The following is a 51,715-nucleotide window of genomic DNA, read 5'->3' on the forward strand; positions in this document are numbered from 1 at the left end:
CAGGTCATCCGGGACAAGATCAGCACGCACCCGGACACCCTGCCGACCAAGATCACCGAGCACAAGACCCACGGCTCATCTCATTCTGAAACGATCAGTAAATCGCTCTTGAGGGCGGTTGGAAGAGATGCAACGCAAGAGGGGCCAGCCTTATGGGCTGGCCCCTCTTGCGTGGTGGGTTATTAAAGCTGTTTGAGTCGTCGGAAGTTCTCTTCAAGGATGGTGGCGAGCTGGAGGCGGCCGGGGGTGGCCAGTCCGCGGGCGAGGTCTTCGACCAGTGTGTCGGTGTTGCCAGCAAGTTCGGTGTAGCGGTATAGGAAGCGACTGCGCTGCTCGAGGTCCATGCTCCAGAGGGCTTGCTCCACGGCATTCGCACCGCCCTTCCGGAGGGCTGCAGAGCTTGGCTCGGTCATACCGGGCGCTGAGGTTCCAGGTTCCGAGTGCCTACGGCGTAAGCACTTGAAGGTGCGTCCTGGACACCTGGCTATAACTGCGGGTGCACCTATGCACGGAAGCCCCTGCTCATCACTATGGAGAGCAGAGGCTTCCGGTTGGGCTATGCGTCTCGGAGGCCGGCAGTAACCTCTTCGAGGATGTCTGCGAGCGAGGCGCGGTCCTGCGGGGTGAGGTCTCCTCTCATATCGGCGATGACGGCCTCTACTCCTCGGCTGCGTCGGAAGTAGCGCAGGATGAACGCGCTCCGTTGTGCCGGGTCCAGATGGGCGAATGCCGCGTCCATGAGTGCGGAGCCGTCATGCCAGAGCGCTTCGGTTCCTGTCGGTGCCTGCGGGAGCGTGGTGATCCGAGGTTCTGGAACGAGGCGGGTGGGTTCGCTGATGCCGGGGGACGTTGCTGCCGCCGCTCCCCCACTGTTCGGCGCGGCTTCCGGTGCAGGGCTCAAAACCGGGTTTTGAACCGGCGAGGTCACCGGAGCGGCCGTGCGCTTGCGTGTGGCCTTCGGCGCCTGGGCCTTGCTCAGCTCCTCGGCAGCGATGGCCTTCTGCTGTTCCGGGTCCTGGATCCGGGCGATCTTCTCGGCTGTCTTGACCTTGAGCTGCTTGGTGTCGACAGCTTCTTGAAGCTCGGGCGGCAGGTTGAGCAGGGCCAGGCGGTTGGAGACGTACATCTGGGACTTGCCGATGCGCTCCGCGACCTTCTCCTGGGATCCGTGGCGTTCGATCATCCGCTGCAGGAACTCGGCCTCCTTGTAGGGAGGGATGTTTTTGCGGTGGATGTTCTCGATGATGACGGCTTCGTCGAGTTTGTCGTCGTCTTCGTTGCCGAGGCGGTCACGGACGCGGATCTCGAGCTTTGTCCAGCCGAGCTGCTTGGCTGCGTGGAAGCGCCGGTTGCCGAGGATGATGACCCACTGGGCGTCGCCGAGCTTGGAGCCGTGCTCGGGCTTGACGCGGAGGAAGGCCTCGCGGGACATGGCGACGGCGGGCTGGAGTTGTCCGACGGACTGCATCGACTCTTTGAGTTCGCGGAAGTCGGGGTCGTCGTCGGAGTAGTCGGCGTCGGTGCGGGGGTTCTCCGGGTTGCCAACGAGCATGTGCATGTAGGCGGTGGTCGGCGGCGTCTCCGGCTTGGCCGGCTCGTCGGCGGAGGCCCTCTTGCTGCCGGGCTTTCCCGGTCCGTCGAGGAGGTCGGCCCAGGGCTTCTTCGTCGCCATCAGCGGGAGCCCTTCTTGCCAGCGCCGAGCTCGAGGGCGAGCTGGTAGAAGTCTTCACGGGCTTCCATCGCGACCCGGTTCTTCTTGTACTGGGTGACGACGGTGCCTTCGAGTGCTGCCCGGGTGTGGACCTTGTAGTGGCGGACGACGGTGTTGGCCAGGTTCCAGCCTTGGGCGCGGACGAAGTCCTTGGTCTGGTCGAGGTCGGCTTCGCCGTCTCGGGGGTCCCAGTTGTTGATGACGACGAGGTAGGGGATGCCGAGTGGCTTGACCACTTCCTCGATGGTGTCGCGGGTCGGCATGAACCCGAGCGGCTCGGGTTCGACGGGGACGATGATGTCGTCGGCGTTGGCCAGGACGGCGCGCATGGCGTCGGCGGCGGTGCTCTTGCCGAACGGGTCGCCGGCCTCTTCCTTCTCGTCCTCGGGAAGGTCCATCCATCCCGGGGTGTCGATGAAGGCGTGCTTGATCTTGCGGGACTTCTTCAGGGCGGCGAACAGCTCCAGGTCGTCCTTGGAGTTGATCTGTTCGAAGGAGAAGGGGAGCTCCTGGCCGACTCGCTCTGACCACCAGGTGGTCGAGCCCTGGGGGTCGGCGGAGACGGCTGCAACGTAGTAGGGGTCGCCTTCGGGGGAGGCGCCCAGAACGTGAGCGGTGATGGCCGCGGTGTTGACGGTGAGAGTCGACTTTCCGACTCCACCCTTGCGGTTGATGAGCGCGGTGATCCGTGCCATGGGTGGTACTCCTGATGCTCCGTATGCTTCCCAGCCGGACTGGCTGGTACTAGCGGACCGGGACAGGATGCCACGTATCGCCCTGCCGGGAAGTACTGGAGGCGTGTCGTGGTTCAAAACCGGGTTTTGAACGGCTGGCATCAGAGGCTGCCTGCTCACCGCCGGTCTTCTTCAAAACCCGGTTTTGAACTACTCACCGCGAGCCTCTGGCCTGGAGAGAGCTCAATGGAGATGTCACCAGGTGACCACCCTCGCTGGGGGCTTCATGGCTGAACCGTTCAAAACCGGGTTTTGACGTGGGCGCCAGGGAGGCCGCCCCCGAAACCAAAAAAGCCGCCGCCTCCGCGAAGGTGCGGAGGCGGCGGCCTTCATCGTGGTGCGTTGTCAGCGGGCCCAGGTGGCGGGCTGGGGTTCCAGGTTGGGGTTGGGTACGGCGACGGCTGCTGCCGGGGTAGCGGAGTGCCGCATGCCGGTGACAGGGATGGCGCCGGGCTCGTCGGGTCGGGCCCAGGCGAGGTTCCAGGTGCCGTCGGGGTGGCAGTGGATGGCGGCGTGGGTGTGAAGGGCGCGGGGGATGCGGGGGATTACCTCGCCGGGGTCGTCGTCGGGGTAGAGGCACCAGCGGGTGCAGTCTTGGACGCGGCGCATATAGAGGTCGGCGGCCTGGATGGCGGTGACCCAGCGGCGGTGGCCAAGGAGGACGAAGAGCGCGGGGTGGTCGCCTTCGTCGGCATCCGGGGCGGGCAGGCCGGTGATGTGCAGGCCGCCGAGGACCGAGGTGAAGCCGGGGCTTGGCCGGGGGTCCAAAACTGGGGGTCGGCGGCGGTCACCGGCGCGGCCGGGTGTCGGTGTCGGTCGTCTTGAGAACGCGCGGCAGATGGACGTGGAGGTGTTCGACGTCGACCTGGAGGCCGCGGGCGCGGACTTCTCGGGCAAGGAGTTCAGTGAGGCTGGCGGCCCTGTGCTTGCCGCCTGCACAGCCGATGGCGATGCGGCGGGGGCCGGCGGGCAGGGTCGCGTAGTCGGCGAGGTTGGCGAGCAGCTCGCAAGCGCCGGGCGTGTTGAGGACGACGTCCTGGACGCGGGGGTCGAGGCCGTCGAGGTCGAGGATGTCGCGGGCGGCGGCCAGGTCGCGGAGCCGGTCGCGGACGTCTTCGATGCGGTCGGCGGCGGGCGGGACGGGGGAGCCGTCCGGGCCGGTGGGCAGTTGCAGGTAGCCGAACGAGATCAGCCGGATCGTACGCAAGGGAGCCTCCTGCTCGGTGATGAGGTGCGGGAACACGGGGAGCGCTGCGCCCGGCCGGGAAGGGTGGGCGCGGGCGCTCCGGGTGGTGCTACTGGGTGGTGGTGCCGGTGACCACGAGGAACTGGTCGCTGGGCAGGTCCATCACGACCTGAGCATTGGTGCCCTGGGCGCGCTGGGCGGCTGCGTACTCTTCGGCCGGCCAGGAGCCGCGCGGAGCTCCGGCGGGGAACCGCTCCAGGACGGTCCGGGGCTGCTCGGTGGTGGCCATCAGGAGTCGCCGCCGTTCACGCGCTCGTGGGTGTCGATGAGGTTGGCGATGGCGTCGGGGTTGTCCGCCAGGCCGATCCACGCCCCGTACGCGGTGAAGACGGGGACCTCCTCGCGGTCGGGTTCGAAGATGACGACGTAGTCGCCGTACCGGTCGAGCACCATGTCGCACAGGACCGGGACCAGCGCGGTGTCGAGGACTTCCAGGGCGTCGACGACGAGCCGGGCGGGCTCGCCGGGCGACGGCGGCTGGACCAGGGTGCCGGTCGCGCGCAGCAGGTCGCCGGGCTGGATGGCGGTCAGCAGCTCGTGGACGATCCTCGGGTCGCCGCTGGTGCAGGTGACGACCGTGTCGTGGATGTCTTCTTTGACCGAGTCGAGGTCGGTGGGGACGATCAGGTCGAAGGTGGCGGTGTCGCGCGGGCCGGGGGCGGGTATCGCGTCGACCCATCCGTCGAGGGCGCAGTGCTTGGTGTCCATCAGCTGGCCTCCGCCAGGGTCTCGGTGGTGCGAGGGGCGTGGGGTTGGGTGGTGCGCTGGGCGAGGACCAGGAGCTCGCGGTTGCGCTGGCGCTGTGCGTCGGTGAGCGGGCGGGCCTTCGCGCCGTGGCGGTGCCAGAGCGGGGAGGCCGGCGGCTCGGGGTAGGCGAGGGTGTGGTCGACGTCGTGGTCGGTGCTGCTCATGGGTCCTCCGGCTGGAGGTGAGGGGTTCAGGCGTGGTCGGTTGTCGCGCCGCCCTTGGGCTGGTCGGAGACGAACCGGGGTCTCGCTGGGGTGCGCCGCGTTTCAGAGCTCCGCGCAGACTTTGTGGACGGGCTCTTTGGCGTGGGACCTCAGCGGGGTGGTGGTGCCGCACAGCACGCACGGGGCGGGCGGCCCGAAGTGCGCGGAGTGGCGCCAGTTCAGGAGCTGGACCGGCGCCGTGGGCTGCTCCGGCTGTGCGGGCACCGCGCGCAGGTGGCGGCGCCGGGCGGTCACGGCCGCAGGTTGGGCAGCTGCTGGAGGACCAGGGCGACGAGGTCCGGCGTCGGTCTCCAGGCGGAGAGCGCGCCGGTGGCGGGCACCGGGAGGGGCAGCTCGCGGACGTCGTCGAGGACTAGGTGGTGCGCGTCGCGCTGCGCCCAGGGGCTGGTGCAGCGCTCGGGGCCCTGGTCGGGGTGGCAGTCGGTGAGCCGGGCGACGCCGATGACCGCGCCGCGGTGGAGCTCGCGGCCGCGGATCGCGGTGGCCACCAGTGGGTCACGCAGCAGGGCGGGGTCCGGTTTCGCCTTCCCGGCGTGGATGAGGACCCAGCCGCGCCACGGCCAGTTCGCGGGCCGGTTCTCCGTGGTCTTCCCGGCGAGGATGCAGGTGGCCCAGGGCTGGCGGATCGTGATGCCGCGGATCCAGTCGCCGGTCGGCGGAAGGGGCGGAGTGGTCATGCCGCTCGCCCCCAGACGGCCGTGCCCGGTCGGCCTGCGCGGCGCCCGTTGACGGACGGCACGGAGGCGTGCGCGGCGGTGGCGAGGACCGGGCGGCCGGTGTGCTTGCCGTCGTACAGGGCAGCGTCGGCCGCCCGCTGAAGGAGCGACAGGTCCCGGCTGCCGACGGCTTCCGGGGTGGCGGCGCCGACCGAGGCGGCGACGTCGACGGTGCGGCCGTCGTCCAGCGTGACCGGGGTGTGCAGCATCCGGACCAGCTGCTCCAGGCGGAGCGCGCGGCGGTCGGCGGGCAGTTCCAGGACCACGGCGAACTCGTCGCCTCCGAGGCGGCCGACCGCTGCGCGCGGGCCCGCCCAGGTGGTGAGCCGTGCACCGAACGCCGCGAGGACGGCGTCCCCGGCCGGGTGCCCCATCGTGTCGTTCACCGCCTTGAACCTGTCGGCGTCGACCATGACCACGGCCGTGTCGCCGTGTCGGGCCAGGAGCCGGCGGGCGCGGCTCGTGTAGGCGTCGCGGCGCAGCAGGCCGGTCAGCGGGTCGCGTCGGGTGGCGGCGAGCTGCCGGTGCAGGGCGACGGCGTGGACGGCCCAGCCGGTCAGCGGCACGGCGGCGGTCGTCAGTAACAGGGTGCGCTGGCCGAACCGGCTTCGAGCGCGCAGGAGGGACGACATACTGGGGTTCTCCGTCTCGTCTCGTACGGGATGGGTAGACCCGGGGCAGGCGGTCGGTTTGGACGCCGTGAGCGCCTGTCCCGGGGTGGAGCTACAGCGCGAAGTCGCTGTGGGGGGTGCAGCTGAGCGGGTTGTGCCAGCGGCCGGCCTTGGCGGCCGTCCACTCCATCTCCCAGCCGGGCCGGATCCCGGACGCTCCCCAGCCGTCCGGCTGCCTGCCGGGGTCCTCGAGGCCCGCCGTGCGCGCGGCGTCGTAGACCTCGTGGGCGCGGCGCAGGGCCGTGGTGGGGGAGTCCGCGACGCCGGTGAAGACGTGCAGCCCCCGCAGGGTGGGGCTGGCGGTGTCGTGTATCGGGACGTCGACCTCGTAGAACTCGCGGTTCGGCATGACGCCCATCTCCTTCCTCCGCTGGTGCGTGAGGGGCCACCGCGCCGTCCCGGCCTTGGTGGCCGGGGCGGCGTGGAAGCCCGTCGCGGTCGCGACGGAGAGGGAAGCGGGAGCGAGGGCCGTTCCGGCCCGGGGAAGCCGGGCCGGAACGGCGGTGCGGGTTCAGCCGTTGTCAGCGGCGGGGTCCTGGTCGGCGGACCCGTAACGCTTGGTCTGCCGCAGGATCTGGTTGCGCTTGACGTCCAAGGCATTGGCGACGTCCTGCTGCGCGCCGTGGTACCGGCGCTGCAGGCGGTCGATCTCCTGCCAGAACTCGGTCTCGATGCGCTCGTGCTCGGACTCGCGGCGCTGGCTGGCCTGGGCGACCAGGTCGCGCAGCTCGGCGCGGGCCTGGTCGTCGGGGCGGGGGGTCATGTCGGGCTCCAGGGGGAGTTGAGGGACGATGTGTCTGCCCCCTGCTCCTTCGTGGAGCGGGTTGGGAGGCCCGGGGCGGCCGGCAAGGTTGGTAGCCGGTAGGCGGCCGCCCCGGGGCGTCACCAGACGCGGCCGTTGTGGGTGGAGGTCTTCAGGTCCAGGTGACCGGCGCCGCGCATGCGGATGTTGCCGTTGTGGGTGCGGGCGGCGAGGCGGCCGGAGAAGGCCGGGGTGGCGCTGATCGTCACGTCGCCGTTGTGGGTGCGGGCGGAGCCGCGGTGGCCGTTGTAGGCGCGATGGTGATGGAGCCGTTGTGGGTGCTCGCCTCCAGCTCCGTCTCGACGCGGTCGATCAGCACGGAGCCGTTGTGGGTCTCGGCCTCGAGGACCTTCACGCCGCCCGCCTGGAGCGAGCCGTTGCGGGCGTCGAAGCGGATGGCCTCCAGGTCGCCGCGCACGGTCGTCTCGGCGTTCTTCGTGTTCACGGCCAGCGAGGACCCCGCGGGGAGGACGATGTCGACGGTGATCGTGCCGGTCGCGCCGCTGACGACGGTGCGCTGCTCGGCGACGACCCGGCCGCCGGCCACGACGCGCTGGCCGCCGACCCAGATGTCTCCGTTGCTGATGGTCATGCCGGTCATGGTGCCGGTGTTGATGACGCCGCCGTTGAAGCTGACGACGTTCCCGCCGACCTGCATCACCGAGTAGCTGCCGCCGGTCTGCCCGGCGGTGTCGTCGGGGACGGAGACGGTGAGCTTGTTGCCGCGCTCGGTGAACAGGGTGTCGTTCACGGCGTCGGCGACGGGGCCCTCGGTGGCGGCGGTGTGGACGCGGACCCGGCCGTGGACGGCCTTGGGGTCGACGGTGACGTTGACCGCGCCGTGGGAGACCGACAGGTCCAGCTCGATGGCGCCGGCGGTGTTCATGACGTGGATCTTCTCGCTGCTCAAAGCGTGCTCCTTGATCGGAGAGCGTGGGGCCGGGTGGCCCCCACACATCAATGGTGCATCCTCGAAGGATGCATTTCTAGTGCTTGGCATCTTTCAAGGATGCCTTTTTGTGTTGGTGCAGGTCAGCCGCCCCTCGCGCGGCACGGCGCACGGTCCTCGGGACGTACGCGCGTGCCGGTCCGACCGCTGAGCGGCCGTCACGACCCGCACCCCGTCCGGTCCCTGGATACAGCGGCGGGCCGGAGGTGGTGGCGAGACGGTCAGTAGCCGCGGTGGTCGTCAACGACGTCGGCCGTCTCGACCATCTGGACGGCCAAGCGGTAGAGCTCGCGCGCGGCGTCCCGGACGGGCCGGCGGTGGATCAGGGCGGCGGCGAACTCGGTCGCCTTCTCGGCGAGTTCGCTCGCCCGGGTCGCGAGGACCTCCTCGGCCGCGGTGTCGCCCGGCTCGGCGGGCAGCTGCACGAGGAGCTGGTGGACCACGGCGGCCATCACCGCGCTCGCGGCGGCGAGGTCGCCCATCGACAGCCAGTCCTCCAGATCCTCGTGCCCGGTCAGGTCCGGGGTGTAGGCGGCGGTCGGGGTGACGGCGGTGGTGCCCTTCGTCCACGCCTGCAGGATGACCCGGCCCTGGTACGGGTCGGCGCCGATCCTGCGGTCGGTGACGGAGTGCAGGAGGGTGACCGCCCGGTCGCCGGGCCGGGTGTCGGGCACCCAGGCCCCGCCCAGGCGCTGGATCAGGACGGCCCCGAGGCGCTCCAGCGGGTCGGGCCTCATGGCCGGGGCGGTGTCGGTGATGGTCATCGGACGGTGTCCTTGAGTTCGTTCTGGACGCGGGAGCCTTGGACGTAGTCGATGCCCTCGGCCATGTAGTGGAGGTCGATCAGGGTGCCGGAGTTGTCGATCCGGTCACGGAGCTCGTCGAGGCGGGCCCACGCGGTGCGGAGCTGTCCGGCGAGCCAGGCCGTGTCGCTGGTGGTGTCCTCGCCAAGGCCGGCCTCGATCGCCGTGAGGCGGTCGGCGTCCTGCTCGCTGGCCGCGAGGTAGCCCAGCGCGCGGTGGTACTCGGCCTCGGTGAAGAGCTCGTGGACGCGGCGCAGGAGGTCGGCTTCGGGGTCGGCGTCGTACTTGGCGAAGCCGCGCTCCCAGACCAGGAGGCGGGCCAGGTCGTAGTCGTCCCGGCCCGGTTCGGCGCTGTCGGTGCGGAACGTCATCGGGCGCTCCTTGCGGTGGTGGGGCCGGGGTGGCCGATGACGGTTGCGATCTGCCGGGTGGAGAGCAGGTGGCCGGACCGGTCGAGCTGCTGGTGGAGCGCGGTGACCATGGCGTCCCGGCAGCGCAGTCGGGTGACCTCGGCCACCAGCCAGGCGATGTCGGCCGGGGCGTGGGCAATGAGCTCTCCGGCGGGGAGCTTGGTGTCGCCGCTGGCGCCGAGGACGGCGACCGGCTGGCCGGTGATGTCCTCGATGAGGCCGGCGTCGCCGGAGCGCTGGCGCCAGGTGGTGTCGGGCAGGGCGGCGAGCCGGGCCCGGATCTCGGGCAGCCGGTCGGGGAAGGCGCTGTGCAAGGGGTGCTCCTCACTCAATGAGCCGGGCCGGGCCCGTGGTGGACCCGGCCCGGCGGCGGGAAAGCAGGACGGTGAAGGGGAGGGGAAGCCCGGCCGGACCGGTCGTCAGAAGTCGACCCGGATCGTGATGGGCTTGCGGCGGTCGCCGTAGTCGCGGCGCGGGTCGTGGACGGTGCGGCAGTGCGCGGCGAGGCCCGCAGCCCCGCCCTGGATGGGTAGATGGCAGTCCGGGCAGCCGCGCCACCACTCGTCCCCGGCCGGGAGTTCGGCCGGGGTGAGCGGGTGCGGGTGCGGGCCGTCGGCGGCGCGGCTCACGCGGCCTCGTCCGCGTACGGGACCTGGAGGTCGTCCTCGGGGGCGTCGGCCTCCTGGTCGTCGCCGTCGCCGTGGACGGTGCAGACGATGTCCGGAGCGTTGGCCAGGTGACCGGTGAGCGCGTCGAGGAGCGTGGTGACCGAGTGGGCGGGGGCCCAGGCCGGGGCGGTGCACTCGTCGTCGACGGGGCAGGCGGTCAGCAGGTCGAAGCCGTAGTCGCCCTGGCCGTCGACGTTCTCGCGCAGGGCGAGGATGAGGCGGTCGGCGCCGAGGGTGATCTCGGCGACGCGGTCGCCGCCGGCGAGCGTGGAGCCCTCCGCCCACCGCCACAGCGGCAGGACCGCGTCCCCGAAGACCCTGCGAACGAGAAGGAGGGAACCGAGGCCAGGGTTGCCGTCCCAGCCGAGGTCGGCGCGGCGGGTGTCGCTGGCGCGCTGCAGCAGCGGCTCCAGGCGGTGGAGTTGGTCGGCGAAGACGACGTGGTCGAAGCCCTCGCCGCGCAGGCCGGGGAATGCGGTGGTGGCTGCGGTGTGCTGGGCGCGGACGGTGTCGGCGGGCACGGCGCGGTCAGGGGTGCGGGCGGTCTGCCGGATGACGCACAGGGACACCGGGGTGCCCATGAGGACCGCGACCGCCGGGACGCCGTGGCGGCGGGCGGCCTGCACCAGCCCCGCCCGCACGGCGCGCTCGCAATTCGTGGCGTCTACGACGGTCGTCTTCTTGCGGGTCAGGCGGGCCTCCAGGACGGTCCGCAGGGCCGCGACCGCGTCGGCGGTGGCCTGCTGGTCTCCGGCCTCGTCCGAGACCATCGCCCTGAACGCGTCGAGCTCCAGCACCTGGGAGGGGTTCCAGGTGGCGGCGAAGGTCGACTTGCCGGAGCCGGCGGCGCCGATCAGGACGATGAGCGCGGGGTCGGGGATGGTCGTGTCGAGCGGCTGGAGGGTGGCGGTGAAGGTGCGGGTCACGGGTGTTCTCCCTGCGGGTGGAGGGTGGAGGTGGCCTGGTGCAGGCGCATCCCGGCGGAGTCGATGACGAAGTCGGCGGCTTCCTCGAGCGCGCAGGCCGCGGCTTCAGCGTCGTCCTGGTCGATCGGGGTGCGCAGGGCCGTCTTCGCGGCGGTGGTGAGGAGTTGCTGGAGCGAGCCGAGGAGGCCGCCCTGTGGGTCGGTCTCGTCGAACAGCTCCCGCAGCATCCCGGCCAGGAACTCCGCGTCGGCGGGGCCGGCGAGTTCGTCCTCGATCTGCTGGAGGGCGAGCTGGGCGATCCCGGCGGAGGCGCGGACGCGCTCCAGGCGGCTGCGGGCGACGGTCACCGGTGGGCGCGGGGGCGGGTGGCGAGCCAGGTGGTCAGCGCCGCGGCCCCGATGCCGATGGCCCGGTGGAGGGCCTGGTCCAGCTCCATCAGCGCGGACCCGGGCCCGGAGAGTTCGGCGGTGACCTCGCCCTTGTCGTTGACGCGGGCGGCGGTGCAGTGGTCGACGTAGCCGCGCTTGCCGAAGGTGTCGGCGAGCTTCAGCAGCGGCTCGCGCCGGTCGATCACCAGATGCGTCGCCGCGTTGACGGCGGCGCCGGCGAGGAGCGCCCCGATCGGGACGCGGTGCCCGAGGGCGCGGGTGACGCTGAGGGCGGTGGCGAGCTGGACGGCGGTGTAGGAGCGGACGTGCCGGCAGGCGGCGGCCCGGCCCAGGACGCTCGCCCGGTAGACCGGGACGTCGGAGTCGACCGGGTCGGCGCCGTCGGGCAGCGGGGTGCCGTCGGCGTAGACGTAGTGGTCGCCGTGCAGGCCCTTCAAGCGCGCGTCGTCGCTGGACTGGACCCAGTGGTCACACAGCGGGTGGACGGCGTCGAAGACGCTGAGGAGGGTGCCGAAGAGGGCCAGGCGCTCGGCGGTGCGGGGCGGTAAGGCGGTCACGGGGGCTCCTTCGTGAGGGCGGGGCAGGGCCGGGCTGTCCGGTCCTCCGCACCGCCCCCGGACTCCGCGCGAGGGCGCGGGCCAGGGGGCGGCACAGGGAGCCGTCAGACCGTGCTCGGCACCACCGCGTCGGCGGCCTCGGCCGTCTTACGGGTGTGCAGGAGGTCCTCGTGGATCTGCCGGACGTTGGTGATGGGGACCGGCGTCGGGTCGTCGGCGGTGAGGAGGGTGTAGTGGTGCTGGGCGATGCCGCGCTCGTTCTCCCCGCGGCTGTAGTGCAGGACCGTGCCGGGGGCCAGGTAGAAGGTGGCCTCCCCGGTGGTGTAGCCGCGCCACCGGTCGACGTCGCGGAGCAGGCCGTCGCTGAGGTCGATGCGGTAGGCGTGCTGGGCGGCCCGGTGCGCCGCGTCGTCCTCGGCGGCCGCGGCGATCTGGTCGAGCGCCTCGTCCAGGCCGTCCGGGATGCCGGTGTCGGTGGAGGCGGGCGGGGTGATGCCGTAGGCGCGGCGGCGGACCGGGGCGAGAGCGGCGTCGAGCGCCATGCTGAGCGTGAAGGCACTGCTGAGCGCGATGACGCCTGCGGCGGGCAGGCGCCAGTCGGCGTCGAAGCCGACGGGGTAGTAGGCGTAGCCGGTCACAGCGCCGGCTACGGCACCGGCCCACAGGGCGATCGTGTCGATGGCGCCGAGCAGGGCCTGAATGGGGCGACGTACGGATGCGCGCACGGGATTCTCCTCGGAGAGAGATAAGGACAGCCCGCCGGGCAGCGGGCCGATTCAAAGCGGAGTGGGGCGGATCAGAAGGGGGGTTCGTCCCACCAGGCGGGGCGCGGCAGGAGGGGCAGGCGCAGTCCACGCCGGTCGGTCCAGCAGCCGCACGCCTCCATGTCGGGGTCAGGACCGCCGGCCCACCAGCCGCCCTCGCCGCGGCAGTCGGGGCAGTCGGGCCGGGGCAGGGGCGTGAGCTCGAGGCGGTACCGGTCCACGTAGAGCTCGAACCGGGCAGTCCTGAGCGCGGCAGCCGCCACCGCCGCAGCGAGCGGAACGGCGGCGGCAAGCAGGGCGGCCCGCAGGCGGCGGCCGGTCACGTCAGCGGGATCGCGCGGCAGGCGGTGGCATGGTCGTTGGCGTCCGGCCGGACGCGGAACAGGTAGCTGACTTCCGGGCTGCGGGAGGAGTCGCCGCAGCCGAGGCAGCTCCAGCGGTTGTCGTGGGCGTTCTCGCCGGAGCCGGTGACGTCGACGTACGAGCCGCCGGTGGTGACGAACCGGATAAGCAGGCCCTTGGGACGGTCGGGCTCGGTGAAGGCGGAGGCACGAACGGCGGTGCTCATGGGCTGGTGATCCTCTCGGGTCATGCGGCGAGCCGGTGATCCGGCGCCGAGGGAGCGATGTAGGAGCTGGGGTCGGCGGGCGTGCCGTCGAAGCACTCCAAGCACGACCCCAAGGTCTGCAAGGGAAGGCAGTGGAAATAGCGCCGGCCACAGGGCCCGGGACACGTCTGACGAGCAGCCATCGCCTTGTCGAGCGCGGCCTCCTTCGCAAGCGTCATCGCGAACTTCGGCTTCGCCAGGTCGATCCGGTACAGCCACGCCCACCGCTTCCCGCCGCGGCATTCGATCCGGGCGACCGGCTCGGCTCCTCCGGGGCGCAGCCCCATCTCCCGCAGCTGGCGGCGGGTCGCGAGGTTTTCGCGCCCGGCCTGCTTCCAGCGGAAGACCGGTAGCGAGCCGTCGCCGGGGTCGTGCGGGTCGACGTCGACCAGGCCCTGGTCCTGGTCGGCCATCACCTGCTCCAGGTGCCGGGGAGCCGGGCGGGGTGCTGCGGGTAGCGGGGGCCGGGGCGCTGCGGGCGCGGGCGCCCGATCCGGCGGCGCGTACGGGGAGTGAGCACGAGGTGTCCTCCAACAAGGGGTTAATGGCGGGCAGTGCTGTGCCCCGTCGGCGGGCGGTCCGTCGATGGGGCGTGGGGAAGGGGGGCGGTGGCCGGGCGGCCTGCCCGGTCACCGGGACCAGCCGCCCCCGGGGGTGGGGGCGGTGGTGCCGGTGGCCGGACGGGGTGACCGGATCAGCGGGTGGCCGCGAGGGCGGCGGTGCGGGCGCGGTGGACGTCGTGGCGGCGGGGCCGGGTGCCGCTGTGGGAGGTGCACAGGGCGTCGGGCTGGGAGTCGCAGGCCGGGCAGGCGACGGTGAGCGCGGGGTTGTTCAGCGCGGGCGCCTGGTCCGGGGTGAGGTCCTGCACACCGGGGGCGTCGGTCTGGGGCGCCTTGTCGTCGGGGTACTGGCGACGAGCTGGTCCAGGAGCTCGCGGAGGCGGTCGGCGTTGCCGCGGACCCATCCGGGGACGAGGTGCTGGCCGTGGCCGTCGGTGTAGAAGGCGGCGGTGTCGCGGGGGTCGGCGAGCGCGTCCTTCAGGTGCGCCATGGCCGCCACCATCTCGGTGATCGCGGGGGCTTCGATACGGCTGGGCCGGCGGCTGTGCTGGCAGTGCTGGATCTGAGGGGAGGTCAAGGCTGTTCCTTTCGCGGGCGAAGGGGTGGTCGGGGCCGGGGGTCAGAGAGCGGCGGCGACGAGGAGGAGGGTGAGGGCGGCTGTCCCGCCGATCAGGAGGGCGGCGCCGGCGCTGGCCCACCAGTAGTGGCCCATCGTCTTCTCGTCGCGCAGGTCGCTGAGGGCGTCGGCGATGCGGGCGTGGAGCGCGGCCAGCGGGGACAGGGCGGCGTACCAGCGGCCGAGGCGGTCTATCTGGCCGGCGATCTCGTCGTCGGGGATGTGTCCGCCGTGGACGCCCTGGCGGTGGGCGGTGCCTTCGGCGTCCAGGTCGTCGGGGTCGAGGACGACGGGGCTGGTGGTGCGGCAGATGGTGCAGCGGTAGCGGTATCGGTGCACGGCGGTCGGGCTCCTGCGGGGTGAGGGTGGTTCGGGCAGGGAACGGCGACGCCCCGCCCGGAAGGAGGTTCCGGGCGGGGCGTGATGACGAGCTGTGCGGGCCTTCCGCGTCTGGGCGGAGGCGGGTGGTCAGGTGTTGATCTGCCTGCGGACGTCCGCGACGAGGCGCAGGATCTCGGTGGCCATGTCGGCGATCGTCTGGAGCTGCCTGTCGATGTCAGCCGGGTCCGAGCCAGTGAACGAGAACGAGCGGCCGTCGTCGCTGCCCGGCTGCGGGCCGGTGAACGAGAACGACCTGTCACGGTCCGGTTCGGGGTTGGTGAACGAGAACGACAAGGCAGCTCCAGCCGGTCAGATGTTCATGCGGTGGGCACGCCGGATGGCGGCCTCCCACACGCTACGCACCTGCGCTCCGCTGTGGGAGTCGTTCCAGGACGGGATGGTCTCCCACTTCTTGCCGTGCTGGCGGCGGGCCTCGTCCAGCAGGAGGTTCCCGGCGTCGCGGTAGGCGGCGTTGCGGGAGCCAGCCGCGGCGCGCAGGGCGCCGATGGAGCAGCGGGCGCCCTCGGGGTGGACGAGGGAGTACCTGGCCCAGCCGTGGGTGTCGAGGAACGCGAGCGCGTCGGTGAGGGTCTTCTCCACCGGCCCGGTCAGGCGTACCGCAGGAGCGGTGGTGAGGGGAAACCGCGCGGGAGCCGCGAGGGCGGCGGGGGCGGCGGGTTCCGGGGTGGGGTCGGGGTCGAGGAGCTGGAACGCCTTCGCGTACAGGTCCTGGTCGACGGGGGTGAATCCGTTCTGGGTTCGGGTGTTCATCCTGCTGCCTTCCACAGTCCGTTCTCGTTGGTGACCTCGCCCCGCTTCTTCAGCTCGGACAGTCGCGGCTTGACGTTCTTCGCGGAGGTCTCGAGCTTGCGGGCGATGGTTTCGGCGGTCATGGGGATGGAGTGCTCCTGGAGGAGCTCGAGGATGCGCGGCTTGATCAGCTCCTGTCCTTCGGACGCCGCCGGGGCTCCACCCGGCCGGACGGGCGCGGGGACGGCGTGGAGATGGGCGGGGTTGTGGTGGGCCGCCTCTTGGATGGAGGGGGCGCCCTCGGCTGCGGCGAGGAGGTCGGCGAGGCTGCCGATCAGGTTCTTGCCGCGCTTGTCGACCATCGGTGTCTGGGCGATGGCGTCGCGCTCGCGCCAGGCGTCGCAGTCCTCGATCCCGACCGGCGGCTCGCCTCCGGCGAGGGAGACGGGCGGCACGTCCAGGTGCAGGGAACGGAACTGCACGGCCTGGCTGCCGGGCGTGAGCAAGTAGCCTAGGCCGAAGGTGCCGTCCTCGGGAGCGGCGGCGACCTCGGTGGCCAGGCCGGACATGTCGCGGTCGGCGACCTTGGCGTACTGGCCGGGCCACTGCGAGGGGATCATCGACAGGTCGATGCCCTCCGCACCCTCCACCGCGTTCGCCCCGACCAGCGAGCCCTGGCCCTTGGCGCAGCGCAGGAACACCGCGCCGCCGCCGATGAGGAGCTGGGAGCGGATGACCGTGCTGTTGCCGAGGTCTTCGGCGAGCGGGGTCTGGGTGGCCAGGACCACGCCGATGCCCCGCTTGAGGGACCGGCGGGTCAGCTGCTCCACGATCGCCTTGGCCTCCGCGTGGTACGGGGAGGAGGCCGACAGCAGCATGTGCGCCTCGTCGACGACGAACAGGACCAGCGGGTCGGTGAACGGGAACGCCGGGCTGCGGTAACGGGCCTCGCGGTCGAGCATCAGCGCGTAGGCCAGACGCAGCGCGCCCATCGCCTCGTCCAGGCCGTCCCCGAGGTAGGCCGAGAGCGAGGCGCCGGCGATGGTCCCGGCCTGCGGGGAGGCGAGGATCACCGCGATGCCGGAGAGGTGGGCGGAGAGCAGGATCTGCTCCAGCAGCCCCGACTTGCCCGAGCGGGAGCCGCCCACCAGGTAGAGGTGGCGGGCACCAGACCCGGGCTGCGCGAGCGGCAGGAGCGCGGCCCGGCTGTCGACGTAGGTCCCGGCGCGGACGTAGCCGCGCGAGTCCATCGCCAGCTCGTCCAGAACCGAGGAGAGCATCGTGCCGTGCATCAGCGCGTGTTCCCGCATCACCCGGATCCCCATTTGGCTGGGCTTGTCGCCGGGAGCCAGGGCGATCTGGATCGTCTCCAGGTCGAGGTTGCCCGCGAGGTCCTGAAGATTGACGGTGCCGATCGCCCGGCGGTCGCGGGTCGCAATGCCTTCCCAGTCCAGCGGCCCGTCGTAGCGGGTGACGGTCAGGGTCGTGCCGGGCATCGCGCCCTCAGGCCCGGCCACGTACGCGGCCCACAGCTCCTCGGGAGTCGTGGGAGTACCGGCCGTGATCTGCGGCTGCGCCGCCGGTGCCGTCAGCTGCACGGTGACCGGCAGGGCGTTCGGCGCGTAGTGCTTGGGGTCGCCCAGCTCCACCTGGGAGACGGGGACCTTGTAGACGGAGGCGATGTCGGCTTCCCGGACCTTCACCTGCTGCCCGGGGGGCAGGGTGATGATCCCGGTGAACGTCACGTGGCTGTCGATCTGGAGGGCGAGCTGCTCCAGGGTGGCGCCGGGCTGGATGAGCTTGCGGCCCTCGGTCTGGGTGGGGCCGGAGATGAACTCCGCCCAGAAGGCGGCGATCACCTGCTCCTGCGAGCTGAGCCCCGTTCCCGTGCCCGTGGCCTGGACGGTGGTCGCGGGCGTGAGCGCGGCAGCGGGGGTGTGACCGGTGAGGTTGCGGTGGTGGGCGAGGGCGGCCGCCCCGGCCGGGACGGCGAGCCCGAGGGCGATCAGCGGGTTCATGCCGACGGCGAGGACCTCGCTGGCGGCGATGCCGCAGCCGGTGGTGGTGAGGCCGCACGCGATCAGGGACCGCAGAACCGGGGCGGAGGCGCCGACGGCCCACGCTCCGGCTCCGGCCGCCGCGGCGGCGAGGGCGGACCAGGGGCCGGCGGCGAGTGGCACCACCGCGAGAGCGGCGGGCGCGTACTGAACGAACTGAGCTCGGGTCGGCCCCATGGTCCTTCGGTCTCCTTAACTCTGGGCGTAGAAGCCGGCTTCGGCCATCTCAACGGGGGAGGAGTCGACCGCGTCGGCGATCCCGCCGTGGTCGGTTTCGGTGGTGGTCTTCGCGTCGTCGGCGGCCGCGGAGGCGCTGTCGGCGGCGGAGGTGTAGGCGCCGGCCGCGTCCTTGACGCCGGTCATGGTCAGCGCGGCGTCGGCGAACTCGCTGGTGGTCTGGTCGTCGACGGCCAGCGCCTTCATCGTTTCGGAGGCGTCGAGCATCTGCTCGGCGGCGTCGTTGACGTCGGCGGCGAGCGTGGTGACGGTCTGGGCGTGGGCGTGGACCTTGTGGGTGAGCCAGGCCAGCTTGGTGCGCAGGGCCGCGTAGTTCGCGGCGTCCTTCAGGGTCTCGGTGGCGCTCATGCGGGGGCCTCTCCTTCTCTAGGTCAGCGGGCGTTGTAGAAGTCGCGCTCGGCGGGCTTGGTCAGGGGGGAGTCGGCGACGGCCCGGAAGATCCCGCCGTGCCGCAGCTCGGCGTTCGCCGAGGCGGTGCGGCACGCCTCCTCGCCGCCCTGGATCTTGTCGTGGACGTCCTTGGCGGCGGCGGCCTGGAGGTCGAGCTGCTCCTTGAGGTGCTGGCACTTGGCGATGAGGCGCTCGCCGACGCCCTTCGCGGTGATGTCGGCGATGAGCGTGTCGCAGTCGGTGGCCAGCTCCAGGGCCTCGTCCATGAGCTCCAGGGCGGTGTCGGTGCTGGCCTGGCACAGCGTGGCCGAGCCCTCGGCGAGGTCGATGACCTGGGTGAGGGTCATGACCTCACCGCCGCTGTAGGTGCGGGACTTGCCCGCTGCGGTGGTGACGTGGACGCCCTTATCGTCGACGGTCGCGGTGTGCGGGACGGGCGGGTTGGGCTGCATAGAGGGGTCCTTCCGGATGTCGTCGGGCAGCTTGACGGTGCGGGGCCGCGGGATGGTGCCCGAGGGCGGGACCGCGGACCCCGGCGGCACCGTCACCGGTGGCTCCGTCGGCGGCGGGGGAGCCGTCGGGGGCGGCGGGGGTGCGGACGGCGGTGGAGGAGCCGTCGAGGGCGGGGGTGCCGTCGGCGGCGGGGGAGTCGTCGGCGGCTCCGTCGGCGGCGGGGGCGTTGTCGGCGGCGGGGGCGCGGACGGTGGTGTCGTCGAGGACGACGTCCCCTTCGGCGTCGTCGAGGACGGCTTCCCCTTCGGCGGCTTCGCCTCAGAGGGGTCTGCGGAAGGGGAAACGGAAGGCTTCTTGAGGTAGGCCGAGCGCCATCCGTCGCGCAGGCCACCGGCCATATGAGCGCCCACCAGCAGGCCGTAATGTGTTTTCGCCGCAATGTTGTACGGCGTGTTTCGGAATGTGTCCGGAGTCCGGGACGGCTCCCATTTCGATTTCGGTTTAGCGGGGGGCTTTTTGATTCCCGCCTCTTCGTATTTCCCGTGCGTTTTCTCCACGCCGAACAGGTAGCTGATGGCGAGGAGTACGAGGAGTTCCATGACCCTACCTTCTGTGACTCTGTGTGGTTGAGATCGGTTACCGGTTACCGGTTACAGGCCCTCAGGACCCCTGGTTCGGGTCGCCTGGCGGGCAGAACCGGGGGTCTCTGGGGGCTGTAACCGGTAACCGGTAACCGCGATCGGTCACTCAGCGCGACGACGAGCCGATGTTGTTCACGGTCGTGTTCGCTGTGTTGAACACCGACTCCAGCGTGGTGCGGATCTGCTCGCTGAACGGCGTGTAGGGCAGGAAGATCCCGGAGACGATCAGCATGATGCAGATCGCCATCTGCTTCCCCTTCGTCTTCTTGAAGGTGAAGAACAGCGCCCAGCAGAACAGGGCGAGAGCGAAGAACTGAAGCGTCATTTTATGCACCCTTCTCGAAGGTGAATCCCTTGTCGTTCATGGGGGTTACCGCGCCCGAACCGGAGGGCGTGGAGAGTTTCTTGTAGGCGATGAATCCGCCGCCCGCGACGAGCGCCACCCACAGCCAGGGGCTGGAGGTGAGGCCGCTGTCGGAGCTGGCGCCAGCGGGCTGCTGGGCCCTGGAGGCCGTGCCGTTGAAGGTGGGGGCGGCGCACTCGGGGATCCTGGAGATCTCGAAGCCGGTCGCCTTGGCGACGGCCGCCGCGCGGTCCTTCATGCACTCGCGGTAGACGGTCATCTCCCGCTCGTACGCGGCCTTGGCGGCGGCCTCCTCGATCTGCGCCCGCTGCTTGTCGGCCTCCGCCGCGACCAGGGCGTTCGCGGCGGCCTCCTGGGCGCGCGCACGCTCCTGGGCGGCCTGGTCGGCCTGCACGTTGGTAACGGCGATGACCGTGCCGCACACGGCGACGACGGCGATCGTGCCGCACACGGCGAGCGCCGCCGAGTTGCGGCGCATCCCGCCGACAGCGGCGGAGAAACGCGAGGTCGCGGGCTTCTCCGGCTTCTCCGGCTTCTCCGGGACCGGAGAAGCGGGGGACGTCGGAGGGGTCGGGGGGGTCTGGGGGTTCATGAGGCTGAACTCCTTGTCCCAGTCGATGCCGGACATGGCTGATGAACTCCTTCTCGGTGTCGTTCGAGCCCGCCCAGGCGTGCCGGAAGCGGGGTCTGATCAGGGGAAACGTGCTGTACTGGGGGTGGCTGCTTCCGGCAGTCGCAGCGAGGGCCAGCCCACTTCCGATGGGCTGGCCCTCACTGGTGTGTGCCGGACGGGTGGGTCAGGGGCGGTAGCCGCCGGCAAGCAGCTCGGCCGCCTCCTGGCGGTACTCCGAGGCGGTACCGGGCGACACTTCGAGCGCGCCCTGGATGTCGGAGAGCGGCAGGTTGCCCGCGATGCCGGCCGCCTTCGCGAGGATCAGCCGGGCGACCTTGCGGACCGCCCGCTCGCGCGGGGAGAGCTTCGCGGCGTCCTCGGCTTCGACCGCGCGCTGCTCGATTTCGGCAGCGACCCGCCGCGTTTCGGCAGCGGCCTTCTCCGCTTCGGCGGCCTCCTTCTGGGAGCGCGCGATATCGGCGAGAGCGGCCTCCCGGAGGCGGTCCTCCTCCGTCTTCTTGCGGTCGGCTTCGGCAGCAGCGCGCCGCGCTTCGGCGGCGGCCTTCTCCGTTTCGGCAGCGGCCCGGTCCGCTTCGGCAGCGGCCTTGCGGGCCTCGGCAGCGGCCTGGGTCTCGACGGCCTGTGCCTCGGCCGCCGCGACCTGGTCGGCCTCCGCAGCTTCCTTCCGCTTAAGGGCCGCCTGGCGCTCCAGCTCGGCCGCCTCCAGGTCCGCCTCGGCGGCCGCCTTGCGCGCCTGGGCGATCCGCTCGGTCTCGATCGCGCCGGCCTCCGCCGCCGCGACCTTGTCGGCCTCGGCCGCCGCCCGGCGCTGCTCGGCGGCCTTGCGCTCGAGCTCGGCCTTCACCAGGTCCGCCTCGGCCGCCGCCTTGCGCTCCTCGGCCTCCAAGCGCTCCGCCTCGGCCTCGCGGGCGCGGGCCTCGGCGACCACAGCCTTGTCGAGGGCCTGAAGTTCCAGCTCAGCGGCCCGCTCTGCGGCGCTGACCTGGGCTCGGGCGTGGGCGCGGGCCTGACCGGTCTGGCCGTCGACCTCCGCCTGGGCCAGGTCGACCTCGCCCTTGGCACGCAGCTTCTCGGCCTCCGCCTTGGCCTTGGCGACCTCGCTGCGGGTTTCCGCCTCCAGGCGCCGGCGCTCGGCCTCCGCCTTGCGCTCCTGGGCCGCCCGCTCCTGGTCGTCGGGCATGGCCAGGGCCTGGGCGACGGTGTAGCCGTGCGCGGCCATCTTCATCGGCAGCAGCTCGTCCTCGCTGGCCTTGCCGAGGTCGCCGTCGTACTTGCGCTTGAGCCACTGCTCGTAGGCGATGAGCTCCTGCTGGCGCCGGATCATCTCGGGGTAGGAGGTGACGTTGTGCAGCCGCATCCGGCGGTAGAAACGCGGGGTGGCGACCGGGGAGAGGATCCAGCGGTGCAGCGGGATCCGGTCAGCGACCGTACCCGCCTCCAGCCTGGCCTTTTGGATGATCAGGCGGCGGGCGGCCTCCACACCGATCACGAACAGCACCGGCATGACGCCGTGGCTGGCGGCCTGCACCGGGTCGGAGGCGATCTGGCCCTGTGAGCTGGCGTTGAACCAGATCGTCGCACCGGTCATCGCGTGCGCGGCCATCCGCAGGAGCGGCCACGCGGTGTTCTTGCGGATCAGGTACAGGTCGAGCGCGAGGAACGCGATGATGCTGGCGTCGACGCCGACCGGGAACCACGGGGCCAGCTCCGGGCTGAATCCCCAGCTCAGGGCGACCTTGGCCAAGGTGCTGTAGGACATCGCGAAGCCGATGACGCCGACCAGCGTTCCGCCGACCGCGGCGACGAGCGACAGCGCAGTCATCAGCCGGTCGCGGGTGGGCTTGATCGTCTTCCGCTTGTCCGGGCGCGAAACGCCCCGGGCCGCTCCCGAAGTCTTCTCGGGCGTGTCCGAAGCGCGGTGCGGCGGGCGCGAAACGGGGGTGTCAGCAGCCGCGGTCTGCGGCATGTCGGTGATCGTCATGGGGGCCTCCGAGAGGGTCGTTCAGGGTGTGCGCGAAACGGCGGGGGCTGCTCCCGAAACGCGGCGAGGCGTTCCCGAAGCAGTGGTCGATGGGGCTGGTTGATCACGAAGCTGGCACCGGCTCTACCCGCTCCGCGCGCACGAAAAGGCCGGCGGCCCGGGAGGCGGGCGGCCGTACTCGCGAAGCGTCGCGGGGCGGGCCCGAAACTGGGTGCGGCTCCCGCCGGGCGGGCGCGAAGTCGGCGTCAGCGCTCGGGGAACTGCGCGCCGTGTCGCCGAAGGTTGGCGGTGGTGATGCCGAAATGGCGGCAGCGGTCGATCAGTGGCTGGAGCCTGGTGCCTTCGGCGAGCGCCTCGGGCGAGCCGACGCCGTACCGCTTCTGCGTGGCGAACAGCTCGTTGAGCGCGGTCGCGGTGCGGGCGGCGTGCTGCGCGAAGCGGCCCTCGTCCACCCACTTCTCCGCGATGACGTGGAGGGTGGTGCGCCAGCTGCCGTCGTAGTCGTCGGGGGCGATCGGCGGGATGTCGGTGCCGAAGATCGCGAAGGCGCACGCCTGGGCGGTGGCTTCGGTGCCGGGCTGGAGCGGGGTCATCGTCGTAGCCATGGGGGCCTCCCTCGACTGTTCGGTCCGGGCTGTCCGGCTCCCCGTCACCGCCCGTCCCCGCCGTTGTAATGACCGGCTGGTGCGGGCGGATCAGGCAGCCGCCAGGCTGGATCAGATGGCGCTGCAGGCCCGCTGGCGGGCGGCGCGGCGCTTCATGGCCCGTCGCTCGGTCAGGCGGCCTGGGGCGCCTCGGCGGCGCCGGGCCCGTAGGTGCGGGCGAAGCGGGCGCCGGCGGCCAGCAGGTCGAGGACGTCCTCGCGGGTGCGGTGCAGGCGCTCCGTCCACGCCGTGGCCAGGGCCTGGTCGTGGCCGGTCAGCGCGCGGACCGCGCGGTTCAGGACCTGGTAGGCGACGTCGCGGGTGTCGGTATCGCCGTTCCCGCCGCGCGCCGCGTGCTCCAGCGCCACGGACAAGGTCCGCGGGCCGGGGGCGGTCTCCTCCCGGACCGCGAGGAGCACCTCGCGGACCATGGCCTGCGTGCTCATCGACTCGATCGCGGGCAGCTCCGTGCCCGCGGGCGAGGTGTAGGTGGTGGTGCGGGTCCAGCCGTCGGCCTTCAGCAGGGAGGCGGTCGCCTCCAGGTGACGGGCGACCGACTTGCCGGTCGACTCCTCACCCGAGGCGCCGGTCCACACCGGCTGGTAGGAGTCCCGTGCGAGCTCGGCGGCCCGGGCGAGGACCTCGTCGGTGAACACGGTGGCGGTGATGGTGCTGGTGGTCATGCGGTTCTCTCCTTCGCAGAAAAAGACCGCCCCCGCCGGGCGGCGGGGGCGGGGGATGCAGACGCGCGTCAGCGGCGCTGCTGGGTGAGGTGGTTCGTCCAGGCGGCCTGGAGACGGGAGAACCGCTCGAACAGCGGCGCTCCGGCCTCGCACGGCGCCTCAGTCCGGCACGAGCAGCCGGTGATGTGGGTGGTCCACTCGTTGAAGGCGGCCATGTACCGGATATAGAGGGGGCTCTGGCGGGCGGTCACTTCTGGTGGTTCTCCGATCGGCGGTTCGCTTCGGCGACCTTGTCGGAGAGCTGCTTACGCTCGGCCTCGGTCATGCCGACACCGCCTGTCCGCTCCGGGACTGTCGGCGGGCCCGGCACTTCATCGCGCGACGCTCGTCCTCCGACAGCCCGCCCCAGACGCCCTCGTCCTGCCCGGACTCCAGCGCCCACCGCAGGCACTGGTTCATGACGGGGCAGCGGCAGCAGACGGCCTTGGCTTCCTTGATCTGCAGCAGGGCGGGGCCAGTGTTGCCGACGGGGAAGAACAGCTCGGGGTCCTCGTCGCGGCAGACCGCGTTATGGCGCCAGTCCACGGCGGTCACCGTCCCGAGCGGACGCGGCGCAGGGCCTCGTCCATGTCCGTGTCGGAGTCGCCGTTGTTCCGTGCGATGCTGTCCTGCATCAGGTCCTCCGCGTAGGTCCTGGACAGCCTCGGGGGCGCAATCCCCGGGGCTGTCGTTCGTTTGGCGGGTCGTACGACCGGCCACGACCAGCGGCCACCCCCTTGGTGCAGTAGGGAGTGGCCGCTGATCGTGGGCGCCCGTCCGAAGCCGGTCGGTCAGGCGGCGGCGTACTCGGGGCGGCATCCGGAGCGGATCGTCCGGCGCAGGCGGTCGGCGTGGGGGAGAAGGACGTCGACCAGGCGCTCGCGGACGCGGACGGTGATGATCGGGTCGGCGGCGAGGATGTCGCGGCCGGCGTCGACACGGGCGGCGATCTCCGCGCCGTGCGCGAGGGCGAGCTCGTGGCGGCGGTCGGGCGGGACGGTCAGGACCGCGGCCGCGTACCGGCGCATCTCCCGGGCGGTGCCCGCGGGCTCGTACATCTCCAGCGGCGTACCGAAGGCGATGTCGAGGTCGACGTCGAAGTCGGCGGGGAGCGGGACGTCGAGCTCGTCCAGGAGCGCGAGTGTCTCGGCGTCGACCACCTCGCCGCTGCTGGGCCGGTGGGACGTCAGGGTCAGGGTGGCGGGCATCGGGACCTCCAGGGTGCGGTGAGTGGGCAGGGACGGGAGCAGACGGCCCCGGCCTCGGCCCCCGCGCGGTGCGGGAGCCGAGGCCAGGGCCGGGGCGGTGGTGCGGGTCAGGCCGCGAGAGCGGGCTTGCGGCGGCAGGCGCCGAAGGCGGGCTTGCAGCGGGCGGTGTACGCGGCGGCGGTCTCGCCCGGGGCCGGGGTGGGCAGCTCGGCCCGGACCGCGGCCACCAGTGCGGTGTGCTTGGACTGGTCGGCCGGGGTCAGGGGGCGGCGCCAGAGCGTGGCCAGGTGCGTGTAGGCGACGCGGGCGAGGTGCTCCTCGAGGACGTCGCTCGCGAAGCGGCCCGGGGCGGCGTCGGCCAGGGCGCGGAGGGTGCCGGCGGCCAGGGTCCGGACGGAGCTGGCGTCCCGGGCGTTCTGCCGGGGCATGGCCGGCAGGGCGCCAGCGGGGCCGTCGACGGCCCGACCACGCGTGGTGGGGATCGCGTCGGACGGAACCGCACGGGCGGCATCGGCCTGGCGGGCGGCGGGCACCGCCCGCTCCCACTGGGCTCGCCGGTCGGCGGGACGCTCCTGCGGCCGGGCGACCTTGAGGGTCTGGACGGTGGCACGGCGGTGCCGGGTCAGGTCGACCGCGAGACGCTCCTCGCGCGCCCACTCCTCGTACTGGCGGCTCCAGATGTCCGGGGTGATGTCGACCTCGACGAGGCGGTTGCTGGAGCTGCAGCGGATCGCGGCGTCGACACCGGCCCGGCCGGTGTGGTGCGGGACCGTCTTGAGGAGGTAGGTGCCGCGGTGGGGGGTGACGGGCACCCAGGTGTCGCAGGCCGGGCAGACCAGCGAGATACGGCGCTTCTGGGTGGACTCGACCCGCCGCATGTCGATGTGACCGGGCGACAGGGTCGACAGGACGATCGGGGCGAGGGGACTGACGCGGGAGGTACGGGTGCGGCCCCGGCGCTTGGCGGCCTTGGGCATGGCGAGCTCGGACATGGCAACTCCTCGGCAGGAGAAGGGGAGGGGTGTACGCGGGATGGATGCCTTCTCCACCCACCAGGCCCACGAGCCAGAGGCCCGCGTCCCGGCGGATAGACAGCGCATCAGCACTGAGGTCGTGCAGCAGTCCTGCCGGCCTGGGGGTTTGGTCTTAGCTACCGCCTCCGGCCACCTGCCCGACTCCGAAGAGACGAGCTGCAGAAACTGCGGTGGTGCGACTACGCGGTGTTCCCGGGGGATCACCGCCTTACCTACATCAGGTTACCTCAGGTACCCTCAGGTGTCAAGCGGTATAGTGAGGCACCTAGACGGAAGAGAAGGGGCGAGGCGACATGCCAGGGCAACCGCGGGCCGACAACCGGCCGCCATACGCGCGCATCGCAGGTCACTACCGCGACCTCATCAGCTCTGGGGAGCTGGCGACGGGCGACCTGCTGCCCAGCATCCGCGCCCTGGCAGATCAGTGGCAGGTCAGCACCGCAACGGCCGACCGCGCCATGAAACTTTTGCGCGACGAGAAGTTGGTCAACGGCATCCCGGGCGTTGGCACCGAGGTCATGGCGCGTCCCGTGTCGCTCGCATCCGGATCGGAGCGCCACGATCGGAGTGCCACGACGAAGTCGTCCTGGGGCGTGGGGGAAAAATCCTCCGGCCACACCGCAGGCATGGTGTCGGCCCCCGAGGACGTCGCGAATGCGCTCGGCATCGAGCCTGGTGAGGACGTGATTCGCCGAAGCCGTGTCTACCGAGATGCTCACGGGATCGTCTCCCATTCAACGTCCTGGATCCCGGCGGAGTTCGCCCAGGCGCTACCCGAGCTCGCCCGCAGCGAGCGCCTCAAGGGCGGGCTGTCGCTGGACCTCATCGCCGAAGCCACTGGTCGCCACGCCGTACAGCGTGTGGATGAGGAGACGGCACGCATCGCCACCGCCCGCGACCTCGAGCTCCTGGAACTGGAGCCCGATACCGTCGCAGCGATCCTTGTGCTGACCGCGCGCTTCTTGGACGCCGACGGCGAGCTACTGGAGTACGGCGTGGACCTAGGGGCCCCCGGCCGTACCCGGCGAACCACGTCCGAGGTCCTGCGGTGACCGGGCCTGCCACAGGCCGCCCGGCTCCCACGCCCCGCGCGATCCTTATGTCGGGTCTGCAGGGCGCGGGCAAGACGACCCTCGCTCGTGCCCTGGAGAAGGCCGGCTTCCGGCGTCTCTGCCCCGACGAGGAGATGTTCCGCCGCTACGGCCACTACGGCCGGGACTTCCCCCGCGGACAGTTCAGGGTCAGAGAGGCACCCGTGCTCAAGGACATCGCCCTTGAGCTCAGAGAGCTCCTGGCGGCCGGACACGACGCCGTGGTCGACCACGGCTTCTGGACTCCGGAGGAGCGGGCCCAGTGGGCAGCGACTGTGGTGGGAGCGGGCGGTGAGCCCATTCTGATCTACCTGCCGCTCCCGCACGAGGTGCGCTGGGACCGGATCCGGAAGCGCAACGAGCAATCGCTGATCGACGCGAACTCCATCGAGTTCAGCGAGGAGGACCTCCTTCGGCATGCGGGACGCTTCTCCCCGCCGACCGACGACGAGCCGCACCTCGTGTACGACGGCAATCCGGACAGCGTCCTCGCCCTGCTCCGCCGCGCGCAGCAGCCGGATGCGGATGGAACCGTAGAACATTGAGCCTCCCGAGTCGGCGGACCGTTCGTTTCGGTTCTAGGTCCGCCACACTCGGGAGTTCCAGATCTGACATGTGGCCGGATCATCTGGCCACGCAAGCCACGAGGTTGGGGGCGGGATGGCACAAAAGCCGAGGGAGCTGACGCCCTGGGTGTCGCCCTTGCACAACTGGGGGTACCAGCTGCGGGAGCTGCGGACCTCACGGGGCCTGAGCCTTCGCGAGCTCGGCAAGATCACTCGTATCGACCACAGCCACCTGGGACGATTCGAGCGAGCGGAGCGAACGCCCGACCGGTCGCAGGCCGTGGTCCTGGACGACAAGCTGGACGCCAGCGGCATGCTGCTCCGCCTGTGGGAGCGGATCGGTGACGAGCGTGGCCATGTGGCCAATCCCCCGGCCCATGTGGCCAGATCATCAATGGACCTAGCTTTCGCCAGGGCCGACCAGGCAGCGTCGGACGAGGGGGTCTCGGTCCCGTGTCGTCTAGCTGATGGGTCGGTGATTTGGGTGGCTCTGAATCGGCGTGCGCTGCTGCGCACCGGGATGGGGCTCGGGGCTGCGGCCGCGGTCGGCGTCGGTTCGCCGGCCTTCGCGGACTCCGGTGCCGTTCCCAGTCTGGTCCGCAAGGCCCGGGCCGCGTACGCGTACGGTTCGACGCCGGTGGAGCACCTGCGTCGCACCCGACGCCTGCTGATCGACAACGACAACCTGCTGGGACCCCGGCACGCCGTCGCCGCAGTGCGCGACCACATCCAGGTCATCCAGGAGCTGCGCCGGGACGCGAAGGGCGCCGACCGGCGGGACTTGATGGAGCTCCAGACGCAGTACGGCGAGTTCCTGTCCTGGCTCTACCAGGACCTGGGCAACCTGCAGGCGGCGTCGTACTGGCTGGACCGGGCTATGCAGTGGTCCCACACCGTCGGTGACAACGACCTGACCACGTACGTCATGGCCCGCAAGGCACAGCTGGCCGGCGACACGGCCGACCTGGTCGACGTGGTCGACCTCGCCGAAGCCGCCCAGCGCATGGCCCGTCCGCGCGGCCGCCTCGCCGCCGTCGCGCGCACCTACGAGGCGTACGGACACGCGCTGCGCGGTGACGCAGACGAAAGCGAGCGGGCAATCGACGACGTCCGCAACGCCCTCGATGGCACCGCTGCCGACCCCACCCCGTGGGGCGTGTGGCTGAACGCCTCGTACGTGGAGGTCCACCGCGCCCAGGGCCTCGAGGCCCTCGGCAAGCACGACCAGGCCGCGGACGCGTTCGGCGCCGCCATCCAGCTGATGCCGGACGGCTACCACCGCGACCGGGGCGTCTACATGGCGCGGCAGGCCGTGGCGTTGGCCGGCGCCCGCGACCCGGAGCAAGCCGCCGCCCTGGGGATGCACGCGCTGACCGTCGCGGAGGACACTGGCTCCGGCCGGATCACGAACGAGCTCGTCAGGCTCGACAAGGTCCTGATCCCCTGGCAGCGCGAACCGGCCGTAGCTGAGTTCCGCGCCACCTTCGACTTCACCCTCTTCCACGAGACCGAAACGGAAGCCTGAGCAGATGACTGCCCGCCCGTACGTTCTGCTGTCCGCCGCCATGTCGGTCGACGGCTACCTGGACGACACCAGCTCCGAGCGGCTGCTGCTCTCCAACGCCGAGGACTTCGACCGCGTCGACCAGGTCCGCGCGGAGTCCGACGCCATCCTGATCGGCGCGACCACCATGCGCCGGGACAACCCGCGCCTGTTGGTCAACAGCGACGAACGCCGTGCTCAGCGCGTCGCCGATGGCAAGTCGGCCTACCCGCTCAAGGTCACGGTCACCTGCACCGGCGACCTCGCCGCCGACCTGAAGTTCTGGCACCACGGCGGCGACAAGTTGGTCTTCACCGTCGACAGCGCGGTGGAAAAGGTCCGTACGACGCTCGGGGACCTCGCTGACGTCGTCAGCGTCGGGCCCGACCTCGACTGGGGCCTGGTCCTCGATGTGCTGGGGCGCCGTGGCGTCAAGCGGCTGATGGTGGAGGGTGGCGGCACGATCCACACTCAGCTCATGGCGCAGAACCTGGCCGACGAGGTCCACCTCGCCGTCGCGCCGCTGCTCGTGGGCCAGGCAGACGCCCCGAAATTCCTGGGCGCCGCCGACTACCCGGGCGGGTCGACCTCCCGGATGCGTCTGCTGGAGGCCCGCGCGATCGGCGACGTCGTGCTGTTGCGCTACGCCCCGAAGGAGCGCGGCTGATGTACGTGCCCGACCGAGACGAGGACCTCCGCTGGATGCGGCGCGCGATCGACCTCGCCGCACTGTGCCCCCCAGCTGCCGGGGCGTACTCGGTGGGGGCGGTCATCGTTGCCGAGGATGGCACCGAGCTCGCGGCCGGCTACTCGCGTGAGGCCGATCCGCGTGAGCACGCGGAGGAGGCCGCCCTTGGGAAGCTGCCGGTGGGCGACCCTCGGCTGGCCACGGCGACGATCTACTCGTCCCTGGAGCCGTGCTCCCAGCGGAGCGCGGATCGTACTCCGTGCACGCAGCGAATCCTCGAGGCCGGGATCCCGCGCGTCGTCATCGCCTGGCGCGAACCGCCGTTCTTCGTCGCCGACTGCGTGGGGGTCGAGCAGCTCGCCGAGGCGGGCGTGGACGTCGTAGAGCTGCCGGAACTTGCGGAGAGCGCACGTGCTGCGAACTCGCACCTGGGGCTCTCGTGACCGCTCCTGTCCGTGATGCCGACATTGCTGTTTCGTTGACAGTAGGCCAGCCGCTTCCCTTCTAAAGATCCAGTGGTGTATCTTTCAATGCATCTTGGATCATGGAAGGGTTGGGTATGTCCGTTTCCGACGGCTCGCAGCGGGTCGACGCCCTGCTGAACAGCCTGGATGACGTCCTGCCACCACCAAGTGTGCGCGCGAAGCTGCGGCTTGCTGCGGGCCTCACCCAGCAGGAAGTTGCGGAGGCCGTGGGCGTGAAACGCCTTGCCGTGGCTCGCTGGGAGCTGGGACAGGCCCACCCGCGGCGCCCTCATCGCGAGAACTACATGCACCTGCTCAAGGGCCTCGCCGAGCGGTTCCCTGAGGCCGCGAGGCCGGATGAAGACATGCCGACGCCGGCCTCGGAATCAAGGGGGTCGGGGTGACGTAGCCGCCACCGGCCGCGCGCGCCAAACGAGTGGACGGCAATCCACTCCGGCCCCGCGCGGCCCTTCGCGCCGACCATCAGGTCGGCCGCCCAGCCCCCGGTTCCCGCCGGCTCTGGGCTCCAGCTCATTGAGCTGGCTCTTGCAATCAGTTGCAGCACCCGGTCCGCGAGGACCAAGCGCAACCGCAGCAGCCCCCCGGCAAGGGGACTTCTGCACACGTTCCGTCAGCCCCGGCAAGGGCTTTTGGAACACCCGTTCGAATCCCGCAAAGGAGAGAGAACTCGCCTCTGGTTCTTCGTCCGGCGCCCGCTCCTCACGGAGGGGGCTTGGTGTCTCCCGGTTCGCTCGTCGGCCGTCCCGCGTTGCGGGTGGTCCGGCTCGCTTATGAGAGTTGGTGTCCCCGCCATAGTGCCCGATCTGGTGTCCCCTGAAAAGTCGAGCCCTGCCCGTTTCGGCACGGTTCGCGCCTTTAGCGCGTTTCACGTGACGGAACAGGTGTCCAACATCTCCCAGTTCACGACTTGTGAACAGGAAGTGACTCTTCCTGTAGGAAGCCACGAGTTGATCTTTTCGCCTGGGTCTGTCCAGCCGCTCCCCAGCAGCGTCCGCCAGCGCTCGCTTCCCGTCCAGCAGGACGGCATCAAGGTTCCCGCCCGCCGTACGGGAGCCGCGGACCGGATGGTCGGCAGCCGGCCTCTGTCCACAGGGCCGTCCGTCGAAGCTGCCGGAATGATCACCTCGCGCGCCGCCGCGCCCTTCGTCCACGCCGCTCGCAGCGGAGGTGTCCGCTTTGGCGCGTACACCGACCCGATGACGAAGATGACCTCGGTCCTCGCGGTGTCCGCCGCTACGGTCTCGGCGGTGGGCCGATGAGCACGGCCGCGGCGCCGGCCACCGTGCTGGACCACCTCCTGCGGGACGACGTCGACAACTCCGTCGGCGAGTCGTGGCTTCCCGGGCAGCGGACCGCGCTGCGGTCGGTGCCTGCCGCCGGGCAGTCGGACGACAGCGGCCTGGCCGACCCGCTGCGCCTTGGTCGCGCGATGCGGTTTCGGCTGCGCGACGCCGTCCAGACGCTGCTGGCGGACCCGTCGATCGCCGAGCTGAAGGACGCGCCGAAGCTGGCCGCGGTGGTGCTGTACGCGAAGTCGCGGGCGCCGAAGGGCGAGAAGAAGGACAACCAGACCTCGATCTGGGGTGCGGAGCTGGGCCGCTGGCTGGGCATGAAGGAGTCCACGGTCCACCACAAGGTGCTGCCCGTGCTGCGTGGCACGGACGCGCTGCACACCCAGGTGGTGACGGACGTGAAGGGGCACCCGACCGGGCTGGACTGCCTGGTCATGCCGCTGTGGAACGCCCGCAAGAGCGGGGGAGCGGGGCACCCGCTAGCCCTGACGAAGGCGGAGCTGGCGACGCTGCTGCACCTCATCGAGGCCCTGTTCGGACCCGGCTGGACGCCGGAGGACAAGGAGCCGACGCCGCCGGGGCTGCTGGCCGGCCGTACGGGCAAGGGCGCGGCGACCGACCGGCTCGGGCTGCTGCTGATGGTGCTGAACACGCGGGCGTCGGGCTGGCTGCAGCTGGTCGGCGGCTCGGTGAAGGCAAAGGAGGGGCGCGGGGCGGCGACGCTGGCCCGGCTGCTGGGCTGCTCGCCCTCGGGGGCCCGGAAGGTGCTGGCCCGGCTGACCCAGGCCGGTGTCGTTGCGCGGCAGCACCGGGAGACGTCGACGCGGATGCGTGGCCGGGCCCGGGTCATGCTGCTGCCGGTCGCCCGCGCGTACGGCCGCACCGCGGTCTCTGCGGAGGCGGTTTCGGGGCCTGGATCGGTGTCTTCGGTGCGTCCCGATGGTGCGTGCGGAGATCATGCTCCGGCCGCTGCCGCTGGTGCCCTTGGTACATCTGGGATCGGCGGTGCTGAGGAGGCCGGCGATGCGGCGGTTCGGGAGCGTCCCGATGGTGCAGAGCTCCACGCAGACCACGCTCCTGTGGTTACTCCTGTAGTTCCTCTGCAGCTCTCTGGTCGCTTTTCCGGCGAAGGCCGTGGGGCGAAGGGCCGTCGGCCGGGACACGCATGCGTGCGCGAGGACCAGGCCGCCAACGCCGAGTCCGCCGGTGCCGGGTCCGGGAGCCCGGTGGCCGGGGCCGACCCGCTTCGCGGTGAAAAGCCCACCAAGTCACCCGTCGACGAGCAGGAGCAGGCAAGGGGCGTCGCCGCTGGCGCCGGTGCCCGGCTGACGGTCGTGGATGGTCGAAAAACGCAGCAGCAGGGGCGGTCGGAGCTCCCGGCCGATCTTGACCTGCGGGTGGCTCTGGCGCCGGTGTCCTGGCTGTGGCAGGGGCTGAACCGCTGGCAGCAGGACCACGTCGTGAAGGCCGCAAAGGCGGAGCTCACCCAGCTGCGTCAGGTGCTGGAGTGGTCGGCGCAGGCTCCGCCGGTGCTGGCCGCCCGGCTGACGTCCCGGCTCGAGGAGACCGGCGGCGAGGCCCTGATCGCCCGCCCGTACGGGTGGATCACCCGCCGCGGGCTGGTGCGCCGGCCGTCGTGCTCGGACGTGCGGTGTGACAACGGCGTCCGGCTCGACACCGGTGCCGACTGCGACAACTGCGCCAACATCCTGCACTCCCGGAGGGCGTGGCGGGTGCGGATCGCGGCCGAGGTCGACCAGGAGCTGCCCGGTCTGGAGACGGACGCGCGGTACCGGGAGATCGAGGCCCGGATGTGCCGTCACGCCGAGGCCGAGGCCGCGGACTTCGTGGCCCGTCAGGCCGAGGCCCAGCAGCGGGCGGCTGAGCGTGCGGCGGCCCGTGCCGAGGCCGAGGCGCAGGTCCTGGTCGAGCGGGAGCGGGCGGCGGCCGAGGCGGCTGTCCGGCAGGCCGTGGCGTGCGCGGACTGCGGCCGGGAGCGGTCGGCCGGACTGTGCGAGGCGTGCGACCACCGGCGCCAGACCGAGGCGCTGATCGGCGAGGCTGGTCTCCTCGCGGCCACCTGGTCGGCCGTCCCGAGCGACCAGGTGGCCGTCGCGGCCGTTGCCTCCGAGGTACGTACAGCCATCGAGGACGCCATCGCTGCCTCGTGGGCCCAGTTCCAGGAGATCACCGACCCGGTCGCCCTGGAGGCAGCCGGTCCGAACGCCGTCGAGGACGCTGCCGCGCACAACGCGTTCGTGGTCGCGGAGAGCGCCGTCGGGGAGTACCGGCACGAGGCCCTGGTGATGCTCGGCCGCGGCGAGGACGCCCAGGCCGAGGCCCGCAAGGCGTACGCGACCGAGCTCGCCAAGCCCTGGTTCCAGGCCCTGCCTGACAGCGACGACGCCCAGCGCGCCGCGACCGAGGCCGCCGCGAAGGCGCAGACCCGTACCGCCGAGCACCTGCTCGCCGTGCGGCTGGAGCAGCTGCACGCCCAGGCCCGGCCCGAGTTGGTCCGGCCCGCGCCGTGGGCGCGGCGTCTGCCCGAGCTCGCCGCCCGCCCGCTGGACGGCGAGGCCCTGGAGGTGATCGCGTGAACACCGTCCCGGAGTTGTCCGGCGTCGACCTCGCCCGCCAGGCCCTGCTCGCCGCCCGGGAGGCGGCGAAGAAGAACGGCGCCCAGACGAAGATGCCGAAGCGGCGCACCGGCACGGCTCTGCGGCGTGACGGCCGCGAGCCGCTCGGGCTGGGCGCGGCAATCAGCATGATGATGACCGAGCGCGGCCTGGTCGCCCCGGCCGCCGGCGGCAGCGTCCTTGCCCGGTTCGACGACATCCTGGCCGCGGCCGCGCCGGAGCTCGCCGGTCACGTGAGGGCCGTGGGCTTCGATGCGGACATCGGCCGCCTGGGCGTCGTCCCAGACTCTCCCGCGTACGGCACGAAGGTGCGCTGGATCGCGCCGAAGCTGATCGCGGCCGCTAACGAGGTGGTGCCCGAAGCGGACATTCGGACGATCAACGTTCTGGCTCCCGCCGCACGGACCGTCTCCCCGGCCACGTCCCCGGCCGCCGCTGATCCGGCCCCGCGGCCGGTCGTTCCGGCCGTGCCGGTGAAGACGCGCGAGACCGCGTCGGCTGGCTACCGCCGTGCCCTCGAAGCCCATCGTGCGGTCACCCCGCCACGTCAAGAGGACCCGGTCCTGGCCACCGCCGTCGGCCGCCAGGAGCAGGTCCGCCTCGGCCTCGGCGCCCGCATGTTCCCCCACGCCGAGGAGGGCCATGAGGACGAGGTGGTGGCGTCCCTTGAGGACGTTTGCGTCCAGCAGCGCCAGGCCAACGAGAACACCCGCATTGCCGCGATCCTGCGGGCCCGTGCCGAACGCGCCGGGCGGGCGGTGTCGCTCGCCGCGCCCGTACTGCGGCAGGCCGGGTGAGGGGGGCCGCCCGGTGGGCGGGCGTTCAGCGGCTCCAGCCGACCGGCCCCTGGTTCTGACCGTCCTTGCCATCTCCGTCGTGTTGCTCGTCTTGGCCGTGGTCGTCGTCGAGGACGATGCGGATGGTGGTGCCCTGGCCAGTGACACCGGTCAGGACAGTGGCGGCGCGCTGGTAGGTGGTGAAAGCCAGGGCCTAGTCACCGTTCAGACCGGCAGTCTCCCGGATCTCCCACAACACGATGAGCAGGGCAATCAGGGAGCGGCCGGAGACGGTAGTCCTGATGCTGCCGTCAGGCAGGTCGTCAACAGCCGGAGGGGTGCGGAAGTGGTCGTGGTCGGCAGCGCGGGCGGCGAGCCATTCCCAGGTGTGACGGTGGGCGACGACCTCGGCGGAGGCTACGCCGACGGCCCGCAGCAGCAGCACGCCGTGCTCGACCTCCGGGTCCTGCGGCTTTCCGATCGGGTCCTGCACGGTGGGGGAGGAGTGGTCGGCCGGGGTGCCGTGGTACGCAGCCTCGACGGCCCGTTTGAGGGCCTGGGCCCAGCCGGTCTCTTCCTGCGAGGGCTGCTCGCCGGAAGTGGGGCTGGTGGCCAAGGGGGCTCCCTGAGGGATGGTGGCGGGTACGCTGGACTGCGGGGCAGCGGGCGCTGCGGCGCCGAGCCGGACGGCGGGCGCGGGGATGACATGGCACCGAAGAACGCGAGCAGGAGGCCTGCTGAGCAACCCTGCGGGCGCGGGAACGACCCCAGCCCCGGGGTATGACGGCCCACGCAACGCGAGCAACCCCCGCGGGCGCGGGAACGACACGCCGTGCAGGGTGCCGGTCGGGTCGTACAGCGAGCAACCCCCGCGGGCACAGGGACGACCACACGGCAAGCGTCATGAGGTCGGCAGGGACGGAGCAACCCCCGCAGGCGCGGGGACGACGGCGGCACGGGCAGATCTCACTGCCGGAGGCGGGAGCAACCCCCGCGGACGCGGGGACGATGCCACGCAGGTGCTTCCGAAGATCCTGCCGCCGGAGCAACTCCTGCAGGCGCGGGGACGACCCCTGCGAGGAGCGCTTGTTGACCTCGGCGAGCGAGCAACCCCCGCAGGCGCGGGGACGACGACCTGGTGACGTACAAAGAGGCCAAGCGTCTCGAGCAATCCCCGCAGGCGCGGGGACGACTCCGGCACCCGCGCGAGCTGCGCCTTCGCTGCGGAGCAACCCCCGCAGGCGCGGGAACGACTGCCAGACGGTGACCCGCAGCGTGCAGCGCGAGGAGCAACCCCCGCAGGCGCGGGGACGACACGCCCGTCGACCAGGCGCCGCCGGCTCACCGGGAGCAACCCCCGCAGGCGCGGGGACGACATCACACCGCAACTCCCCCCTGTGTGCGTGCGCGAGCAACCCCCGCAGGCGCGGGGACGACCTTCCGCCCCTCGACGCGGGCCGCACGTGGTCGAGAGCAACCCCCGCAGGCGCGGGGACGACCCCCGGTGCGCCTGGTAGGCCGGGAGTGCCTGGGAGCAACCCCCGCAGGCGCGGGGACGACTATCTGGAGCGCTGGCCCGGCGATCATGAACTGGAGCAACCCCCGCAGGCGCGGGGACGACAGTTTGTCGGCCATCTGCCACACGGCCTCGGCCGAGCAACCCCCGCAGGCGCGGGGACGACGCCATGCCAGGGCAGTGGCAGGCACCGGACGGCGAGCAACCCCCGCAGGCGCGGGGACGACCTGCGGCGGATCTGGTCGATCCGGCGGGCGCGAGAGCAACCCCCGCAGGCGCGGGGACGACAGGGGCCGACTGTGCACCGCGTGTAACACTGACGAGCAACCCCCGCAGGCGCGGGGACGACCAGCTCGGGCTCGGGCTGGGTCATCGGTCTCCGGAGCAACCCCCGCAGGCGCGGGGACGACTCGCGCGCGGGCGGCCGAGCTGGATATGGCCGCGAGCAACCCCCGCAGGCGCGGGGACGACACCAACAACCCCCAGCAGCAGTCCGACGACCTGGAGCAACCCCCGCAGGCGCGGGGACGACACGCGCACCGGGCGCCGATCCCCCGAGGGGAAGGAGCAACCCCCGCAGGCGCGGGGACGACTTCTTCGGCGGGGCCGCCGCCGTCCGCCCGCGGGAGCAACCCCCGCAGGCGCGGGGACGACACTTCTTGACCTGCAGTAATGCTAGCAACGGCCGCAGTTTTCCTTTACATGCATTTCGCTCCTGCGGCTGGTCCGAGGGCGTTGTCAGTGCCAGGGCCTGGGGCGTCTTGAAGGGGCGGGCTTGGTGATAACCCCTGTGGTTGCGGGGATGACACCGCTACTCCAGAAGCGGCGCGTACGTGAGAAGGGACACCCCCTCCGCGGGCGCGCGGACGACGTCCTGCCGACCGGCGCCGGGAAGACGGTCGTCGAGCAACTCCCACGGGCACGAGGACTACAGCATCCAGGACATCGCGAAGAAGCCCGTCCGCGGGCAACCCCCGCGGGCGCGGGGACGACACGACGGCGCCGAGGAGCTGCGCGCCGAGGTTGGGGCAACCCTCGAGGGCACGGGGAACGACTCTAAGAGTGCGACCAGCCGGTGCTGCTGGCGGTTTCGAGCCGGCGACGACGTCCCCGAGGAGGTCGAACCAGTCGGCGAGCGGATCGGACACACCCGGGCAACGAACCAGGCTAAGAACGGTCACCGCTGGCCCCGGCCAGAGTCGCGCAATCTCGCGCAACCCTCCTGCACTCGGTCTGCTCGTCGACCATGCTGGTACTTCACCCGACGAAGACGGAGCCCGCCATGACGCTCAGGTTCATCGGCACCACCAGCGAGCACGGCAACTGCCCCACCCTGTACGAGGTAATCGAGACCGGCGACCTCGTCGTCCAGGGCGACGAGATCGACACCGAGCAACGGGCCCAGCTCCGCGACCTCGGCGTAGCCGAGACCGCCGTCGTCATCCCCCGCGAGCTTCTCACCCGCTTCGCTCCCAAGGAGTAACTGTGCCCCCGCTGGCCCCCTTCGAGGAGATCACCCACCTGTTCGCCGAGTTCCAGCACAGCGCGTTCCGGCTGGAGACCCGGCGTGGCTACGCCACCGACCGGGCCGGTACCCGCTTCCAAGCGTTCATGCGCGGCACCCTTCCGGCCACAGAGCCGGATCATCCGTGGAACGTGAACGTGCGCGAGAAGACCCGGGCCGGCGCGCGGTTTTCCCGGGTTCGGATCATCGACGAGCCGCCTACGGACGGGCAGCGGTTCCTCATGGCGACTGCCGCCGGGAACGTCGTGGCCGGCGAGGACATCCGCGTCCTGCACCGGGCTACAGCTGAGCGCCTCGGGATCGACCTCACCCATGACTTTTGGCTCTTCGACTCCCGCGTCCTCGTGCGGATGCACATCGACGACACGGACACCACGGTCGGCGTCGAGCTCGTCGAGGACCAGGCGCAGGTTCTCGCCGCGTGCCGGGCGCGCGATACAGCCCAGGCCGCCGCCATGCCTACTGCCTCGGCATGGGCGGCGGTACGGTCTACGGTGTGACCGACCCCGACAGCAGCAGGGAAGCCCTTGGCGCGCGGCTCCGCGAGCTCCGTGCCGAGACCGGCCTGGCTGGCAAAGGGTTCGCCGCCCGGCTTGGCTGGCAGGAGTCGAAGGTCTCCCGGCTCCAGTCCGGCAAGCAGAAGCCGAGCCCGGAGGATCTCGCCGAGTGGGCCGCGGCCGCCGGGCGGCCCGATCTCCTCGACGAGCTTCTCGCTCGTCTGCGGGGAGTGGAGTCACAGCCGGCGCACTGGCGTCGCCAACTTGCCGCCGGCCATGCCCCCGTTCAGGACCGGTACGTCGTTGAGTACCGGCGCGCGGCCACGGCCCGCGGCTACGAGACCAGCGTCATCCCGGGCCTTTTCCAGACCGCGGACTACGCCCGCCACCTCCTCACCCAGAACGCCGCGCTGATGCGTTCGCCCCGGGACACCGAGGCCGCCGTCCAGTCCCGCATACGCCGCCAGGAGGTGCTGTACGAGCCCGAGCGGCTGTTCCGCGTCCTGATCTGGGAGGCCGCCCTCTACGCCCAGGTGGGCACCGCCGACACGATGACCGGGCAGCTCGACCGGCTCGTCGGCCTCCTCGGCATGTCGACCGTCGACCTCGGCATCGTCCCCCTCCGCGCGCCCATGCCGCTCACCCCGAAGCACGGATTCTGGATCTTCGACGAGCAGCGGGTCGTCGTAGAGACCATCAACACTGAGCTTCAGTACAACGGCGGCGACGACCTCGCCCTCTACACCCGGGTCTGGGATCAGCTCTCCGAGCACGCCGCCCGCCGGCTCCAGGCACAGCACCTCATCGGCCGCATCCGCGCCGCGATTGCACAGGCCTGAGCAACCCCGTAAAACCCCGGGCCGAGCCTGTGCAATCCGGCGCAATCGTCCGACGCCCATAAAATTCCGCGCCCTACGGTCGACCCATGGCGACGTCAATCCCCAGCTCACGCGCCTGCAACTGGTGCCCGCACCCCGGGGCCGACTGCTGCATCCGCGTACACCCGTCCCCCGAGGGCGGCCTGCACGTCTACGCCCACCGGATCTGCGCAGCGGTCCGGGGCGTGAAGTGGCTGTACCGAATCCTTCCGGGACCAGCCCGGTGACCGCCGCGACGACGAGTGGCCGGGTGATCCGGCCGGACTGCGAGTACGACGAGCACACGTGGTGCAAGACGAACGGGGTCTACGTCAACCGCACCGGCCGTGTCCCGGCCGACGCTCCCGGCGCCGTCGAGGTTTTCCCGCCGGAGCGCTGTGACTGCCCATGCCACAAGGAGACCCGATGAGGCACTAGACCTTTGGATGTCCGATCGTCGGCGAAGCCCGCGAGGTAATCCCGACTCGAACTCCGCCGCCCAACTGACGCTGTACATGCACCGGAGCTGTGTGGACTGCGAGGCCGCCCAACGACAGGCACGCCGATCTCCTGCTCGCACGGGCGGAATCAGACCGCCCGGTCAATGTCCCCCGCCAGCCGGGGCCTCACCCTCCCACGTTGACGTCGACGAGGAGCAACCCCTGCGGGCGGGGGACGACTTACCGCCCTGCTCGCCGCGCTGCGGACGGGTGTAACGACCCCCGCGGGCGCGGGGACGACGACAGCGGGAGCGCGACGACCATGCAGCCGTCGGAGCAACCCCCGCGGGCGCGGAGACGACAGTGCGGTGGACTACCGGCTGACCCGCCCGTACGAGCAACCCCCGCGGGCGCGGGGACGACATCCCCCGAATCCGGCGCCCCTTGTGGTGCCCGGAGCAACCCCCGCGGGCGCGGGGACGACGTCGCTTGACCTGGAGCGATCCATGCGCCACGCGAGCAACCCCCGCGGGCGCGGGGACGACACCACCACCAACCCCCTGCCGCTGAACATCAGCGAGCAACCCCCGCGGGCGCGGGGACGACTCTGGGCCCCAGCGCCAGGCGCGGGCCGCGGTCGATCAACCCCCGCGGGCGCGGGGACGACCTGACCTCGTCCACTCCGAGCCGGGCCTTGAGCGAGCAACCCCCGCGGGCGCGGGGACGACAGGAGCGTGGCCCTGTACGCCTCGGGCAGGCTGGAGCAACCCCCGCGGGCGCGGGGACGACGGGGGCATGGCCGTCTTGATCAGCGACATGTAGGAGCAACCCCCGCGGGCGCGGGGACGACGCGGGCGCCTTCTTCCCGCCGCCGGACACCGTCGAGCAACCCCCGCGGGCGCGGGGACGACGTGACGATCGGCCCCACCACACCCAGGACTTCGGAGCAACCCCCGCGGGCGCGGGGACGACGCGACCCCGGCCACGTGGGACTTGGCCACCCCGGAGCAACCCCCGCGGGCGCGGGGACGACGCCAGCGAGTTCGCGCGGGTGATCCCGCCGGAGGAGCAACCCCCGCGGGCGCGGGGACGACGCCAGCCTCCACGCCCAGGATCACGGCGACGGCGAGCAACCCCCGCGGGCGCGGGGACGACTGGAGCGCGAACGCGCGGGCGTTCGGAGACAGCGAGCAACCCCCGCGGGCGCGGGGACGACCAGCACTGGGTGAGGAACGCCATGTGCCCGGACGAGCAACCCCCGCGGGCGCGGGGACGACTTGTACCGGTCCTCGGCGCCGGCCTTCAGGCCGGAGCAACCCCCGCGGGCGCGGGGACGACACTTTGTGACCTGCGGTGATGCTAGCAACGGCCACGGTCTTCCTTTACATGCATTTCGCTCCGATGGCTGGCCCGAGGGCGTTGTCAGTGCCAGGGCCTAGGGTGTCAGGACTTTGGCACTGGGGGTAACAATGGCAGACCGCGGGGGTTCGGTCGTCGCGCTGATGAAGGCGATGGGGTTGTCGCCGGAGGCCGTGGAGCGGGTGTCGCGGTTGTGGGGGAAGTCGGCGGCGAGGAACGGTGGCCGGACGCATCTGCTGCTGGGGCATCTGCTGGATACAGCGGCTGTGGCTGGCGTGGTGTGGGATCGGTACCTGTCGGTGGCGTTCCGGCGGCGGTTGGACGAGGTTAGTAGTGGTCGGGGCCGTCTGTGGTTTATGTGGGTGTGCGGTATTCACGATTGTGGGAAGGCTTGTCCGGCGTTTCAGGCGATGGACGTGGTGGAGGCCGCGCCGGTGCTGGCGGCAGGTCTGGGGTGGGGGCGGCTGCCGACGAGTCGGCGGAAGATGTGGCGTCATGATGTGGCTGGGGCGGCGCTGTTGAAGCCGCGGCTGGTCGCTGAATGGGGGAGTGAGGAGGCGGCTGGGTGGGTGTGGCCGCTGGTGGCGGGGCACCACGGGACGTTCCCGTCGGTTTGTGACATTGATCCACCGCACCGGGAGGTCCAGGGCCGGGGTGCTGCCTGGGAGGAGGCGCAGCGTGCGGTGGTGGACGTGTTCACCCGCGCGGTCGGCTTCGATGATTTGGCGGACGTGCGGCCGGTGGGTGTCTTGCGGAAGGCGGAGCAGCTTGTTCTGTCGGGGCTGATTGTGATGGCGGACTGGATTGCGAGCGACAGCCGCCAGTTCGTGGGCCTGGCTGATGCGGAGCTGGTTTCGTTTGATGGAGCCCAGGGGCGTGCGGAGGTGGCGTGGGAGCGGCTGGGTCTGCGGGGTGGTTGGCGGAGTCTGCCGCTGCCGCGGGGGCGGCTGGATTCGCTGACCGCGCGGTTGGATGTGACGCCGCGGGCGTCGCAGCGGGAGGTGCTGGAGCGGGCGTGGTCGATGCCGGTGCCGGGGCTCATGCTCGTCGAGGCTCCGATGGGGGAGGGCAAGACGAAGGGGGCGCTTGCGGCTGCCGAGGTCCTCGCGGCGCGGTTCGGTCTCGATGGTGTGTTCGTGGCGATGCCGTCTCAGGCGACGAGCGATCCGATGTACGAGCAGGTGCTGCAGTGGGTGCGTACCTTCGATCCGGAACTCGAGTCGCAAGTGGCGCTCCTGCATGGGCGTCGGCGTTTCAACGCTTGGTGGCGGGCTATCTGGGAGGGGAAGCCGCGACCTGACGGCGAGGGGTGCGGCTGTGACAGTGTCGGGGCGGAGGTTGCGTTCGCGGACGATGACTTCGGTGCCATTGGTGAGGATGCCGAGTACGGCATACCGCCGGCTGAACCGGCGTTCGCGGGTGGTACGGGCGCGGAGGCGGACAGTCCGGCGCATTGGTTTCTCGGTCATAAGCGGGGACTACTCACCGCGTTCGCGGTGGGTACGGTGGATCATCTGCTGTATGCGGCGACTCGTACGCGGCATGTCATGCTCCGGTTCGCCGGGCTGGCGGGAAAGGTCGTGATCGTTGACGAGGTGCATGCCGCGGATGTGTACATGCGGCAGTTCCTCGTTGAGGCCCTTCGGTGGCTTGGGCAGGCCGGAGTTCCAGTGGTGCTGCTGTCGGCGACGCTGCCGCCCGCGCAACGGCAGCTGTTCGTGGACGCCTATCTGTCCGGTGTGCTGGGGAAGGCGGATGTGCACCAGCCGGTCCCGGAGCCGGCCGGGTATCCGTGTGTGACGGTCGCCTACGGTGTGGAAGGCAGGGCGGTTGCTGAGACCTCGCGTGAGGTGGTGCCGTCGTGGCGTGGGTCGGTACCTGTGAAGCTCGCCTGGCTGCCCGACACCGAGACTGCCGGTGCGCGAGTATCCGAAGCGGTACGGGCGTCCGTGGCCGATGGTGGAGTCGCCCTGGTGGTGGTCAATGAGGTCGCTCGGGCGCAGGCGGTCTACGAGGAGCTGCGGAACGGCGGATTTGACGGCGAGTTGCATCTGCTGCACGCCCGGCTGTGCGCCGCGCACCGTGGGGACCGGACCGAGGAGTGCCTGCGTCTGATGGGACCGAAGGCCGGGAAGGAGCGGCCTCAGCGCATGGCGGTGATCGCCACCCAGCTTGCGGAGCAGTCCTTCGACGTGGACGCCGATGTGCTGATCACCGATCTGGCTCCCACTGACCTGCTTCTGCAGCGGATCGGCAGGTTGCATCGCCACAGTGGCACCCATCGGCCGGACGCCCACCGGGTGCCGCGGGTACTGGTCACCGGGGTGGCGGGTGCGCGGGAGGGGATTCCACGGTTTCTGAGGGCTTCGGAGGTGATCTACGGCCGGTGGTCGTTGCTGCGGGCGGCGGCTCTCGTCGTGGAAGCCGCCGGTCCTCTGCCGGCCCCGGATGGTGGGGACCTGCTGCGGGGGGAGCGGGAGGGCGAGGGGTGGAGCATTCCGGCCGATGTGCCGGGTCTGGTGGCGCGGGCCTACGGGAGTGAGGCGGTCTGCCCGGTGGGCTGGCCCGAGGCCGAGGCCCGGGAGGAGTGGCAGGCCAAGGAGTTGGAGCGGGCGGGGAGGGCAGTGGGGTTTCTCCTGTGTCGTCAGCGGGAGTGGGCCTTCCCCACGCTTGAAGGTCTCCACTACGCGGGCAGCCGGGCTGCAACAGAGGAGCAGCTCGACGCCGTTGTCCGGGACGGCGATCCCACCGTCGAAGCGGTGATCGTCCGTCGGGTGCCCGGCGGTTACCGGGCCTACGACGGTGCTTGGCTCGGAGTGCACGGTGAGGTGGACGACGACGAGGTGACGGACCGGCTGATGGGTGGCATCGTTCGCCTGCCGTCCAGGATTGCGGCCGCTGCCCGGGCCGAGCTGCGCCCGCTTCCGGGGTGGGTGGGCCGGCCGTGGCTGGAGTACCAGTTGGCGCTGGTGCTGGAGGAGGACGGCACACGGCTGCTGGGGGCAGATCGGGTGGCGTATGACGATGTTCTCGGTCTGGTCGTCGAGCGTCAGTGAGTGGTGGGGCGTGTGAAGCGCCCCCGTGGTTCCGCCACCCCGCCTGTGCGGGGACTACGTGAAGCACCGAACGGGAACACCCCCGGCTTTACGGGGAGACGGAAAGCGCTCCATACGCCACGCCAGGCAGAGCTTATCGAGCCTTTGGCCATAGTTCGGGGTTGGCTGAATGTCGCCGTGGGGAGATTACTCAACCAGCTTGTAAGCATCGAACCTTGTGTGCAAGCGTGGGGAGTGGCGAGGCGATGCGGGCCTGGGGAGAACCGCATCGGGCCGCCGTCCCTCATGTCCAGGAGGACGTGGGTTGCATCATGGAGGGGGAAGCCGCCATGGACGTCGATGGAGACCTGGTCCACGGTGCGGCGCTGACCGCGGTCGGCTTGGACGGTGCCACGAAGCCCGTCGGTCTGCTGAACGTCTTGACTCAAGCGCACAGCATCCGGCGTCTTGAGCTTCCGGTGCACACGATGCTGCCGGTGGTAATCCGCCAGCTGTTGCTGCCGGTCATGTTCGATGCCCTGGGCGTGCCGCGGAACCGACAGGAGTGGGGTGAGCGGTTCAGGCGCGGGAGGTTCTCCGGGCAGGAGCTGGAGCGCCTCGCGCACTACCTGGGGCCCGAGCGCTACGGGGACCGTTTCCGGCTGTTCGCTGCCGAGCGGCCGTTCGCGCAGGTCGCTGGCCTGAAGGCGTTGAGCGGGGAGACGAAGTCGGCCGCGCAGCTGGTGCCGTCGGTGGCGTCGGGCAACAACGTTCCGCTGTTCAGTGCTCTGAGCGAGGCCGATGAGCTGTTGCTGACGCCCGGGGATGCCTTGCTCTGGTTGCTGCACGTGCACTGCTGGGACACGGCGTCGATCAAGACCGGCGCCGAAGGCGACCCGCAGGCGAAGAACGGGAAGACGACCGGCAACCCCATCGGGCCGCTCGGTCAGCTCGGCATCGTCGTTCCTGTCGGGGAGACGCTTTACGAGACGCTGCTGCTGAACACGCCGGTGGTGCCCGACGGTCTGGCGGCCGACGACCGGCCGCAGTGGGCGTGGGACGAGCGCCCGGCGAGCCTCGGCTGCAAGTCGCCGACCTCCCCTGCGTGGTCGGAGCGCCCGGCGAGTGGTCTGCTGGACCTGCTGACCTTCCAGGCCCGCCGGGTCCGTCTGTTCACCTGCGAGACGGAGCAGGGCCTGCGGGTGAACAGAGTGATTGTGTCCGCCGGCGACCGGCTGACGCGAACACCCGATTACGACCCGCACACCGCCTGGCACCACACGGCCAAGCCGAAGAAGGACCAGCCCCACCGGCGACCCCGCCGTCATGCTTCCGGCCGGGCGGCCTGGCAGGGACTGAGCACCCTGCTGGCAATGGCCCTGCCGAAGGAGAGCGACGGCCCCTACACGTCACAGTTGCTGCGCCAGATCGGCGACCTGCAGTCCGACCAGGTACTCGCCGGACAGTATCCGCTCGGCGTGGAGATCTCGGGCCTGGAGTACGGCAACCAGTCCGCCGTGGTGGAAAACGCCATCGGCGACGACCTGCCCCTTCCCGTGAACGCTCTGCTCGCCCAGGACAAGTGGCTGCGCGAGGCACTGCTGGAGTGCGTCGAGCAGGCCGACCTGGTCGCCCGGACTCTCGACGGTCTGAACAACGACCTGCGGCGCGCCTCGGGCGGCGATCCGCTGCCCCGGGACAAAGGCAGCCGGCCCTCCGCGCAATTCCTGCACTCCCTCGACCGGACGATGCGCCGCCTGCTCGTCGGGCTGCGGACCGTCGATGCGGACGACGATGAGCTTCTGGAGCGCGCCCAGCTCGCATGGGAGCAGACCGTGTGGATCGCCGCAGGCAGGGAGGCCGACCTTCTGCTCGCCGCTGCCCCGCCGCGCGCCATCATGGGGCGCACGGTCAAGAACGGCGACAAGGAGTTCGTGTACCGCAGCGGCAAGGCCATCGGAGTCTTCCGGAAGAAACTGGCAGAGATCCTGGAGCGTGCCGCCGAGGAACGTGACACCGAGGCGGAGGAGGTGGCCGCGGCATGACGACTCTCCACAGTTCACGGGCAGCGCGCGGCACGGCGGGCCGTGCACGGCCGTTCTTCTGGGAAGAGGCCACCGAGGAGTGGCATGCGGCACGGGGTGAGGGGCGGCGTGCGGAGTTTCCGGAGTATGTGACACGCAAACTCAGAGCTGTGAGGGAAGGCGTCGGCCGTGAGGCCGGCACCGTCGCGTCGATACGGACGATCCACCGGATCTTCCTTCCGGACGGTGAGCCGGAGCGTCTTCCCGATTCCTACCTTGCCGAGCACTACACGCTCACCTTGTTCGGTCTGCACCAGCATGCCGCGTCCAGCCCGGTCCACCAGACAGGCATTGGGCTGGGAACCGCGTGCCTGCGGCTGCAGCAAAGCCAGGCACTGACCGAGTCCTCGGTGGAACGACGGCTGATCGCGGCGGCCACCGCGCAGGATCTGCACGAACTGGAGCAGCACCTGCGGCGGCTTGTGCCGCTTCTGCGGCAGGCGGGCATTAGTGTGGACTACACGCGTCTGTTCCATGAGATGACCCAGTGGGACGGGCCGGGGCGCAACCGGGTGCTGCGGGCCTGGGGCCTGCAGTACACCGACCCGGGCGAGGAGGAAAGCGACCGTGCCGGAGAGGAGCCAGCGCCGTACTGGGTGACGTTCGTCCCCGGCAGCCGGGGTACCGGCGCCGAGCTGGCCGCGCTGCGCTCCGGCACAGGGCGGGAAGCGGGGACGGTCGCCGCGATGTGGCCGTTCCATCGCACCCGCATGGCGTCCGAGCAGCGTGACCGGGGCTCCTTGACCCGGGACCTGATGGCCGAGCACACGGCCCTCACCCTATTCGCCCGGCACCAGCAGACGCACGCACACCGGATGCACCTTCCGGGAGCAAGCCCTGGCACGGCCGCCGGTCTGCTTGCGCGAAAAGCTGCCGCCGGCAGCGAGGGGAAGAGCGCGACCGCATCGCTGGAGAAGCGCTTCGGGGTCCTGCTGACCTCCGGCGACTCCGACGAACTCGCCGCACATCTGCGATCCCTCATCCCGCTGCTGAACCGAGCGAGCGTTGAACTCGACTACGACCTGCTCCGCTCCGCCCTGCGAGTCTGGGACGACCCCCGCAGGCCGCACGCCGCCAGCAGACTTCGGCAGCGGTGGGACCACGACTTCCACCACGCCGCGACTTCCTGACACCACCGATCGAGGGCAGTTCCGCCTGCCTCGCCGGCACGGGGCCGGGTCACCGGCGTCCGGGTCTCCGGACGCCGGCCACGCGGCCTCATGTCGTCAACCTGTTTCCGTGTCCGCGTTGTTCGCGCCCGTTTCCGCGGCGCCCCTCTGCCTTCAAGGAGTCATGTCATGAGCCAGAAGCATCTGTTCGTCGAGGTCCACATCCTGCAGAGCCTTCCCCCCTCCAACGTCAACCGGGACGACTCCGGGACCCCGAAGCAGGCCGTCTACGGCGGGGCCCGCCGGGCCCGCGTCTCCTCGCAGGCCTGGAAGCGGGCGACCCGAACCGAGTACGCCCGGCAGGTACCCGAGGCCGACCGGGCCACCCGCACCAAGCGGATCGCCACCCTGCTCGCCCAGCGACTCATCCAGCCCGCCGGTCAAGGCGGCGCCGGCCTCACCCAGGAGCAGGCCGACCGCCTGGCCGCCGCTCTGCTCGAGCCCCTGGGCATCACCAAGTCCGCCAAGAAAGACGACCAGTCCGCCTACCTGCTGTTCTTCGGCAAGAAGCAACTCGACGCCCTGGTGAAGCTGCTCGACGGCCGTGCCGCCGAGCTGGCCGCCCTGGCCGATGACGAGCTGAAGAGCGAGGTCAAGAAGCTGGCCGTCGTGCAAACGCTGTCCACCGGCCACCCGGCAGAGGTCGCCCTCTTCGGCCGCATGGTCGCCGACCTCCCCACGCTGAACGTGGACGCCTCCGTCCAGGTCGCACACGCCCTGTCCACCCACGCCGTGCGCACCGAGTTCGACTACTACACCGCGGTCGACGACGAGAACACCGAGGACCACGGCGCCGGGATGATCGGCACCGTCGAGTACAACTCCTCCACGCTGTACCGGTACGCCGTCCTCGGCGTGCACCAGCTCCGTGACAACCTCTCCGACGCCGACGAGACCCGCGAAACAGCGGTCCGCTTCATCGACGCGTTCGCCCGTTCCATGCCGACCGGGCACCAGAACTCCTTCGCCCACCGCACCCTGCCCCACCTGGTGCTGCTGACGGTTCGCACCGACCAGCCGGTGAACCTTGTCTCCGCCTACGAGGAACCCGTCACCGGTGTCACTGGCCTGGCCGCCGAGTCCATCGTGCGGCTCGCCGACGAGCTTCGGGCGGTCGGCAACACCTGGGGCAACAAGCCGCTGCGGACCCTGGCCACCTATACCGCCGAGGGCGACAAGGTCACCGAGGTATTCGGCTCCTCCCTGCCCTTCCCCGCCCTCCTCGACTCGGTCAACGCACTGGTCGGCGAGTGGCTCGACGGCGGCGCGCTCGCCCCCTCCGAGGCCTCGGAGGCCGGCGCGTGACGACCACCACCGACTGCTGCGTCCTAGTGCTGCGGCTGGCCGCCCCCCTGCAGTCCTGGGGCGGCTCCTCCCGCTACAACCGGCGCGAAACCCGCCCCCAGCCCACCAAGTCCGGTGTCCTCGGCCTTCTGGCCGCCGCCGAAGGCCGCGACCGTGAGGCATCCCTCACCGACCTGGTCGGCCTGCAACTCGGCGTCCGGGTCGATCAACCCGGCACTTTGCTGCGCGACTACCACACCTACAGCGACTACCGAGGAATCCCGCTGCTCTCGGCCAAGACCAATGCCAAGGGACAGCAGACCCGCACCACCCCGGCCAAGCACACCGGCGTCACCCAGCGCTTCTACCTCCAGGACGCCGTCTTCGTCGCCGCCCTACGCGGGCCGAAGCCGTTGCTCAAGAGTCTGGAAGAGGCTGTACGCAACCCTGTGTATCCCCTCTCCCTCGGCCGTCGCTCCTGCCCGCCGGTCGGCCCCGTCAGCCTCGGTCTGCGTTCTGACACGGAGCTGGAGGACGCGCTGAAGAACGTGCCGTGGCAGGCGGGCAGCCACCGACGCGTCCAGGCGCAGGGCACCACCGTGTCCTTGGAGGCCACTGTCGAGGACCCTGCCGGCGACCAGCTCGCCATCGATGTCCCCGACACCTTCGACCTCAAGTCCGGAACCCGCTTCGGCCGCCGCGCCGTGTGCCACTTCTGGGTAACTCTGCCCACCGGCCGCGCCCAGCCGGATACCGCCTCACCGGACGCCGGCCCCGCCGGACAGGCCGACCACGATCCGTTCGCTCTCCTGGGCTGGTGACCTACATGCCCTACCTGTCGAAGATTGCACTGAACCCGCGCCGTCGCACGACCGTGTCTCTGCTGTCCAGCCCCCACCGCCTGCACGCCGCCGTTCTTGCCGGACTGGCTGTGCAGCCCGTCACCGAACGGGTGCTGTGGCGGCTGGAGAACAACACCCCGTACCGGGCCGAAGTCCTCGTCCTCACCGAAAGCCGTCCTTCCTGGGCACACCTCATCGACGACGCCGGCTGGCCCGGAGCCGACGGAGCCGCCCCGCTCATCGCCGACTACACACCACTGCTTGAGCGCATCGTCCGCGGCCGGGAGTTCGGCTTCCGCCTCACCGCCAACCCCGTCCAGAGCGTCCCCCGACCTATCCGGCCGAGTGAGGAACAGGCGGCCCGCCTCAAGGAAGAAGCCGACCACGGAAACCGGCACCGCGGATTCCGCGTAGCCCACCGCACCGTGGAGCAGCAGCTCACATGGCTGCTCAGGCGGAGCGAACGCCACGGCTTCACCATCCCCGACGCGACGGCCACGCCTCCCGGGCCCGGCCTGCAGGCAGACGATGACGAGCCAGAAGCGCTGGCACCGTCGGCGGGGCCGGCGGTCGCCATCGTCAGCCGTGACATCCTGCGCTTCACCAAGCACAAGGCCGGTCCCCGTATCACTCTGTCCACCGCCACCTTCGAAGGACGCCTGCGCGTCACCGATCCCGACGCGCTTCGCTCCGCCCTCCTCGGCGGCATCGGACCCGCCAAGGGCTACGGACAGGGCCTCCTCACGTTGGCACCACTGCGCACCGCGGGAAAGGCCGACCATGGCTGACCCGTGGTGGCGGACCGGGCCCCAGGACGTCCACCGGCTCGAGGACCGCATCAGCAGCCTCTACGCCGAACGCTGCCACATTGACCGGGATGACAACGCCATCGTCCTGGTCAACAAGGCACGCATCATCCACGTCCCGGCCGCCTGGCTCGCCGTCCTCCTTGTCGGCCCTGGCAGCCGCATCACCCACCCTGCCGTCACTCTGCTCGCCGACTCCGGCACCGCCGTGTGCTGGGTCGGCGAACAGGGCGTGCGCCTCTACGCCACCGGCACCAGCACAGCAAGAGGGTCACAGCTTCAGCTACGGCAGGCATGGCTGGTCACCCGGCCCAAGGAACGCGTCGCCGTGGCTCGCCGTATGTACGACATGCGATTCCCTGGCGAGGACACCACCGGCCTAACCCTTCAGCAACTGAGGGGCAGGGAAGGCACCCGTATCCGCCGCCTCTACTCCCAGCACGCGCAGCGCACCGGCGTCCCCTGGACGAAACGCGACTACAAGCCCGGCGACGCCTTCGCCGCCGGCGACGACGTCAACCGTCTTCTGTCCGCCGCCAACTCTGCCCTCTATGGCATCTGTCACGCGGCCATTACCGGGCTCGGCGCCAGTCCCGCCCTCGGCTTCGTCCACACCGGCAACGCGCTCTCCTTCGTACTGGACATTGCCGACCTCTACAAAGCCGAGTTCACCATCCCGCTCGCCTTCGACCTCACAGCCCAAGGCCTGACCTTGGAACGCGACGCACGCACCGCCCTGAGGGACGCCATCGTCCGCGGCAAACTCCTTCCCCGCGTCGTTGCTGACATCAAACGGCTCCTCGTTCCCGAAGAAACCGACCTCGTTGACGAGGACCTCGGCGCCCTCTGGGACGACGGCGACACCGTCGTCAGCAGCGGCCGCAACTGGAGTGCCACTGACCACCTTGACATCATCCCGGAGACCCCCGAGCCCTCGGAACGGCCCGACCCGGACGACACCACCTCAGGGGAGCCAGCCCCATGAGCACCGGCACCACTGTGATCGTCCTCATCGCAGCCCCGCCCGGGCTCCGCGGCCACTTCACCCGGTGGTTCGTCGAAGTCGCCGCCGGCATCTTCGTCGGCAACCCCAACCCGCGCATTCGTGACCGCCTCTGGGCCACCCTTACCGACCGCATCCACGACGGTCAAGCCGTCATGATCGAACCCGCGACAACCGAACAGGGCTGGACCACCCGTACCACTGGCCGCGACCGCTGGACCCCCGTTGACTTCGAGGGCCTCACTCTCATCGCCCGCCCACGCCAAGGCGGACAGACGTGGCACCCCCAAACCACGTAAAGCAAAACAGCATGATCATGTGACAACACCACAGGTCACCAAGTGTCGTCCCCGCGCCCGCGGGGGTTGCTCCCACCACGGGCTCGTCGCCCCCGCCGCCATGGTGTCGTCCCCGCGCCCGCGGGGGTTGCTCGGTGATGGCCATGCAGCAGCAGGCCCACGGCGCGTCGTCCCCGCGCCCGCGGGGGTTGCTCGCGACTTCGGTAGCTGCCCTCAGGTGGTAGCTGGTCGTCCCCGCGCCCGCGGGGGTTGCTCCCTGTCGAGGGCCTCGACTGCGTCTTTGAGGGGGTCGTCCCCGCGCCCGCGGGGGTTGCTCGCCTGTGGAC

66 protein-coding genes and 3 CRISPR repeat arrays are annotated in these 51,715 nt (G+C 71.1%); of the genes, 22 read left to right on the top strand and 44 right to left on the bottom strand.

What is annotated here, in order from left to right:
- A partial coding sequence (locus OO47_RS38105; RefSeq protein WP_209440462.1) for a hypothetical protein occupies nucleotides 1-186 on the top strand: 186 nt, incomplete at its 5' end.
- Here the strand turns inward: OO47_RS38105 and OO47_RS26830 are convergent.
- The 34 genes from OO47_RS26830 to OO47_RS26985 all read right to left on the bottom strand — a co-directional run bounded on the left by OO47_RS26830 (nucleotide 183) and on the right by OO47_RS26985 (nucleotide 18,367).
- Complete coding sequence (locus tag OO47_RS26830; RefSeq protein ID WP_158708699.1) at nucleotides 183-344, bottom strand: hypothetical protein; 162 nt, start codon at nucleotides 342-344, stop codon at nucleotides 183-185. The two genes, OO47_RS38105 and OO47_RS26830, sit on opposite strands and share 4 nt — an antisense overlap.
- A gap of 212 nt (nucleotides 345-556) precedes the next feature.
- Complete coding sequence (locus tag OO47_RS34140; protein ID WP_051716285.1) at nucleotides 557-1,672, bottom strand: ParB/RepB/Spo0J family partition protein; 1,116 nt, start codon at nucleotides 1,670-1,672, stop codon at nucleotides 557-559.
- Entirely contained in the window at nucleotides 1,672-2,406 is a 735-nt protein-coding gene (locus OO47_RS26840) for a ParA family protein (RefSeq protein ID WP_030220353.1), read from the bottom strand. The genes OO47_RS34140 and OO47_RS26840 overlap by 1 nt, the downstream gene beginning before the upstream one ends.
- A 384-nt stretch (nucleotides 2,407-2,790) precedes the next feature.
- The gene (locus tag OO47_RS26845; RefSeq protein ID WP_051716286.1) at nucleotides 2,791-3,213 is read right to left on the bottom strand and encodes a hypothetical protein; all 423 of its coding nucleotides are present in this window, start codon (nucleotides 3,211-3,213) and stop codon (nucleotides 2,791-2,793) included.
- 19 nt (nucleotides 3,214-3,232) lie between these two features.
- Nucleotides 3,233-3,652, bottom strand: a complete 420-nt coding sequence (locus OO47_RS34145; protein WP_106969483.1) for a RapZ C-terminal domain-containing protein — start codon at nucleotides 3,650-3,652, stop codon at nucleotides 3,233-3,235.
- 88 nt (nucleotides 3,653-3,740) lie between these two features.
- Nucleotides 3,741-3,920 carry a hypothetical protein gene (locus tag OO47_RS26855; RefSeq protein WP_030220362.1) on the bottom strand — a complete coding sequence of 60 codons (180 nt, stop codon included), beginning with the start codon at nucleotides 3,918-3,920 and terminating at the stop codon, nucleotides 3,741-3,743.
- Complete coding sequence (locus OO47_RS26860; RefSeq protein WP_051716287.1) at nucleotides 3,920-4,399, bottom strand: hypothetical protein; 480 nt, start codon at nucleotides 4,397-4,399, stop codon at nucleotides 3,920-3,922. The genes OO47_RS26855 and OO47_RS26860 overlap by 1 nt, the downstream gene beginning before the upstream one ends.
- Nucleotides 4,399-4,602, bottom strand: coding sequence for a hypothetical protein (locus OO47_RS26865; RefSeq protein WP_030220366.1), 204 nt, complete (start codon nucleotides 4,600-4,602; stop codon nucleotides 4,399-4,401). The genes OO47_RS26860 and OO47_RS26865 overlap by 1 nt, the downstream gene beginning before the upstream one ends.
- 102 nt (nucleotides 4,603-4,704) lie before the next feature.
- Entirely contained in the window at nucleotides 4,705-4,896 is a 192-nt protein-coding gene (locus OO47_RS26870) for a hypothetical protein (RefSeq protein WP_030220369.1), read from the bottom strand.
- The gene (locus OO47_RS26875; RefSeq protein ID WP_030220373.1) at nucleotides 4,893-5,339 is read right to left on the bottom strand and encodes an ASCH domain-containing protein; all 447 of its coding nucleotides are present in this window, start codon (nucleotides 5,337-5,339) and stop codon (nucleotides 4,893-4,895) included. Before OO47_RS26875 ends, OO47_RS26870 begins: the two co-directional genes overlap by 4 nt.
- A complete protein-coding gene (locus OO47_RS26880) occupies nucleotides 5,336-6,010 on the bottom strand; it encodes a GGDEF domain-containing protein (protein WP_030220376.1) in 675 nt (224 codons plus the stop codon). The genes OO47_RS26875 and OO47_RS26880 overlap by 4 nt, the downstream gene beginning before the upstream one ends.
- Before the next feature lie 91 nt (nucleotides 6,011-6,101).
- Nucleotides 6,102-6,398: a hypothetical protein gene (locus OO47_RS26885; protein ID WP_030220379.1), complete on the bottom strand. Its 297-nt coding sequence runs from the start codon at nucleotides 6,396-6,398 to the stop codon at nucleotides 6,102-6,104.
- 162 nt (nucleotides 6,399-6,560) lie between these two features.
- On the bottom strand, nucleotides 6,561-6,812 hold the full coding sequence (locus tag OO47_RS26890; RefSeq protein WP_030220383.1) for a hypothetical protein: 252 nt from the start codon (nucleotides 6,810-6,812) through the stop codon (nucleotides 6,561-6,563).
- Nucleotides 6,813-6,931: 119 nt separating this feature from the next.
- Complete coding sequence (locus OO47_RS38515; RefSeq protein WP_267883721.1) at nucleotides 6,932-7,060, bottom strand: hypothetical protein; 129 nt, start codon at nucleotides 7,058-7,060, stop codon at nucleotides 6,932-6,934.
- Entirely contained in the window at nucleotides 7,057-7,761 is a 705-nt protein-coding gene (locus OO47_RS26895) for a hypothetical protein (RefSeq protein ID WP_030220388.1), read from the bottom strand. Before OO47_RS26895 ends, OO47_RS38515 begins: the two co-directional genes overlap by 4 nt.
- 260 nt (nucleotides 7,762-8,021) lie before the next feature.
- Nucleotides 8,022-8,564, bottom strand: a complete 543-nt coding sequence (locus tag OO47_RS26900) for a hypothetical protein (RefSeq protein WP_030220392.1) — start codon at nucleotides 8,562-8,564, stop codon at nucleotides 8,022-8,024.
- A complete protein-coding gene (locus tag OO47_RS26905) occupies nucleotides 8,561-8,974 on the bottom strand; it encodes a hypothetical protein (RefSeq protein ID WP_030220396.1) in 414 nt (137 codons plus the stop codon). Before OO47_RS26905 ends, OO47_RS26900 begins: the two co-directional genes overlap by 4 nt.
- Nucleotides 8,971-9,327, bottom strand: a complete 357-nt coding sequence (locus tag OO47_RS26910; RefSeq protein WP_030220399.1) for a hypothetical protein — start codon at nucleotides 9,325-9,327, stop codon at nucleotides 8,971-8,973. Before OO47_RS26910 ends, OO47_RS26905 begins: the two co-directional genes overlap by 4 nt.
- 105 nt (nucleotides 9,328-9,432) lie before the next feature.
- Nucleotides 9,433-9,642: a hypothetical protein gene (locus OO47_RS26915; protein WP_030220401.1), complete on the bottom strand. Its 210-nt coding sequence runs from the start codon at nucleotides 9,640-9,642 to the stop codon at nucleotides 9,433-9,435.
- Nucleotides 9,639-10,607, bottom strand: a complete 969-nt coding sequence (locus tag OO47_RS26920) for an ATP-binding protein (RefSeq protein ID WP_234323304.1) — start codon at nucleotides 10,605-10,607, stop codon at nucleotides 9,639-9,641. The genes OO47_RS26915 and OO47_RS26920 overlap by 4 nt, the downstream gene beginning before the upstream one ends.
- Nucleotides 10,604-10,954 (bottom strand): hypothetical protein, encoded by a 351-nt coding sequence (locus tag OO47_RS26925; RefSeq protein WP_030220407.1) that lies wholly within the window; start codon nucleotides 10,952-10,954, stop codon nucleotides 10,604-10,606. Before OO47_RS26925 ends, OO47_RS26920 begins: the two co-directional genes overlap by 4 nt.
- The gene (locus OO47_RS26930; protein ID WP_030220408.1) at nucleotides 10,951-11,553 is read right to left on the bottom strand and encodes a hypothetical protein; all 603 of its coding nucleotides are present in this window, start codon (nucleotides 11,551-11,553) and stop codon (nucleotides 10,951-10,953) included. The genes OO47_RS26925 and OO47_RS26930 overlap by 4 nt, the downstream gene beginning before the upstream one ends.
- A gap of 104 nt (nucleotides 11,554-11,657) precedes the next feature.
- Nucleotides 11,658-12,278, bottom strand: a complete 621-nt coding sequence (locus tag OO47_RS26935) for a hypothetical protein (protein WP_030220411.1) — start codon at nucleotides 12,276-12,278, stop codon at nucleotides 11,658-11,660.
- A gap of 71 nt (nucleotides 12,279-12,349) precedes the next feature.
- Nucleotides 12,350-12,640: a hypothetical protein gene (locus OO47_RS26940; protein ID WP_030220414.1), complete on the bottom strand. Its 291-nt coding sequence runs from the start codon at nucleotides 12,638-12,640 to the stop codon at nucleotides 12,350-12,352.
- A complete protein-coding gene (locus tag OO47_RS26945) occupies nucleotides 12,637-12,885 on the bottom strand; it encodes a hypothetical protein (protein WP_030220415.1) in 249 nt (82 codons plus the stop codon). Before OO47_RS26945 ends, OO47_RS26940 begins: the two co-directional genes overlap by 4 nt.
- Nucleotides 12,886-12,905: 20 nt before the next feature.
- Nucleotides 12,906-13,337, bottom strand: a complete 432-nt coding sequence (locus OO47_RS26950; RefSeq protein ID WP_030220418.1) for an RRQRL motif-containing zinc-binding protein — start codon at nucleotides 13,335-13,337, stop codon at nucleotides 12,906-12,908.
- Nucleotides 13,338-13,618: 281 nt separating this feature from the next.
- The gene (locus OO47_RS36990) at nucleotides 13,619-13,792 is read right to left on the bottom strand and encodes a zinc finger domain-containing protein (protein ID WP_158708700.1); all 174 of its coding nucleotides are present in this window, start codon (nucleotides 13,790-13,792) and stop codon (nucleotides 13,619-13,621) included.
- Complete coding sequence (locus OO47_RS26955; protein WP_030220421.1) at nucleotides 13,756-14,061, bottom strand: hypothetical protein; 306 nt, start codon at nucleotides 14,059-14,061, stop codon at nucleotides 13,756-13,758. The genes OO47_RS36990 and OO47_RS26955 overlap by 37 nt, the downstream gene beginning before the upstream one ends.
- A 42-nt stretch (nucleotides 14,062-14,103) precedes the next feature.
- Nucleotides 14,104-14,439, bottom strand: a complete 336-nt coding sequence (locus tag OO47_RS26960) for a hypothetical protein (RefSeq protein ID WP_030220423.1) — start codon at nucleotides 14,437-14,439, stop codon at nucleotides 14,104-14,106.
- Between the two features lie 129 nt (nucleotides 14,440-14,568).
- Nucleotides 14,569-14,775 carry a hypothetical protein gene (locus tag OO47_RS26965; protein WP_030220426.1) on the bottom strand — a complete coding sequence of 69 codons (207 nt, stop codon included), beginning with the start codon at nucleotides 14,773-14,775 and terminating at the stop codon, nucleotides 14,569-14,571.
- Nucleotides 14,776-14,790: 15 nt separating this feature from the next.
- Nucleotides 14,791-15,252, bottom strand: a complete 462-nt coding sequence (locus OO47_RS26970; RefSeq protein WP_234323305.1) for a DUF6197 family protein — start codon at nucleotides 15,250-15,252, stop codon at nucleotides 14,791-14,793.
- On the bottom strand, nucleotides 15,249-17,465 hold the full coding sequence (locus tag OO47_RS26975; protein ID WP_030220433.1) for a type IV secretory system conjugative DNA transfer family protein: 2,217 nt from the start codon (nucleotides 17,463-17,465) through the stop codon (nucleotides 15,249-15,251). The genes OO47_RS26970 and OO47_RS26975 overlap by 4 nt, the downstream gene beginning before the upstream one ends.
- A 15-nt stretch (nucleotides 17,466-17,480) precedes the next feature.
- Nucleotides 17,481-17,873, bottom strand: a complete 393-nt coding sequence (locus OO47_RS26980) for a hypothetical protein (RefSeq protein WP_030220435.1) — start codon at nucleotides 17,871-17,873, stop codon at nucleotides 17,481-17,483.
- Between the two features lie 23 nt (nucleotides 17,874-17,896).
- Nucleotides 17,897-18,367 carry a hypothetical protein gene (locus OO47_RS26985; RefSeq protein WP_030220437.1) on the bottom strand — a complete coding sequence of 157 codons (471 nt, stop codon included), beginning with the start codon at nucleotides 18,365-18,367 and terminating at the stop codon, nucleotides 17,897-17,899.
- A gap of 16 nt (nucleotides 18,368-18,383) precedes the next feature.
- On the opposite strand from OO47_RS26985, the gene OO47_RS36995 reads away from it, so the two are divergent.
- Nucleotides 18,384-18,731, top strand: a complete 348-nt coding sequence (locus tag OO47_RS36995) for a hypothetical protein (RefSeq protein ID WP_158708701.1) — start codon at nucleotides 18,384-18,386, stop codon at nucleotides 18,729-18,731.
- A gap of 384 nt (nucleotides 18,732-19,115) precedes the next feature.
- Here OO47_RS36995 and OO47_RS26995 read toward each other — a convergent pair whose 3' ends face one another.
- The 9 genes from OO47_RS26995 to OO47_RS34150 form a co-directional block, all read right to left on the bottom strand.
- On the bottom strand, nucleotides 19,116-19,334 hold the full coding sequence (locus tag OO47_RS26995) for a hypothetical protein (RefSeq protein ID WP_030220439.1): 219 nt from the start codon (nucleotides 19,332-19,334) through the stop codon (nucleotides 19,116-19,118).
- Nucleotide 19,335: 1 nt separating this feature from the next.
- The gene (locus OO47_RS27000; RefSeq protein WP_030220441.1) at nucleotides 19,336-20,001 is read right to left on the bottom strand and encodes a hypothetical protein; all 666 of its coding nucleotides are present in this window, start codon (nucleotides 19,999-20,001) and stop codon (nucleotides 19,336-19,338) included.
- Nucleotides 20,002-20,170: 169 nt separating this feature from the next.
- Nucleotides 20,171-21,988 carry a DUF2637 domain-containing protein gene (locus OO47_RS27005; RefSeq protein WP_030220444.1) on the bottom strand — a complete coding sequence of 606 codons (1,818 nt, stop codon included), beginning with the start codon at nucleotides 21,986-21,988 and terminating at the stop codon, nucleotides 20,171-20,173.
- Between the two features lie 245 nt (nucleotides 21,989-22,233).
- Nucleotides 22,234-22,593, bottom strand: a complete 360-nt coding sequence (locus OO47_RS33585; protein WP_234323306.1) for a hypothetical protein — start codon at nucleotides 22,591-22,593, stop codon at nucleotides 22,234-22,236.
- A 170-nt stretch (nucleotides 22,594-22,763) separates the two neighbouring features.
- Nucleotides 22,764-23,315, bottom strand: a complete 552-nt coding sequence (locus OO47_RS27015; protein WP_030220446.1) for a DUF6197 family protein — start codon at nucleotides 23,313-23,315, stop codon at nucleotides 22,764-22,766.
- A gap of 68 nt (nucleotides 23,316-23,383) precedes the next feature.
- A complete protein-coding gene (locus OO47_RS27020; protein ID WP_234323307.1) occupies nucleotides 23,384-23,530 on the bottom strand; it encodes a hypothetical protein in 147 nt (48 codons plus the stop codon).
- A gap of 106 nt (nucleotides 23,531-23,636) precedes the next feature.
- Nucleotides 23,637-23,900, bottom strand: coding sequence for a WhiB family transcriptional regulator (locus OO47_RS27025; protein WP_030220452.1), 264 nt, complete (start codon nucleotides 23,898-23,900; stop codon nucleotides 23,637-23,639).
- A 245-nt stretch (nucleotides 23,901-24,145) separates the two neighbouring features.
- Nucleotides 24,146-24,562 carry a hypothetical protein gene (locus OO47_RS27030; RefSeq protein ID WP_051716289.1) on the bottom strand — a complete coding sequence of 139 codons (417 nt, stop codon included), beginning with the start codon at nucleotides 24,560-24,562 and terminating at the stop codon, nucleotides 24,146-24,148.
- A 107-nt stretch (nucleotides 24,563-24,669) separates the two neighbouring features.
- On the bottom strand, nucleotides 24,670-25,554 hold the full coding sequence (locus OO47_RS34150; protein WP_051716290.1) for a hypothetical protein: 885 nt from the start codon (nucleotides 25,552-25,554) through the stop codon (nucleotides 24,670-24,672).
- Nucleotides 25,555-25,889: 335 nt separating this feature from the next.
- On the opposite strand from OO47_RS34150, the gene OO47_RS27040 reads away from it, so the two are divergent.
- The 9 genes from OO47_RS27040 to OO47_RS27080 all read left to right on the top strand — a co-directional run bounded on the left by OO47_RS27040 (nucleotide 25,890) and on the right by OO47_RS27080 (nucleotide 34,694).
- The gene (locus OO47_RS27040) at nucleotides 25,890-26,648 is read left to right on the top strand and encodes a GntR family transcriptional regulator (protein ID WP_030220462.1); all 759 of its coding nucleotides are present in this window, start codon (nucleotides 25,890-25,892) and stop codon (nucleotides 26,646-26,648) included.
- Nucleotides 26,645-27,232, top strand: coding sequence for an AAA family ATPase (locus tag OO47_RS27045; RefSeq protein ID WP_030220465.1), 588 nt, complete (start codon nucleotides 26,645-26,647; stop codon nucleotides 27,230-27,232). Before OO47_RS27040 ends, OO47_RS27045 begins: the two co-directional genes overlap by 4 nt.
- A gap of 115 nt (nucleotides 27,233-27,347) precedes the next feature.
- Nucleotides 27,348-28,778, top strand: coding sequence for a helix-turn-helix domain-containing protein (locus OO47_RS36460; protein ID WP_030220469.1), 1,431 nt, complete (start codon nucleotides 27,348-27,350; stop codon nucleotides 28,776-28,778).
- Nucleotides 28,779-28,782: 4 nt separating this feature from the next.
- Nucleotides 28,783-29,463, top strand: a complete 681-nt coding sequence (locus tag OO47_RS27055; RefSeq protein ID WP_030220471.1) for a RibD family protein — start codon at nucleotides 28,783-28,785, stop codon at nucleotides 29,461-29,463.
- A complete protein-coding gene (locus OO47_RS27060) occupies nucleotides 29,463-29,927 on the top strand; it encodes a deaminase (RefSeq protein WP_030220475.1) in 465 nt (154 codons plus the stop codon). The genes OO47_RS27055 and OO47_RS27060 overlap by 1 nt, the downstream gene beginning before the upstream one ends.
- Nucleotides 29,928-30,043: 116 nt before the next feature.
- Nucleotides 30,044-30,352, top strand: a complete 309-nt coding sequence (locus tag OO47_RS27065; protein WP_030220477.1) for a helix-turn-helix domain-containing protein — start codon at nucleotides 30,044-30,046, stop codon at nucleotides 30,350-30,352.
- 411 nt (nucleotides 30,353-30,763) lie between these two features.
- A complete protein-coding gene (locus tag OO47_RS27070) occupies nucleotides 30,764-31,228 on the top strand; it encodes a hypothetical protein (protein WP_158708702.1) in 465 nt (154 codons plus the stop codon).
- Nucleotides 31,225-33,858, top strand: a complete 2,634-nt coding sequence (locus OO47_RS27075) for a hypothetical protein (RefSeq protein ID WP_030220481.1) — start codon at nucleotides 31,225-31,227, stop codon at nucleotides 33,856-33,858. The genes OO47_RS27070 and OO47_RS27075 overlap by 4 nt, the downstream gene beginning before the upstream one ends.
- Nucleotides 33,855-34,694, top strand: coding sequence for a DUF721 domain-containing protein (locus tag OO47_RS27080; RefSeq protein WP_033210460.1), 840 nt, complete (start codon nucleotides 33,855-33,857; stop codon nucleotides 34,692-34,694). The genes OO47_RS27075 and OO47_RS27080 overlap by 4 nt, the downstream gene beginning before the upstream one ends.
- Nucleotides 34,695-34,887: 193 nt before the next feature.
- Here the strand turns inward: OO47_RS27080 and OO47_RS35530 are convergent, their stop codons facing one another.
- Nucleotides 34,888-35,289, bottom strand: a complete 402-nt coding sequence (locus OO47_RS35530) for a hypothetical protein (protein ID WP_051716292.1) — start codon at nucleotides 35,287-35,289, stop codon at nucleotides 34,888-34,890.
- A 183-nt stretch (nucleotides 35,290-35,472) separates the two neighbouring features.
- Nucleotides 35,473-36,843: direct repeats of the CRISPR family, unit length 28 nt; unit sequence GAGCAACCCCCGCAGGCGCGGGGACGAC.
- Nucleotides 36,844-37,471: 628 nt separating this feature from the next.
- On the opposite strand from OO47_RS35530, the gene OO47_RS27090 reads away from it, so the two are divergent.
- From OO47_RS27090 to cas2e, 11 genes are all read left to right on the top strand, one after another.
- Nucleotides 37,472-37,672 (top strand): hypothetical protein, encoded by a 201-nt coding sequence (locus OO47_RS27090; protein WP_030220486.1) that lies wholly within the window; start codon nucleotides 37,472-37,474, stop codon nucleotides 37,670-37,672.
- Between the two features lie 2 nt (nucleotides 37,673-37,674).
- The gene (locus OO47_RS27095; RefSeq protein WP_030220490.1) at nucleotides 37,675-38,214 is read left to right on the top strand and encodes a DUF6879 family protein; all 540 of its coding nucleotides are present in this window, start codon (nucleotides 37,675-37,677) and stop codon (nucleotides 38,212-38,214) included.
- Nucleotides 38,211-39,050 (top strand): helix-turn-helix domain-containing protein, encoded by an 840-nt coding sequence (locus OO47_RS27100; protein ID WP_234323308.1) that lies wholly within the window; start codon nucleotides 38,211-38,213, stop codon nucleotides 39,048-39,050. The genes OO47_RS27095 and OO47_RS27100 overlap by 4 nt, the downstream gene beginning before the upstream one ends.
- 731 nt (nucleotides 39,051-39,781) lie before the next feature.
- Nucleotides 39,782-40,846: direct repeats of the CRISPR family, unit length 28 nt; unit sequence GAGCAACCCCCGCGGGCGCGGGGACGAC.
- Between the two features lie 131 nt (nucleotides 40,847-40,977).
- Complete coding sequence (cas3, locus tag OO47_RS27105; RefSeq protein WP_234323309.1) at nucleotides 40,978-43,923, top strand: CRISPR-associated helicase Cas3'; 2,946 nt, start codon at nucleotides 40,978-40,980, stop codon at nucleotides 43,921-43,923.
- A 329-nt stretch (nucleotides 43,924-44,252) separates the two neighbouring features.
- Entirely contained in the window at nucleotides 44,253-45,947 is a 1,695-nt protein-coding gene (casA, locus tag OO47_RS27110) for a type I-E CRISPR-associated protein Cse1/CasA (RefSeq protein WP_030220498.1), read from the top strand.
- Complete coding sequence (casB, locus tag OO47_RS27115) at nucleotides 45,944-47,116, top strand: type I-E CRISPR-associated protein Cse2/CasB (protein WP_030220500.1); 1,173 nt, start codon at nucleotides 45,944-45,946, stop codon at nucleotides 47,114-47,116. Before casA ends, casB begins: the two co-directional genes overlap by 4 nt.
- A gap of 168 nt (nucleotides 47,117-47,284) precedes the next feature.
- On the top strand, nucleotides 47,285-48,460 hold the full coding sequence (gene cas7e / locus OO47_RS27120) for a type I-E CRISPR-associated protein Cas7/Cse4/CasC (RefSeq protein WP_033210463.1): 1,176 nt from the start codon (nucleotides 47,285-47,287) through the stop codon (nucleotides 48,458-48,460).
- Nucleotides 48,457-49,260 carry a type I-E CRISPR-associated protein Cas5/CasD gene (cas5e, locus tag OO47_RS27125; protein WP_030220507.1) on the top strand — a complete coding sequence of 268 codons (804 nt, stop codon included), beginning with the start codon at nucleotides 48,457-48,459 and terminating at the stop codon, nucleotides 49,258-49,260. The genes cas7e and cas5e overlap by 4 nt, the downstream gene beginning before the upstream one ends.
- Nucleotides 49,261-49,265: 5 nt before the next feature.
- Nucleotides 49,266-50,069, top strand: coding sequence for a type I-E CRISPR-associated protein Cas6/Cse3/CasE (cas6e, locus tag OO47_RS27130; RefSeq protein WP_030220509.1), 804 nt, complete (start codon nucleotides 49,266-49,268; stop codon nucleotides 50,067-50,069).
- The gene (gene cas1e / locus OO47_RS27135) at nucleotides 50,062-51,072 is read left to right on the top strand and encodes a type I-E CRISPR-associated endonuclease Cas1e (protein ID WP_030220511.1); all 1,011 of its coding nucleotides are present in this window, start codon (nucleotides 50,062-50,064) and stop codon (nucleotides 51,070-51,072) included. The genes cas6e and cas1e overlap by 8 nt, the downstream gene beginning before the upstream one ends.
- Entirely contained in the window at nucleotides 51,069-51,389 is a 321-nt protein-coding gene (gene cas2e / locus OO47_RS27140; protein ID WP_030220514.1) for a type I-E CRISPR-associated endoribonuclease Cas2e, read from the top strand. The genes cas1e and cas2e overlap by 4 nt, the downstream gene beginning before the upstream one ends.
- A 44-nt stretch (nucleotides 51,390-51,433) precedes the next feature.
- Nucleotides 51,434-51,705: direct repeats of the CRISPR family, unit length 28 nt; unit sequence GTCGTCCCCGCGCCCGCGGGGGTTGCTC.
- Nucleotides 51,706-51,715: the final 10 nt, after the last annotated feature.

Origin of the sequence: Streptomyces bikiniensis, from assembly GCF_000716625.1 — a bacterium.
Lineage (GTDB): Bacteria > Actinomycetota > Actinomycetes > Streptomycetales > Streptomycetaceae > Streptomyces > Streptomyces bikiniensis.

Coding starts and splice junctions, on each gene's coding strand:
- cas1e (WP_030220511.1), top strand. CDS start 50,062: ATGGCTGACCCGTGGTGGCGGACCGGGCCCCAGGACGTCCACCGGCTC.
- OO47_RS26880 (WP_030220376.1), bottom strand. CDS start 6,010: ATGTCGTCCCTCCTGCGCGCTCGAAGCCGGTTCGGCCAGCGCACCCTG.
- casA (WP_030220498.1), top strand. CDS start 44,253: ATGGACGTCGATGGAGACCTGGTCCACGGTGCGGCGCTGACCGCGGTC.
- cas2e (WP_030220514.1), top strand. CDS start 51,069: ATGAGCACCGGCACCACTGTGATCGTCCTCATCGCAGCCCCGCCCGGG.
- OO47_RS27020 (WP_234323307.1), bottom strand. CDS start 23,530: ATGGCCGCCTTCAACGAGTGGACCACCCACATCACCGGCTGCTCGTGC.
- OO47_RS27040 (WP_030220462.1), top strand. CDS start 25,890: ATGCCAGGGCAACCGCGGGCCGACAACCGGCCGCCATACGCGCGCATC.
- OO47_RS27090 (WP_030220486.1), top strand. CDS start 37,472: ATGACGCTCAGGTTCATCGGCACCACCAGCGAGCACGGCAACTGCCCC.
- OO47_RS34150 (WP_051716290.1), bottom strand. CDS start 25,554: ATGTCCGAGCTCGCCATGCCCAAGGCCGCCAAGCGCCGGGGCCGCACC.
- OO47_RS26970 (WP_234323305.1), bottom strand. CDS start 15,252: ATGAACACCCGAACCCAGAACGGATTCACCCCCGTCGACCAGGACCTG.
- OO47_RS27000 (WP_030220441.1), bottom strand. CDS start 20,001: ATGTCCGGCATCGACTGGGACAAGGAGTTCAGCCTCATGAACCCCCAG.
- OO47_RS33585 (WP_234323306.1), bottom strand. CDS start 22,593: ATGGCTACGACGATGACCCCGCTCCAGCCCGGCACCGAAGCCACCGCC.
- OO47_RS26855 (WP_030220362.1), bottom strand. CDS start 3,920: ATGGCCACCACCGAGCAGCCCCGGACCGTCCTGGAGCGGTTCCCCGCC.
- OO47_RS26945 (WP_030220415.1), bottom strand. CDS start 12,885: ATGAGCACCGCCGTTCGTGCCTCCGCCTTCACCGAGCCCGACCGTCCC.
- OO47_RS34140 (WP_051716285.1), bottom strand. CDS start 1,672: ATGGCGACGAAGAAGCCCTGGGCCGACCTCCTCGACGGACCGGGAAAG.
- OO47_RS27030 (WP_051716289.1), bottom strand. CDS start 24,562: ATGCCCGCCACCCTGACCCTGACGTCCCACCGGCCCAGCAGCGGCGAG.
- OO47_RS26860 (WP_051716287.1), bottom strand. CDS start 4,399: ATGGACACCAAGCACTGCGCCCTCGACGGATGGGTCGACGCGATACCC.
- OO47_RS26830 (WP_158708699.1), bottom strand. CDS start 344: ATGGACCTCGAGCAGCGCAGTCGCTTCCTATACCGCTACACCGAACTT.
- OO47_RS26975 (WP_030220433.1), bottom strand. CDS start 17,465: ATGGGGCCGACCCGAGCTCAGTTCGTTCAGTACGCGCCCGCCGCTCTC.
- OO47_RS27075 (WP_030220481.1), top strand. CDS start 31,225: ATGAGCACGGCCGCGGCGCCGGCCACCGTGCTGGACCACCTCCTGCGG.
- cas6e (WP_030220509.1), top strand. CDS start 49,266: ATGCCCTACCTGTCGAAGATTGCACTGAACCCGCGCCGTCGCACGACC.
- OO47_RS36995 (WP_158708701.1), top strand. CDS start 18,384: ATGTCGTCGGGCAGCTTGACGGTGCGGGGCCGCGGGATGGTGCCCGAG.
- OO47_RS26840 (WP_030220353.1), bottom strand. CDS start 2,406: ATGGCACGGATCACCGCGCTCATCAACCGCAAGGGTGGAGTCGGAAAG.
- OO47_RS27005 (WP_030220444.1), bottom strand. CDS start 21,988: ATGACGATCACCGACATGCCGCAGACCGCGGCTGCTGACACCCCCGTT.
- OO47_RS26875 (WP_030220373.1), bottom strand. CDS start 5,339: ATGACCACTCCGCCCCTTCCGCCGACCGGCGACTGGATCCGCGGCATC.
- OO47_RS26900 (WP_030220392.1), bottom strand. CDS start 8,564: ATGACCATCACCGACACCGCCCCGGCCATGAGGCCCGACCCGCTGGAG.
- casB (WP_030220500.1), top strand. CDS start 45,944: ATGACGACTCTCCACAGTTCACGGGCAGCGCGCGGCACGGCGGGCCGT.
- OO47_RS26865 (WP_030220366.1), bottom strand. CDS start 4,602: ATGAGCAGCACCGACCACGACGTCGACCACACCCTCGCCTACCCCGAG.
- OO47_RS36460 (WP_030220469.1), top strand. CDS start 27,348: ATGGCACAAAAGCCGAGGGAGCTGACGCCCTGGGTGTCGCCCTTGCAC.
- OO47_RS26980 (WP_030220435.1), bottom strand. CDS start 17,873: ATGAGCGCCACCGAGACCCTGAAGGACGCCGCGAACTACGCGGCCCTG.
- OO47_RS27055 (WP_030220471.1), top strand. CDS start 28,783: ATGACTGCCCGCCCGTACGTTCTGCTGTCCGCCGCCATGTCGGTCGAC.
- OO47_RS26950 (WP_030220418.1), bottom strand. CDS start 13,337: ATGGCCGACCAGGACCAGGGCCTGGTCGACGTCGACCCGCACGACCCC.
- OO47_RS26985 (WP_030220437.1), bottom strand. CDS start 18,367: ATGCAGCCCAACCCGCCCGTCCCGCACACCGCGACCGTCGACGATAAG.
- OO47_RS27060 (WP_030220475.1), top strand. CDS start 29,463: ATGTACGTGCCCGACCGAGACGAGGACCTCCGCTGGATGCGGCGCGCG.
- OO47_RS26885 (WP_030220379.1), bottom strand. CDS start 6,398: ATGCCGAACCGCGAGTTCTACGAGGTCGACGTCCCGATACACGACACC.
- OO47_RS26995 (WP_030220439.1), bottom strand. CDS start 19,334: ATGACGCTTCAGTTCTTCGCTCTCGCCCTGTTCTGCTGGGCGCTGTTC.
- OO47_RS27015 (WP_030220446.1), bottom strand. CDS start 23,315: ATGACCACCAGCACCATCACCGCCACCGTGTTCACCGACGAGGTCCTC.
- OO47_RS27065 (WP_030220477.1), top strand. CDS start 30,044: ATGTCCGTTTCCGACGGCTCGCAGCGGGTCGACGCCCTGCTGAACAGC.
- cas7e (WP_033210463.1), top strand. CDS start 47,285: ATGAGCCAGAAGCATCTGTTCGTCGAGGTCCACATCCTGCAGAGCCTT.
- OO47_RS26890 (WP_030220383.1), bottom strand. CDS start 6,812: ATGACCCCCCGCCCCGACGACCAGGCCCGCGCCGAGCTGCGCGACCTG.
- cas3 (WP_234323309.1), top strand. CDS start 40,978: ATGGCAGACCGCGGGGGTTCGGTCGTCGCGCTGATGAAGGCGATGGGG.
- OO47_RS26905 (WP_030220396.1), bottom strand. CDS start 8,974: ATGACGTTCCGCACCGACAGCGCCGAACCGGGCCGGGACGACTACGAC.